Here is a 52,208-nt window from a genome sequence, read left to right as displayed (position 1 = left end):
CGGCTCACGGGTCGCGTTGCTCCCCGTTCGCGTTACCGCGGTTCTCGCTCGCTGACGCTCGCTCCGAACCGCGTTACGCCAGCGCGATGTCGAGGTAGAGCATCACGATGACGCCGGCGATGGTGCCGAGCGTCGCGATGCGCTCGTAGCCTTTCGCGTGGGTCTCGGGGACGATTTCGTCGCTGATGACGAAGAGCATCGCCCCGGCGGCGAACCCCATCGCGTACGGGAGGAGCGCGGACACCGACTGGACGGCGTACGCGCCGAGAACGGCGAGCGGAATCTCGACGACGCCCGCGCGGATGCCCGTGAAGACCGCGTAGGACCGCCGGTCGAGGCCGGCGTTTATCGCGGCGACGGAGACGGCGAGGCCTTCGGGGATGTTCTGGATGCCGATGGCGAGCATCAGCGGAATCGCCTGTTCGAGGTTCCCGCTGCCGAAGCCGACGCCGACGGCGAGGCCCTCCGGCATGTTGTGGATGGTGATGGCGAAGATGAACAGGAGGACGCCCGCGAGTTTCTCCTCCGAGACGGGGAGGTCCACGCTCGGGTTCGCGGCGTCCGAGCGTTTCCGCCCCGACAGGAGGTAGTGGGCGTGCGGGATGAAGCGGTCGGACTGGTCGAGGAAGAGCGCGCCGAGCGCGACCCCGACGAGCACCGGCATGGGGTTCCCGTTCGAGTACGTCTCGATGCCGGGGATGATGAGGCTGGTGAAGCTCGCGGCGAGCATCACGCCGGCGGCGAACCCGAGCGCGCCGTCGAGCGCCCGCTCCGAGGGGTTCCGCCAGACGAACACGAGAGACGCGCCGAAGAGGTTCATCAAGGCGATGATCAGCCCGCCGACCAACCCGTGTACGATCGGGTCCGTGCCGAAGAATTGGGTGAACCACTCCGCTACCACGACGCGACCACCACTGGAGTTCTCGTCACGTCACGGGCCTACACTGCCCGTGCTCTTGGAGTTACTGTCCGCGCCGTCTCGACGTGGCGCATGTCGCCGTCGAGCGAAGCTTTACCTCGCGGCCGCCGGGAGAGTGAGTCGATGTCCGACAGCCTGTTCGAGACGACGTTCCGGGTCGGCGAAATACTGCACGCGGAGCCGTTCCCCGAAACCCGCAAACCCGAGATGGCGAAACTGGAGGTCGACCTCGGCGACGAGACGGTGCAGTCCGCGGCGCAGACCGGCTATAACTACGACCCAGACGACCTCGTCGGCCGGCAGGTACTCTGTGCGACGAACCTCGGCACCGTCAACATCGCCGGCTACGAATCAGAAGCGCTCACGGTCGGGGTTCCGGACGAGGACGGCCACCCCGTCCTCGTCGCCCCCGACGACGCCGTGCCGCTCGGCGGCGAACTCTACTGACTACTCTACTGGCTGCCGTCGCTGTTCGTCTCCGTTCCGCTCGTTTTGCCGGACGTCGACCCGGACTGGTTCTTCGCGTTCTCGTCGCCGTCGTAGAGCTCGCCGCGGCCGTCGTACTGGTCGCCGTCGGCGCTCGACTCCTCGTTCGCGGCCTCCCCACGGGGGCGGTGGAGGACGGTCCCGCCTTTCCCGACGGCGACGTCGTAGGGTTTGCCGAGGCGGACGTCGTAGAGCGTCTTCTTCGTCGGCGTGTGGATTTTCCGCCAGCGCTGCCCGCCGAACTGCCGCTGGTAGAAGAGGCCGCCGCCGCCGAGGACGACCATGTCGCCGTCGTACATGTCGAAGGAGTGGAGCGCGGCGTTCCCGACCGAGATGGGCGTCCACTGGTTGTAGGAGTTGTCGTAGCGGTAGAGGCGGCCGTCGCCCGCGGAGACGTACACCTTCCCGTGGCCTCCGGCGTAGACGTCGTAGAACTTCACCTGGGCGTTGACGATGCCGATGTCCTTCCAGCCGTCGCTCTCCGTGGTCTTGTAGGCCTGCCCGGAGGTGTCGATGGCGAACCCGATTCCTTCCTCGGTGGAGGCGAGCGCGGCGATTTTCGAGGCCTTGCCGCCGACGGGCTTCTCCGCGACCCCCCAGTCGACGTCGAAGCCGTCGATGGTGAACGGCATCACTTCGCCGCTCCCGTTCGCCGCGAGACCCTTCTCCCTCCCGGCGGGTCCGGAGACCGTGATACCCTCCCAGGTGGAGGTCATCTCCTTGGGGTACGAGTAGTCGTACTTCCGGCGGGTTTCGACGTCGTAGCAGCCGATTGCGCCGGAGCTGCCGAGGAACCAGAGGCGCTTCCCGTCGTCCGTGACGTCCATCGCGCGGAGCTGGTTGTCGCGCGCGTTCGGCCCGTCGTCGAGGACGATCTTCCACCCCTCCTTGTTGCGGTTACCGGCGAGGACGCCGCCGTCGCCGATGGCGTACGCGCCGACCGTCGTCTGACAGATCTCCATCAGGTCATTGTCGAAGGGGACGTCGAGCAGCTTCCACTCTGGCTCGTCCGCGTGGGGGCCGAGTTGCCACATTGTACCCGACTCTACGGGCTTTCCACACTTAAATTACGGCACTCAACAAGAAGAAATCTAATTCGGACGGAGACGGTATCGCTTTCCCCCGGCGCGCCCTACTCGAACTATGACCGGCGTCGACGGAGCGTGGCGACTCGTCCCGGAAGAAACCTGGAGCGGCCCGATGAACATGGCGCTCGACGAAATCGCCGCGCGCACCGCCGGCGACGGCGGCCCGCGCACCGTCCGCGTCTACCGCTGGGGGCCGAGCACGCTCTCGCTCGGCTACAGCCAGCCAGCCGACTCGGTCGACTGGGCGTGGTGCGAACGTGAAGGCGTCACCGTCACCCGCCGCCCCACCGGCGGCGGCGGCATCTTCCACGACTACCACGGCGACATCTCCTACTCCGTCACCGCCCCGACCGACGAGTTCCCGACCGACCTCATGGACGCCTACGAGGAACTCTGCGAGCCGCTCCTCGACGCCTTCTCGCGGATGGGCGTGGACGCCGACTTCGCCGACGAACCCGCTCCCGAACTCCACCGCCCCGCCTGCTACCTCCGCGCGCTCAACCCCGCCCACGACGTCGTCGCCGGCGGGAAGAAGATCAGCGGGAACGCCCAGTACCGCCAGCGCGACGCCGTCGTCCAACACGGCAGCCTCTCCTACGCGCGCACGCCCGTCCGCCACCTCGACTGCTTCGCCGACCCCGGCGTCACCGGCACCGAGTTCAGAGAGCGCGTGACGAGCATCCGAGCAGAAGCAGACGTCACCCGCGAAGACGCCGTCGACGCCCTCGAAACCGCGCTCGCCGACTGGAGCGGCGCGACCGTCGGCGAGTGGACGGACGACGAACTCGCCGCCGCCCGCGACCTCGCCCGCGAGAAGTACCACAGCGAAGCCTGGAACCGCCGCGCCGACGACCCGACCGCGTAATCGCCGCGGGCACCCACGACCTCTCACCGCATAGCCGCCGTTTCCGTCTTCCGGGTTCGTTCGGACTCGCCTCCCGAGCGGCGTTCAGGCGAACCCGAAGGCGTCGTCGGTACCGCCGGTGGCGTCTTCGACGGCGTGGCGGATCTCTTCGAGCGGCGGTTGGTCGCGCGTCGGGTCCACGAGGCTCTCGCCGACCCAGCGATAGCGGACCGTTCGGTCCCCGTCGACGAGGAAGACGGAGCGCTTCGAGCGCGTGAAGAGCTTGAAGGCCTTGTAGCGGACGCCGAACGCCTCCGTGATTTCGAGGTCCTCGTCGGCGAACAGCGGGAAGTCGAGGCCGAGGTAGTCGATGAAACGCTTGTGCGTGCCGACGCGGGACGCGCTGACGCCGACGATGTTCACGCGGTCCGCGGCGGAGAACCACGTGTAGTCGCGGAAGGAACACCACTCGGTCACGCAGTCCGGGCTGAAGTCGTTCGTGTAGAAGACGAAGAGCGTGGGCCGTTCTTCGACGCACGACGCCACCGTGCGCTCCTCGACCGTGTCGTCCGGGTAGACGAGCGGCGCGCTGGCGTCGCCCGCCACCTGGTCCCCGACTGCGAGCGGCGTCGACCGGCTCATACCTCCCGCATCGCCCGCCACGGGCAAAACCTTCTCGCTCCCCGCGCGCGTATCCGAAGTCCCTTTCTCCCCGCGGGGTGAGAGGCAGGTATGTTCAGAGTCGGAGCCCACGTCTCCATTTCCGGTTCGAAGACGTCGAGCGACCCCGAATCCCCGCCGGGGAGCGGCGTCGAGAACGCCGTCTGGCGGCAGCTAGAGGTCGGCGGGAACTGCGGACAGATATTCACGCACTCTCCGCAGGTCTGGCAGGACCCGAACATCGAGGACGCCGAAGCCGAGGCGTTCCGCGCGCGCTCGGACGACGCCGGCGTCGAACCCTGGGTCATCCACACGTCCTACCTCGTGAATCTCTGCACGCCGAAGGAGGGGCTGCGGGAGAAGTCGACGGACGCGATGCAGAAAGAGGTCGACGCCGCCGACAAGCTGGGAATTCCCTACGTGAACGTCCACCTCGGCGCGCACACGGGCGCGGGCGTCGACGGCGGGTTAGAGAACGCCGCGGGCGTCCTCGACAGCCTCGACGTCCCGGACGACGTCACCATCCTCATCGAGTCGGACGCGGGGAGCGGCACGAAGCTCGGCGGCGACTTCGAACACCTCGCCACCGTCCTCGAACTCACGGACGAACCGCTCGACGTCTGCCTCGACACCGCCCACGCGTTCGCCGCCGGCTACGACCTCTCCACGCCGCAGGGCGTCGACGACACCCTCCAGGAGCTCGACGACGTCGTCGGCCTCGAACACCTCAAGTACGTCCACCTGAACGACTCGAAGCACGAGTGCGGGACGAACAAGGACGAGCACGCCCACATCGGCGACGGCCACATCGGCGACGACGGATTCGAGGCCTTCCTGAACCACGACGCCATCGAGGACGTCCCGCTCGCCCTCGAAACCCCGACGGAGGACGGCCGCAGCTACGCGTGGAACATCGACCACGTCCGCGACCTCCGGAACGACGCCTGAGGCCGCAGCTTCGAGTCGAACTCGAACTGCTTTTGCCCGCAGTGCGCGAACCACCGGCCAGTGAGACGGTTCAGCGCGAAGTACCTCGAGGACACGCGGCGGGGGATGTGGGACGACCGGCGAGCGCTCGCGCCGCTCTCGCTCCGCGACCGCGAGCACGTCGTCGACGTGGGCTGTGGCTCCGGCGAGCTCACGCGCGTGCTCGCGGCGGAGACGCCGGGCGCGGTGACGGCCGTGGACGCCGACGCCGACCTCATCACGCACGTCGACGCCGCCGACGACCGCGTGCTCGGGGACGCGACCCGCCTCCCCCTCGTTTCGAACGCTGCGGACCTCGTGGCGTGCCAGGCGCTCCTCATCAACCTCCCCGACCCCGTCGACGCCGTCCGGGAGTTCGCCCGCGTCTCCTCGGACCTCGTCGCCGCCATCGAACCCGATAACAGCGGCGTCGACGTGGAGAGCACGGTCCCCGCGGAGGCCGCGCTGACGCGGCGCGCGCGGGACGCCTACATCGCGGGCGTGGAGACGGACGTGACGCTCGGGTCGCACACGGACGAGGTCTTCGCGGACGCCGGTCTCGTCGACGTCGAGACCCGGCGGCACGAGCACGTCCGGGAGACGAGCGCGCCGTACTCAGAATCCGACATCGAGACGGCGCAGCGGAAGGCGACCGGCGCGCGGCTCCGCGAGCAACGCCGCACGCTCGCCCGGGGCGGACTGAGCGAGGACGACATCGACGCGCTCCGCGGCGAGTGGCGGGAGATGGGCCGCGAAGTCGTCGAGCAGATGCAGACCGGCGAGTACGAACGCCGCACCACCATCCCCTTCTCCGTCACCGTCGGACACGTCGAATAGGTGACCTCTCGGGGCGCTACGGCGGAGTTTTATTAGCTGGCTGGGTGTAGGCGTGAGCATGGCATACACGGTCCTCGTTCCCGTCGACACGGACACGACACGCGCCCGCGGCCAGGTCGACTACGTCGAAACGCTCGTTGACAACGGCACCGACGTCGACGTCGTCGTCCTCCACGTCTTCCCGGAAGTCCAGCCGGCCGAGAGCGCGAAAATCGACCTCCGCGGCTACGCCGAAACCCCGGACAGCGTGGCGTACGCCGTCGACGCGCTCGAATCCATCGGCGTCGACGTCGAAGAACGCGCCGAGTCCGGCGAACCCGAAGACGGCATCCTCGCCGTCGCCGACGACGTCGACGCCGACGACATCGCGGTCGGCGGCCGGCAGCGCTCGCCCGCCGGGAAACTCCTCTTCGGGAGCGTCGCGCAGTCCGTCATCCTGAAGAGCACGCGCCCGGTCACCTCCACGAAACCCAAATCGGACGCAGAATCGGAATCGGAGTAACACCGCCCTCCATCCGCTCCGGCGAACGCGCTCGCTCCCCGCCCACCGATTCTTCTTTCACCGATGCAGAATCGAAAAGATAGTCCCTCCTACCCCCGTACGCGTGAACCGTGACGCTGGAGCGCTTCCTCGACCGGGTCGACACCGACGCCACCGACCGGTCGCTCGTCGTCGTCAACCGGCGAGCGCCCGCGCCCGTCCAGCGGATGCTCGACTCCCTGTTCGACAACCAATCCATCACCGTCAAGGAAGCCACGCTCCCCGACACCGCGGACGACACGGTCTTTCTCGTCGAAGACGACGCCGTCGTCGCCGCCTCCCCGCTCTCGGAACTCCAAGACGCCATCCTCTTCATCAACTCCGACCTCTTCACTACCGGCGCGCTCGCCCTCGAAGACGCCGACCTCCCCGCCGTCCTCGCCGGCCTCGCCGACACGCGGTTCACCGTCCGCGGCTACCCGGACTCGCACAAGGAGAAGCTCCTCCTCATCCTCGTCTCCCGCCACATCGAACGCCACGCCTGGAACGCCGACGGCGGGACGCTCCGCTCGTCCTTCCAGCGGCTCTCCCGCATCGACGACGAAATCGGGACGCGCGACGTCTACCGCCGCCTCGACGACACCGCCGTCGACGTCAACGCCTACGGCGCGCCCGGGTGGACGCCGCCCTCGACCTCCGACATCACCATCCACGCCGGCCACGAACGCGACTTCCTCGACTCCTGGTTCGTCGTCTACGACCCCGACGGCGACGCGGACGCCGACGCCCTCGCGCTCCTCGCCGTCCAGCAAACCGCGAACGAGTGGCAGGGGTTCTGGACGCGCCGACCCTCACTAGTAACCGACCTCAACGAATACATCGCGCACCGTCTCTGAGCGCACGGCCGACGCCGGCCGGCTCAGATGGACGACCTAGAACCGCTCATCCGCCGTATCGTCGCGCTGAACACCGACGGCGAGCGCGCTCCGTCGGTCGACGCGGACGGCATCGCGCGCGCCCTCGCCGGGAGCGGCGTTCCAGACGCCGACCTCGAACGCGCCCTGAACCGACTCGTCGCCGACGGAACGCTCGTCCGGCGAAACGACGGGTACGCGCTCTCGCCGACCGAAGGGTGACGGCGTCGCAGCGCGCGCCGCGTCCGTGTGCTTTTCACGCCGCCCGCGCGAACACCACCTCGTGAGCGACGACACCGACTTCGACGACGTGCTGACGCAGGCGACTGACGCGCTCGACGCCGACGACCTCGAATCCGTCTACCTCGGCCTCATCCACGAGGGCCCGGGCTACGAGTTCTACTTCGGGAACGAGACGGACGACCTCCGGACCGCCGCGGTCACACAGCTCGGCATGCTCTGTCGCGTCCTCGCCGACCAGTCCGACCTGACGGTCGAAGAACTCGCCGAACTCGCCGTCGACCGCGCGAACGAACTCGGCGTCCGCTAACCGGTCTCCTCCACCTTCGCCTCGACGGCGTCCCGCGCGGGCATCGCCGCCTGCGCGCCGACGGCCTCCGTCGCGACGGCCGACGCCGCCGCCGCGAACTCGACCGCCGTCCGGTCGTCTACGCCCTCGCCGAGCCGCGTCGCGAGCGCGCCCGCGAACGTATCGCCCGCGCCCGTCGTGTCCTCGACGGCCGCCGGCGGCGGTGTGACGCGGAACGCCTCCGCGCCACCCCGTCGGACCACGACGTCGTCCGCGCCACGCGTCACAACTACCGTCGCATCCGCGACGGCGTCCGCCTCCAGCGCGTCCGCCTCGACCTCGTTCGGCGTGACGTAATCGACGCGCGGATGCCCCGCGACCGCCGCCGCCCCCTCGACCGGCGCGGGGTCGAAGACCACCACCGGCCCCTTCGGCTCCAGCCCGTCGAGGAGCGCCGTCATCGCCGCAGTCGGAATCTCGTTCTGCAAGCAGAGCGCGTCCGCCTTCCGAATCACGTCGAGCGCGTCGTCGACGAGCGCCGCGTCCACCGCCGCGTTCGCCCCCCGAACGCGCGCAACGTGACTCTCCCCGTCCGGCGCGACGAACACGTACGCCGCCCCCGTCGCCCGCCCCGACTCGACGCGCACGCCCGACGTCTCCACTCCGCGCTCTTCCAGCGTCTCCAGCACACCGTACTCGCCGGCGTCCCCACCCACCGCCCCGACCAGTCGCGCGTCCGCTCCCACGCCCGCCGCCGCCACCGCGTCGTTCGCCCCCTTCCCGCCCAGCGTCACCGACGGCGAACCCGACGGCAGCTCCGACTCCGGCACCGACGCCACCGTCTTCGTCTCCCCCGGCTCCGGAAACCACGCGCGCCCGCGCAACTCACTCAACACCTCCTCGTCCACCGCCCACGTCCGGTCGACGTTGACGCTCCCGAAACTCACGACGCGAACCATACCCCCGAACGCGTCCCCCGCACGCAAAAAATCACTCGCCGACACGTAGCTACGTCCCGCAACGGCCAATCGCCGTCGCGTCCCTATGCCCCGTGCCGGCCAATCGCCGTCGCGTCCCTATGCCGGCGCTGCGTCGTCTCGCTTCCCCCCGTCCCGGCGCGCCGCCCGCCACACGATGACCGTCGCCGCCGCCATCGTCAGGAGGACGAACCAGGAGATGACGTTGTGGAGCACGACGAGGTCGAACGGCGGGTCCGCGACGCCCGTCTGCACGCCGAGATACGCCTCCGCGGGGAGCACGGCCGTCGCCGCCGTCACCAGCCACCGCGACACCGTGTAGTCGTCGAGCTTCCACCACGCCAGTCCCGTCGCCGCGAGCATCGTCAGTCCCGTGATGAACGCGCTCGCCCGGTGGAACCACTCCCAGAATATCTGGGCCGCCGTGTAGTTCCCCGACAGCGTCTCCACCGGGTGGAATATCGGCGCGTAGACGCCCGCGCACTTCGGGAACTGGTCGCCGCAGGACATCCACCCGCCGAGCGCGACCGAGTAGTTCGCCGCCCCCATCAGGATGAGCGTCCCCACGAGCGAGATGGTCACCAACCACCGGAACGCCCGTGTCGACTCGAACAGGTTCGACTCCGGCATACTCGCGCGTTCGTCCTCTCGCGGTATTCGTATTCCGGTTTTCCCGAACGACGACGAGTGCCCTTAACACGCTCCGGCGCGAACGCTGCGTATGGGACTGTTCAGGGATATCGGCCGGAACTACGAGGAATTCAAACAGGAGGTCCGAGAGACCGCCGACGAATCCGCCGAGTTCCGCTGCACGGCCTGCGACGCCGCCGTCCATACCGACACCGACACGTGCCCCGAATGCGGCGCTGACGCCGTCGACGAACGCTAACCGAACTCCGAGACGGTTCGACACGCCCCGAAGCGACCGCTCTCTCCGTCCCCGAACCTCGTAGCAACCGTCCCCCGGCACGGGAGATTTCGTATCGCGATATGGGATATACTCCTTCTCGAAACGGTTTACCGGCCAGCCGCACAACCCACGGGTAATGGAGTGTACGAAGTGTGACGCGGACGCGGTGATGCACGCGGCGTACTCGGGGAACCACCTCTGTCGGTCCCACTTCCTCGAGTCCGTCGACCGCCGCGTTCGCAAGCGCGTCCGCGAGGACTCCCTCCTCCCGGACTCGGCGACGCCGGAGAACCCGGAGACCTGGCTCGTCGGCCTCTCCGGCGGGAAAGACTCCGTCGTACTCACGGACATCCTCCACCGGACGTTCGAGCAGGACCCGCGCGTCGAACTCGTCGCGCTCACCGTCCACGAAGGCATCCAGGGCTATCGGGACGCGAGCCTCGCCGCCTGCGAGGAGCTCACCGAAGAGCTCGGAATCGAACACGAAGTCGTCTCCTACGCCGACGAGTTCGACCTGGAGATGGACGACGTCGTCGAAGACGACCCGAAGAACATGGCGGCCTGTGCGTACTGTGGCGTCTTCCGCCGTGACCTCCTCGCGAAGTACGCGAGCGAGTACGACGCCGACAAACTCCTCACCGGCCACAACCTCGACGACGAAGCCGAAACCGCGCTGATGAACATTCTGGAGGGGAACGTCGAGCAGGTCGCGCGTCACTTCGACGCCAGCCTCGGGAGCTTCGACGAGCGCGGCGAGAAAGACGGCATGATTCCGCGCGCGAAACCCCTTCGGGACGTCCCCGAGAAGGAGGTCGCGCTCTACGCGCGCCTCGCGGACCTCCCCGTCCACATGGCCGAATGCCCGCACTCCTCGGAGGCCTTCCGCGGCGAAGTGCAAGACCTCCTCCTCTCCCTCGAGGAGAATCACCCCGGCACCCGTCACTCGATTATGGCCGGCTACGAGGAGCTCGCGTCCATCGCCGCCGACCGCTACCGCGACGACGGCGAGGAACCCGTCGGCGAATGCGACGAGTGCGGGTCGCCGACGACGGGCGACGTCTGTCGGAAGTGCCGACTCGTCGACGCCGTCAACGCGGTCTAGGAGACGGCTGTCGCTCGGAACGTGAGAAAGACGGTGAATGAGTGGTGGCCGCGGTCGAATCAGTCCGGGGCGGGCGGTTCGTCTATCGGATGACGTCGAGGCCGTTGTTCTTCTCGACTTCGTCCTGGCCGCCGTCGGAGTGGACGTTGCCCTTGACTTCGCCCGTGGAGCGGGGGCCGGCCGCGGACTCCTCCGCGCGCGAGCCGGAGTCGCCGACCTCTTGGAGCTCCTGACGGGAGGCGTCAGCCTGCTTCTGCGTGCTCGGGCCGAGGACCTGCGCGGACTGGACGCCGGTCATGATCGCCATGACGCGGACCTTGCCCTTGTAGTTGTCCTGGATGCGCGCGCCCCAGATGACGTTCGCGGAGGCGTCGAGACGCTCCGTGATGTGGTCCGCGATGCCCTCGGCCTCTTTCAGCGTGAGGTCCGGGCCACCGGTGATGTGGACGAGTCCGCCGCTCGCGCCGCGGTAGTCGACGTCGAGGAGCGGGTGGTTCATCGCGTCCTTCACCACTTCGTCGGTCTTGTTCGTGTCCTGCGTCTCACCCACGAGCATCACGGCCACGCCGCCCTGGTTCATGATGGCGGTCATGTCCGCGTAGTCGAGGTTGATCAGCGAGGGTTGAGTGATCGTCTCCGAAATCCCCTTCACGGTCTCCGCGATGATCTGGTCCATCACGGAGAACGCTTTGCCGATCGGGAGGTTCGGGACGTAGTCGAGCAGCCGGTTGTTGTCGAGGACGATGATGGAGTCCGCTTCCTCGCGGAGTTTCTCCAGGCCTTCCTCGGCTTTCACCGTGCGGGCGCGCTCGACGTTGAACGGCGTGGAGACCATCCCGACGACGATTGCGCCCTGCTCCTTCGCGATGCTCGAAACCACGGGGGCCGCGCCCGTGCCCGTCCCGCCGCCCATCCCGGCGGTGACGAACACGAGGTCGGCGTCCCCGAGGACCTCCTTGATGGTGCCCTGCGCCATCTCCGTGGCGCGCTCACCCATCGAGGGGTCGCCACCGGCACCGAGCCCGTTCGTCAGGGACTTCCCGACGAGGATCTTGGTGTCGGCTTCGATCATCTTCAGGTGCTGTTTGTCGGTGTTGATCGCGACCGTGTCAGCGCCTTCGACGCCGATGTTGTAGAGGCGGTTGATGGTGTTGTTCCCGGCACCACCGCAGCCGACGATGACGATTCGGGGGTCCCCGAACTGGTCACCGCCGCTGTCGGACGCCGCGTCCATGTCCCGCTCCTCTGCCTCGGCCATCTCGAGTGCGTCTTGAACGATATCTTGCATTTGATTACACCTTGGCCCAGGCGTTCGGCTTCGAGGCCTCGCCTTGGTCGTCGATCATTTCACGGACGGCCGACCGGATCGCTTCCGAGCGGTTCGGGAACTTCCCGGAGTCGACCATCTGCTCGACTTCTTCTATCTGCTGTTTCGGTATTCGGAGTGTCACACGCTCCATGGTTTGTATTCCCCGTTTGCTGCAAGACGTCCGCGGCCGCCCCGCGTCTGTCTTACACGACCTGGATTCCGGCGGGAGAGGCCCGCCAGACGCCGGCCACGTGTAAGACGACCGTCTTACGTATCTACTACCAACAGGGTATTCACGTATATAGTTAATGGCTGGGTAAACTCTCGAGCCGCCCGTCTTACCGTTCGAGCACGTCCGCCGACGGCGTCCGACGCCCGCAGTGCGGGCAGAACGACCAGTCCGACCCCAGCTCCACGCCACACTCGCACAGCGCCGGCCGACCCGCCTGCTCCCCGCAGTTCGGACAGAACTCGTGCGCCGCATCGAGCGACTCCCCGCACTGCCGGCACGTCACTGACTCCGACTCGCCCGAACCACCGTCGGACACACTCGCGTCCTCGGCCCGCTCCGCGCTCTCCTCGACGTCGGCGTCGACGACCTCCCCCGACCCCGACGACTCCACCCGCAGGTTCACGTTCACGTCCTGCGCGGACCGCTCGCGCCGCAGGTAGTCGCCGAGGACCTCCTCGATACGGGCGTCCACGAGCTCGTCGATGGACTCCGACTCAATCGCGACGTCCTCCTCCAGATACTCCCGGAGCGCCTCCCGCATCACCTCGCTCTTCGACGCGTCCAACGACTCCACCGCCGCGACGAGGTCGTCGTCCGCCCGGAACGTAATCTTGGACATCGCAGTACTGACAGCAGATAACGCGTCGTCGTACTTGAAGGTGTGGGGGCGTTCGACCGCGAATAATAACCCTTAAACTCGCCCCCACACTACGTCGAAGTACGCCCGCCCTTAGCTCAGACTGGTAGAGCAGTCGACTGTAGATCGACTTGCCCCCCGTTCAAATCGGGGAGGGCGGACTTTCTCACACTTGAACTGGCGAGCGACGCGAGTCGCGCGGCGACGCGGGTTCGTCGCGCCTGAGAGCGGCTCGCGTCACTCACTGGTGGGGCTCTCAATAGCCGGGGTTGTTCGTGTTTTCGCGTGTTTACGTCTCTGGAGACGTCCGTGTGCGTCGGTATCGCTCGCGTAAACGCGGGGTTAGCGGTCGGTGGTGCAGTCGACGACGAAGCGTGCGCCGTCGGTGTAGTCGTCGTCGAGGGTGAGCGTCCAGCCGTGGGCGTCGGCGATGTCGCGGGCGATGTCGAGGCCGAAGCCGGAGCCGGTGGTGCTGGTGGTGTGGCCGGCGTCGAAGACGGCGTCGCGTTCGCCGTCGGGGACGCCGGGGCCGTCGTCGGTGACGGCGAAGCCGGTGCCGTCCTCGGTGGGGGCGACGGTGACGTGGACGCTCGCCCCATCGTGCTCGGCGGCGTCCTCGCGAGCGTGCGAGGGAGGGTCAGTGGCACCATGCTCCACGGCGTTTCGGAGGAGGTTGGAGAGGAGCTGGCGGACGCGGTCGGGGTCGGCGTCGACGACGGCGTCGGTGACGTCGAGGGTGGCGTTCTCGGTGTCGAGGTCGCGCCAGCAGTCGGTCGCCGCGGCGGCGACGTTGACCGGTTCGGTGTCTTCGACGAGGGATGCGCCGCGCGCCCACGCGAGGAGGTCGCTGGCGAGGCGGTCAATGCGGTCGAGGGCGTCGTCGGCGGTGTCGAGGCGGTCGAGGTCGCCGGTCTCTCGCGCGAGCTCGATTGCGCCGACGGCGACCTGAAGGGGTGTTCGGAGGTCGTGGGAGACGACGCTCGCGAACTTCTCCAGGCGGTCGGTCTGCCGTTCGAGTTCGCGTTCGCGGTCGAGGCGGTCGAGGGCGGCGACGGCGTGGCTGGCGAGGATTTCGGTGAACTCGCGGTCGGCGTCGTCGAAGGCGTCCGGTTCGTCGGCGGCGGCCTGGAGGACGCCGTAGTCGGCGAGCGGGACGGTGATGATGGAGCGGTAGGCGGCGTTGGCGGGGTCGATGGAGGTCTCGTGGAGGTCGTCGACGACGACGGTCTCGCGGGTTCGCGCGACTTTCGCGGCGAGGTTGTCCTCGGCGTCGACGGAGACGTAGTTGTAGTAGTGTTCGTCCGGGGTGTCGTCGGAGGCGGCGACGACGACGAGGCGGTCGCCGTCGCGTTCGTCGACGATGCAGATCTGGTAGTCGAGGACGCCTTCCGCGGCGTCGACGAGGGATTGATAGACGGCGTCGGGGCTTCCCGCAGTCTCGATGTCGACGGCGACGCTGTGGAGGGTGGCGATGATGCGGGCCTGCCGGCGGTGTTCGCGCTCGCGGCGTTTGCGGTCGGTGACGTCGCGGGCGTTGACGAGGTAGCCGTCGATGAGCGGGTTGTCTCGCTGGTCGGTGACGACGGCTTCGATCCACCGCCAGTCGCCGTCGGCGTGCCGTCCGCGGAACTCGATGGTGACGGGGTGGTCGCCGACGCTGTCGAGCTGCTGGCGGACGCGCTCGCGGTCGGCTTCGTGGATGCGTTCGAGCGCGCGTTCGCCGACGAGGTCGCTGGGCCGGTAGCCGAAGACGTGTTCGACGGCGGCGCTGACGTAGGTGTAGGTGGTGTCGTAGTCGGCGATGGCGACGATGTCGCGGGAGCTGTTGAGGAAGGCCTGTGCGCGCTCGCGCTCGCGGAGGCGCTCCGTGACGTCGGTGTAGACGGCGAATCCGGCTGGCGGCGTGGCGTCGAGCGGGATGTTCCGGAGCCAGAAGACGCGGTCGCCGTCGGGCGTCGCGCGGACGACTTCGCGGTCGAGGGTGTGGCCGCGCGCGACCTTGTCGTTGAGGACGGCGGCTTCGACCTGTTTCCCGTCGCCGACGACGAGGTCGTCGACCCTGCGGCCGGCGGGGTCGTCGTGACCGAACGCCTCGGTGAACGCGGCGTTCGCGTCGGTGACGACGGGGTCGCCGTCGTCGAACTCGTAGGCGATAGTGGGTTCGGGGAACTGCCCGAACAGGGCTTCGAGTCGCTCGTGCTCGCTGGTAGCGCGGCGTTCGGCGGCGCGGCGGTCGAGGACGTGTTCGACGCGCGCGACGAGCAGGGTTTCGAAGCCGGACTCGTTCGCGCGGACGACGTCGTGGACGCCGGCGTCGAGAAGATCGGTGGGGTCGTCGTCGGCGGCGAGCGCGAGAACGGGTGTGTCGCCGGCAGCGTCGGCGGCGGCCCGAGCGTTCGCGTCGGTCGCGACGATGCAGTCTGCGGTGTGAGAACGGGTGGGAGCGGCTGTGTCGGCCGTTTCGACGTCGAAGCCGGCGTCGGCGAGCGCGCGTGCGCTCCGCTCTGCGGCCGGTCCGTGTCCGACGACCGCCACCCGACTCCCCCGAGCCATAACTGCATCGTGACGCTGCACCACGATAAGTGCAACCACGGCGGTTGCAATATTTGCTCACTCCGTCGCGTCGAGCGCGGCCGCGAGCCGGGTGTCGTCGGGGACCGCGCGGCGGAACGCGTCGGTGCCGACGCGCGCGCCGGCGTTGACGGAGAGGAAGTTCACGCCGCCGGCCGCGGCGTCGTCGAGGCCGGTGAGGAACGCGACCTTCCGGGTGACGGGGACGCCGTCGACGCTCGCGTCCGGGTCGACCGACGCGTAGAGGCTCGCGTGCTCGCGGACGTGGCGAACGCACTTCTCCGTGGGCGCGAAGAACAGGAGGACGAACGCGCCGGGGCCGTCCCGGGAGAGACGCGGTTCGAGGGTGTGGGCGTCGTCCCGGTAGAAGTAGCGTTCCATCCGGCGGTACTGGCGGAGGATCTCGTTCGCGCCGGTCGCGTGCCGGACCGCGGGGTCGCCTTTTAGCTCGACGAGGTAGTCGACCGCGGTCGGCGGGGGGACGCGCACGTAGACGTCGGCGACGCCCCGCGACCCGTAGTGGTCGTAGGGCTCTTCGAGGTGGACGGCGGCGTCGGGGTGGGCGGCGTCGAAGTGGTCGACAAGCCGGGTCGCGAGGTCGTCCTCTCGCACACTTCTCCCTCGGGGCGCGAACGAGAAAGGCCGTTTCGGTCCCGGGGTTCGCGGTCAGTCGGACGCGGGCGCGGCGTCGGCGCTCGCCGTCGGTTTCGCGTCGGGGGCGAGGTGGCGTGCGAGGAGGACGACGAGGCCGCCGGCGACGACGAGGACGGCGGCGACGCCGAACGCGAGGTCGAACGCGCGGCTGGCGATCCAGCCGCCGAGGAGGCCGCCGAGCGCGCCGGCGACCGCGGACAGCGCGGCGTAGAGGCCGAGGACGCCGCCGCGCGTCTCCTTCGGGGTGAGGCGGGAGACGATGCCGGTGCCGGTGACGGCGATGAACGCCCAGGTCGCGCCGACGACGGTGAGGAGGGCGGCGACGGCGAGGAGCGGGCCGAGGCCGCCGGTCGAGAGGAAGCCGACGCCGAGCACGCCGAGCACGCCGACGGCGACGAAGGCGGCGGCGCGCGCGCCGAGCGCGCCGGTCTGGACGAGGCGGATGTCGTGCCGGGTCGCGAGGACGCCCGCGCCGTCGTAGAGCACCGTCGAGGCGACGTTGTTCACGAGGTAGAGCGCGAACACCGCGCCGGAGCCGAACGCGGCGCGGTCGGTGAGGTAGACGGGGAGCGGTGCCCAGAACACGGCGAAGCCGGTGAAGAAGAGGAAGGCGGCGGCGAAGTACACCCAGAGCGCGGCCGGGAGCTGGCTGCGGAGGCCGCCGAGGCGGCGGCGGGAGAGCGAGCGGACCCCCCAGAAGACGCGGGTCGTCCCGAAGCTGAAGGTGTCGTCGCGGACGTTCCGACTCGTCCGGGAGAGCAGGGTGGCGATTCGGCTGGCCCGCCGCGGCCCGACGGTGAGGTCGGCGTGCCGCGGGAGCGATCGGAAAGCGACCGCGGCGGCGGCGACGCCGAAGACGGCGGCGAGCACGAACAGCGTCTCCTGCGTGACGCCGGTGGCGAGCACCGCGCCGACGCCGACGGTCCACACCGTCCCGAGGACGAGACCGGCCGTGCTCCCGTACCCCTGGAGTTTGTTCAGGCGCGCGATGCGGGTGTTCCACTCGGCTTCGGGGCTGTCCCCGACGACGAGCATCGTGACGACGGGACCGATGGCCGCGAGCGAGAACGCGAGCACCGCGTTCACGACGATGACCGCCGCGATAGTCTTCAGGAAGGGCAGAGCGACGAGCGCGAGCGCCGCGGCGACGAGCGCGGTGAGGACGACACCGCGGCGATTCCCGGTTCGATCCGCGTACCGGCCGGCGAACACCGCGGCGGGCGCGCCGACGAGCGACGAGAGCGCGGCGTTCACGCCGAGCTGCGCCGTCCCGCCGCCGATCTGCACGAGATAGAGCGGGACGAGCAGGCCCGAAACGCTCGACGCGACCGCGGAGAGCGCGAGCGCGTAGAGCCAGCGGTCGTTCTCCATACCGCCGACGTGTCGTCCCGCCGGCTAAGGCGTATCGGCATCGGTACGGATCGGATCGGCAGACGACGCAGTACCGCCCCGTCTGTCGAACCGCGTCGTATCCGCTACTTAGCCGGGACACGCGCGAAGAGAACGAAACCGAACTGAGAACTGCCGAACGACGGCTACGCCGTCGCCGTCGTCGTGGTCGCAGTCGTCGTGGTCGCCGTCTCGTTACCGGACTGCGCGGTCGTTTCGTCGCCGCTCTGCGTGGTCGTCGTGGTCTCGTTCGACGTGTCGCTTTCGTTCGGCGTGTCGTCGTCGGGTTTCGCGTTCTTCTTCGAAACCTTCGTGACGGGTTCGTTCGGGCCGGATTCGGCGACGTTCGGCTTCAGGACGTACTTCCCGCTCCCGGTCTCGTGGACCATGACGTCGTAGACGAAGTGCGTGGTGTTGCCGTCACCGACGGTGAACTCCTGGTGGAGTTTGAGCTTGCTCGACGGGAGTTTCACGGGGACGTGTTCGCCGTTCGTGAGCGTCCCGTTCGTCCAGGCGACGTGAACGAAGACGGTGTCGTACGTGCCGTTCTCGAGGGTGAAGTTCGCGAGGCTCACCGCGCGGTCGCCTTGGAGTTCGGTCACGTCGACGGTGACGCTGTCGACGTCCTGTTCGACCCACGCGCTCTCGTTGTCGGAGTCGTTCTGTCGGTGGACGCCGACCGCCGAGACGGTGACGTTCAGGTGGTCGAAGTCACCGATAGCTCCGGGTCGGTCGCTGAGGTAGACCGCCATCTCGCTCTGCGTGGTCGTCCCCGCGGACGTGCCGGACTGCGCCGTGGTCGTCGTCTCACCGGACGCGCCGGCCTGTCCGGACTGCTTCGCGCCCGGCGTCGGCTTCACGGGCACGTTCTTCCCGGAGTCGCCAGCGTTCGGTCGGAGAACGTACTTTCCGTTCCCGGTCTCGTGCACCATGACGTCGAAGACGAAGTGGGATTCTTCGGCCGCGCCGACGGTGAAGTTCTCCGCGACGTGGAGTTTACTCGACGGGAGTTTCACGTCCACCTGCTCGCCGTCGGTCGTCGCCCCCTCGACGGCGGAGACGTGGATGAAGGCGTTGTTGTACGTCCCGTTCGGGAGCGAGGCGTTCGCGAGGTTCGCGGCGTTCTCGCCCTGAAGCTCGGTCAGGTCGACGGTGACGTTGTCGAAGTCCGTCTCGATCCAGGTTCCGTTCTCCGCGCTGGAGGCGTTCACCTTGTGGACGCCGACTTTCGTCACCGTGACGTTCAGGTGTTCGAAGTCGTCGATGGCACCGGGTTGATCGCTGACGTAGAACGCCATCGACCCGCTCTGTTCGCCGCCACCGGGCATTCCGCCGGAGCAGCCCGCGAGTACGAGCATCGCAGCGACCGCTCCGACGGAGAGGAGGGGCTTACCCATGGCTCGACAGTGCCGGCTCCGCGGATAAACTCTTGTGGCTACGTGTATCGTTTATTACCGCTTTCGGGGTTATCTCTCCAGAATCATGCCGTTCGCGCCGACGGCGATACGTGGGTCGCCGACCGCGACAGCGTGCAGGTCCGCGTGCGAGTCGACGGGCTGTGTCCGCCAGCGGTCCGCGCCGTGCATCCGGTGCAGTATCGTTCCGTCCGCGCCGGCGGCGTGGACGCACCCGCAGTCCGCGACGGTGACGGCGTCCAGCGGGACCGACGCGGGGTCGTCGACGCGCCAGCCGGCGTCCGTGACGGCGCAGACGGCGTCGCCCACGGTGACGACGGAGCGCGGGTCCGTCCCGTCGACCGCGTGGAGCGCGCTCGCCGCTTCGATGCCGGCCCGCCGCCAGCCCTCGCCGATGTTCGCGTACACGCCGGCGGCGGCGTCCACGGCGACCGCGCCCGCCTCGCCGACGCCGACGCCCGTAATCGCCGTTCCGTCGCCGGGTGTCGCCGTCGCCCACGCGCCCTCGCCGCTCCGGCCGTGGACGTGCCCGGAGTCGTCACCGACGACCACTCGCTCCGCGCCGGCCGGCCCGTGGACGGCGACCGCCGCGAAGTTGTGCGTCACGCCCGCCGGCCCGACGCTCGCGTCGAAGCCCGAGTCGGCGTCGTACGCGGCGAGCGCGCCGCTCGCGCCCGCGAGCCACGCCCGCGCTCCTCGTTCTGTGGCTGCGGCCGCGCGGAGGTTCCGGCCGTTCCCCGCCACGCCGTCCGCGGTGACGACGCGCCAGTCCGGGTCGCGGGCGAGCACGCGTCCGCCGCCGCCGACGGCGAGCGAGAAGTCGTCGACGCGGACGACGTCGCGGAGCGTTCGGTCCGTCGGTGTCTCGACCGGCCGCCACGTCCCGCAGTCACCCATGCGCCCGGACGCCGTGCCGACGACGCCGATGGCGGCCGCGCCCGCGCCGACCGCGCCGAGGAAGCCGCGGCGCGTGCGCTCAGTCATACGCGGCGGTCGGAGTCCCGCCGGGAAGTGTCTGGTGGGCGGGTGTCGCGAGAAGAGAAAGACCCAACCCGACGGCGCGACCAGAGAGCGGCATGGAGTACCAGGAACCGCTCTTCTTCCGGGTGATGCAGTGGGCGGAGCGCGCGGACCGCGACGTGGTCGACATGGTCTCGGGGAACCCCGACTGGGGGTCGCCGCCCGCCATCAGCGAGGGCCTCCACGAGTACGCCGACCTCGGCGGCGACGCCTTCCAGTACGCCCCCAGCCCCGGCCTCGACGACCTCCGCGAGGAGATCGCCGCGCGCCGCGGCGTCGACGCCGACCGCGTCGTCGTCACCAACGGCGGCGGCATGGCGAACACCCTCGGCATGGCGCGCGCCCTCGAACGCGACGCGGGCGACGAGGTCATCATGACCGACCCCGTCTACCCCTACTACCCCGGGAAGACGACGATGCTCGGCGGCGAACAGGTCTTCGTCCCGACCGAACGCGACGGGTCGCTCGACCCCGCCGACGTCCGGGACGCCGCGGGCGAGAACACCGCCTGCATCATCGTCAACACCCCGAACAACCCCACCGGGAAGGTCTACAGCGAGGAGACGCTGCGGGAACTCGTCGCCATCGCCGAGGCCGTCGACGCCCTCCTCGTCGTCGACGAAGTCTACGACCACTTCGACTTCACTGGGGAGTTCACGTCCGCGCTCACCTTCGACTCGCCGAACGTCGTCGTCACCAACTCCTTCTCGAAGACGTTCGCCATCACGGGCTTCCGCGTCGGCTACGCCGTCTTCCCCGAGGCGCACGTCGACGCCGCCATCTCCCGCAACATGCTGACGAACGTCTCGACGACGCGCCCCGGCCAGTACGCCGTCCTCCACGCGCTCCGCGAGACCGACCCGGACTACTACGCCGAGAGCCGCGCGCTCCTCGAAAACCGCGTCGACGCCTTCACGGCCGCTCTCGACGAGGCGGGTGCCGAATACTCGACGCCCGACGGCGCGTTCTACGTCCTCGCGAAGTTCCCGGGCTTCCCCGGCACGCTGGAGAACGTCCGCGCGCTCATCGAGGACGCCGGGGTCGCCGGCATGCCCGGCACCGGCTTCGGCGAATCGAAAGCGGAGTGGATTCGCTTCGCCCTCGTCACCCCGCGCGTCGACGACGCCGCCGCCCGCCTCACCGATTACTTCGCCTGACGCTCACTGCTTGCTCGCGGCGACGACGAGCGCGTCCGCGACGTCCTCCGCGGCGTTCGGCACGACGTCGAGCCGGCCGACGAGCGTCATGACGAGGAGGGCGTCAGCGGTGGGGAGCGTCTCGAACGCCGCCGAGAGCACCGAATACTTCTCGTCGTCACAGTCGCTCTCCAGCCGGCGGACCGTCGCCACGTCCTCCTCGAACGCGGGCGCGCCGGCGTCGAGCGATCCGACGAACCGCCCGACGGCGCGCGTCGTCGCCGTCACCGCCGCCGCCGCGAGGTCCACCATCCGGTCGAACGCGTCCCAGACCTCCGCGGGGAGCGACGGCGCGACCGCGGCGAGTTCACGCGCGAACCGCTCCGCGGCGTTCGCGATGTCGTCGACGAGCGTGACCAGCCGCAGGAGGTCCGGCCGGTAGAGATAGACACCGGTGAGCGACGGCTCCACGTCGCCGTTCACGGCGGACTGGAGCGCTCGCGCCTCGTCGTCCGCCGCCGATTCGAGGCGGTCCAACACCGCCACCCACTCCGCGACGCCGTCCCCGTCGCGGCACGCCGACACGACGTCCGGCAGCGTGCCGACGGCGCGTTTCACGGCCCGCAGGAACTCCTCGAACGACGCCTCGATATCGGTTCCGTCAGCTCCAGTGACCGACGCCATACAGCCTCCGCTCACCACCGCACGCGGGAAAACCCTCCTAGGAGACCTCCGGAGAGCTACGGAGCCATCCCGTCCCGTCCGCCTCGCCCATCTGGCCCTCCCCACTCGTCTCGTTCTCGCGGAACCGACGCCTTCTCCCCGTCCGAACCCGCAGGCTCCCCCATGGACGAAATCGAAGTCGAAGCCGTCGACGCGGTCGGCGACGACGTCGGCGTCACCCCGGGAACCGCGGAGTACGTCCTCTACGGCGGGAAGGGCGGCGTCGGGAAGACGACAATGGCGGCCGCGACCGCGCTCGCGTCCGCGAACGACGGCACCGAGACGCTCGTCGTCTCCACGGACCCCGCACACTCCCTCTCCGACACCTTCGAGACGGACGTGCCGTCGCGGCCCGCGCGCATCCGGGAGGACGTCCCGCTCTGGGGCGTCGAAATCGACCCGGAGGACGCCGTCGAGCAGGCCGACCTCTTCGGCGGCGACGGCGCGGGCACCATGGGCGGCGTGGGCGAGATGGGCGAACTCCTCGGGATGGGCGGCGACGAGGCCGGCCCGCAGGGGATGATGCCGGGCGCGGACGAGGCCGCGGCGATGCAGCTCCTCCTCCAGTACATGGACGACGAGCGCTTCGACCGCGTCGTCGTCGACACCGCCCCGACCGGCCACACCCTCCGCCTCCTCGACCTCCCGGAGCTCCTCGACTCCATGATGGGCCGAATGATGCAGTTCCGCGAGCGCATCGGCGGCATGATGGACTCCATGAAGGGGATGTTCGGCGGCGAGGACGGCGAGCAGGGGACGGGCGACCTCGACGAACTCAAAGCGCAGGTGCGGCGGCTCCGCAGCGTCCTCCGCGACCCCGACCGAACCGACTTCCGCATCGTCATGGTGCCGGAGACGATGAGCGTCCACGAATCCACGCGCCTCCGCGGCCAGCTCGACGCGAAGGGCATCCCCGTCTCCACGCTCGTCGTGAACCGCATCATGGAGCCGCTGACCGACGTCGCCGACGCCCCCGCCGACGCCTTCGTCACCCCGAACCTCGACTCCTGCGAGTTCTGCCAGCGCCGCTGGGACGTCCAGAAGGACGCGCTCGCCGAAGCCCAGGAGCTCTTCCGCGGCGTCGACGTCAAACGCGTCCCCCTCTTCGCCGACGAAGTCCGGGGAGAAGCGATGCTCCGCGTCGTCGCCGCCTGCCTCGACTAATCCGTCACTCCTCGCCCGCGCCGACGAGGTGGACGCGGAGGTCGTTCACGTTCGTCCCCGTCTGCCCACAGCGGAGGAGCGCGCCGGCGTCGTCGAGAACGGGAGACACGTCGTGCTCTCGTAGCGCGCGCCGGGCCGCCCGGCCGTCCTCGACCGTCTCTGCGGTGACGAGCGCGCCGGCGGCGTCGGCCGCGCCGTCGATGCCGTCCGTATCGACCGTCGCGAGCACGCCGAGCGCGTCGTCTCCCGCGAGCTCGCGAGCGGCGGCGAGCGCGAACTCGAGGTTCGGGCCGCCGACGCCCGGTGAATCGCCGACAGTCACCGTGACCTCGCCGCCGGCGACGACGGCGGCGGGCGGTTCGACGGGGCGGCCGGTCGCCGCGGCCTCCTCGGCGACGGCGACGTGTGAGAGCGCGGCCTCCCGCGCTTCCCCGCGGACGCGCGTGGAGAGGACGAGCGGCGTGTAGCCGGCGTCGGCGGCGGCCGCCGCGGCGGCTGAGACCGCCGTGTCCGCGTTCGCGAGGACGTGCGCCGAGACGCGGTCGAAGGCGGAACTCTCCGCACCCGGCGTCTCGTCGCGCTCGCCGCGCGCGCCCGCTTCGAGGCGTTCGACCACCGCTTCGGGCGCGTCGACGCCGTAGTCGTCGAGGACGGCGAGCGCGTCCGCGTAGGTCGATGAGTCGGGGACGGTCGGGCCGCTCCCGACGACGTCGAGGTCGTCGCCGACGACGTCGCTGAAGACGAGGGTCGCCACGCGCGCCGGCGCGAGTTCGCGGGCGAGCCGGCCGCCCTTCACGGCGGAGAGGTGTTTCCGGACGCTGTTGAGCTCGTGAATCGTCGCGCCGGACCGGAGGAGAGCATCTGTTGTCGCCCGGAGGTCCGTGAGGTCGATGCCGTCGACGGGCGCGGCGAGGAGCGCGGACGCGCCGCCCGTTACCACGGCGAGGACGAGCGTGCGCTCGCCCGCGTCCGCCGCTCGGTCGAGGACGCGACGCGTGGACGCGACGCCGTCCGCGCTCGGAATCGGGTGGTCACCGGGGAGAACGTCCACGAACGCCGTGTCGACGGGGTCGTCGGTGACGACCGCGCCGGAGAGCCGGTCGCCGAGGACGCGTTCGAGGGCGCGCGCGACCGTGCCGGCGGCCTTCCCACCGCCGAGTACGACGATATCGTCGTAGGCGTCGAGGTCGAAGCGCGCGTCCGCCACGCGCAGGACGTCGCCTTCGAGGTCGACGGCGTCCGCGACCACGGTGTCCGGGTGTGCGGCGTCGATCCCCGCTTCGAGGCAGTCGAGCGCGACGCGCTCTCGCGACCCGCGCTCCCAGCGGTCGGCCTGCTCGAACTCCGGCGCGCCCATCAGACGAAGCGGAGCGCCGCCGTCACGAGTTTGTCGCGCAGGCGGTCCGGAACGAGGCGCGCGTACCGCGCCAGCCCAGCCAGCGTCCCCACCGGATACCGCGCGTCCGGGTTCGTGCTCGACGCCGCCTCCAGGATCGCCGCCGCGACGTCCTCCGGCTCGGAGCCCATTCCGCCGAACGTCGCCTCGTAATCCTGGTAGAGCTCGTAGACGTGGCCGTACGCCGTGTCGTCGGCGACGTCAGACGCTTCGCGCTGGGCGCGCTCGCCGAAGCTCGTCTCCACCGGCCCCGGCTCCACGAGCGAGACATCGACGCCGAACTCCGCGACCTCGGTCCGCAGCGCGTCCGAGAACGACTCCAGCGCCGCCTTCGACCCCGAGTACGCCCCCATGCCCGGCGCGGTGAAGAACGCCGCCGCGCTGGAGACGTTCACGACGGTGCCGGACTCCTGCTCGCGCATCCCCGGGAGCGCCGCGCGCACCAGCCGGTGCGGGCCGTAGAGGTTCACGTCGAACTGGCGGTGGAGCCGGCGCGTCGGCAGGTCCTCGGCCGCGCCGAACTGCGCGAACCCCGCGTTGTTCACGAGGCAGTCGAGGCCGTACGCCTCGGTGACGTCCTCGACGACGTTCACGCACTGCGCGGGCTTCGTCACGTCGAGCTCCCGCGTCTCACATCCCGCCTCTTCGAGCCCCTCGATGTCGTCAGTGTTCCGCGCGGTCGCCACCACGCGCCATCCCTCGTCGAGAAACGCCTCGGCCGTCGCTCGTCCGATACCGGACGAACACCCCGTGATGAGAACCGTCTCCTCGGTCATACCCGAGCTATCGACAGGTGGGGAGTTAATACTTTCAAGACATCCCGCGCGTCATCCAGCGATTCCGTCCCCGAGCGAGCCCCCAAACACCGCCCGGTTCCCGGTTTACCGGCTCTTCAGGTCGTCGGCGGCGGCGTCGGCGAGTCGCGTGGGTTCGGGGAGCTTGTAGCCGGCGCAGAGCGCGTCCACGACGCCGACGGTCGTCTCGGCGGAGACGCGGTGGCCGGGGCTCACGACGAGCGGGTTCACGTGGCGTCTCTCCGGGTTCGGGTACTGCCGGGACTGGAGGGCGTGGCCGACGACCGTTCCATCGGGCGTCGTCATCGAGTCGTCGGCCTCGATGGGGATTTTCGTTCCCTCTGGGAACGGCCCTTCGTCGAGGGGCGTTCGGGGCGTGCCGCAGAGGAGGTTCTTCGCGACGCCGACGCTCGGCGTGTCGACGGCGACGCCGATGTGCGTCGCGATACCGGCCTCGCGGAAGTGGATGCGGCCGCTCCCGTCGAGCACGAGTAAGTCGGGGTCGACGTCCAGTCGCCGGAGGGCGTCGAGGATGCAGCCGCCCTCGCGGAACGCGAGCAACCCGGGAATGTAGGGGATGTCGAGCGGCGCGCGCCCCTCGACGGTCTCGACGACGCTCCCGTCCCGTATCGCGACGGCGGCGCTCACCGCCTCGTCGTCGGTGAACGCCTGGTCGATGCCGACGACGACGGGCGCGTCCGCGTCGCCGCCGAGCGTCGCGTTCTCCGTCGGCGGCTCGTCGAGCGCAATCTCCGCGGGGTCGACGTCGAGGTCGTCGGAGAAGACGGCGTCGGCGGCGAGGTCGCGCTGGAGCGCCTCCATCTCCTCGCGGGAGAGCGCGGGGTCCGGAACGTACTCGGGGTGGACGACCTCCATCAGTAGCGCCGGCGACCCCCGCCGCCACCGAATCGGAGTTCGTCTCGCACGCGCGTCCCCTGGTCCTTGAGGTACTTCCCGTAGAGCAGGCCGACGACGAGGCCGGCGAGGTGCGCGGCGTTCGCCACGCCCGCCGTCAACACGCCGCCGAGCCCGGCGATGCCGAGCACGGAGATGACCGCGTAGCCCGCCGTGAGCAGCCAGATGGGTACCGGGATGAAGAAGTAGAGGAGCACCCGCATGTCCGGATTCAGAACGGTAATGATGCCCATGATGCCCATGATCGCGCCGCTCGCGCCGAGCGCCACCGTCGTCTCGCCGAGCGCGAGCGCCACCGCGAGCTGGCCGACGCCCGCGAGGACGCCGGCGACCATGAAGAACGCGAAGAACGCCTTCGAGCCGACGCGGCGCTCCACGTACGGCCCGAAGAAGTACAACGCGATGCTGTTGAAGAGGATGTGCGAGAACCCGCCGTGCGCGAAGATGGACGTCACCCACGTCCACACGTAGAACGGATTGAACGTGTTCACCGTGAACGTGTTAATCCACGGCCCCGACAGTGGCTGAATCCCGAGCGCGACCGGGAACACCGCGTACTGCACGATGAACGTCACCCACATCAACCCGAGCATCACGTAGGCGACGTTCCCGCGGACGTAGCTCAACGGCCCGCCCGGCCCCGTCACGCGGGAGACGACGCCCGACGACTGCCCCGGCGCGGACTCGTCCATCCCGGTGTCCCCGCCGAAGACGCCGGAGGGGTCGTTCCACTCCTCCAGCCCCGGACAGCCGTGGTTCTCCGGGAGGCGGTGCTCGCTACAGTACGTCCCCCCGCAGAGGCGACACCGATACGGCATCCCCTCCTCTTTCCCGCAGACGTCACACTGCGCCATTGCCCGAGGTTCGACGCCACCCCGGTTAGGGGTTTCCCTCTCCGAATCCCGCCCCGAACCCGACGCGAGGCTTTTACCCGCTCACGCCGTCGCTCCCCGCAATGCGACTCGTCCACGACCCCGCCGACGGCGACGCCCGCGTCCTCGCCGCCGACGTCGAGGTCGCCGACTCCTTCTTCGCCCGCGCCCGCGGCCTCACCTTCCGCCGCGCCATTCCCGACGACTACGCCCTCGCCTTCCCCTTCGGCCGCGTGAAACGCGACGCCCTCCACATGCTCTTCGTCCCCTTCGCCGTCGACGCCGTCTGGACCGTCGACGACGAGGTTCGAGGCAAAAAGCGACTCCCCGCCTGGACCGGTCACACCGCCTTCCGCGCCGACGCCGTCTACGAACTCCCCGCCGGCGCAGCCGATGACGTCGACGTCGGTGACACTGTTCGCCTCGAAGAGGACTGACGACGGGTGAGCAGGACGCGACACGACACGCGTCGCTCGGCGTTTCGTTCGTCGTAGTAGAAGACGCCGAGGAGGGGATTTGAACCCCTGAGTCCGGAAGGACAGTAGATTTCGAATCTACCGCCTTGGCCAGGCTAGGCTACCTCGGCTCACTCTCTCTTTGCTTCGTTTCTCGTTTAGCCGTTTCGATTCGGTGGGACCGAAACGGCCTTCCCGCCTGCTTTTCTGCGTATTGACATGGATGTCTCGGGCGCGAGGGAGCGGTGTGGTGCTGTACTGGACGCCGTCGAGACGGCGGTCGTCGCGGAGCGTGAGTTCCTCGAGGTCGTCGTCGAGGGGCTGTTGGCGCGCGGGCACGTGCTCTTGGAGGACGTGCCGGGGACGGGGAAGACGCTGACGGCGCGCTCGGTGACGACGGCGCTGGGGTTGGAGTTCTCCCGCGTCCAGTTCACGCCGGACTTACTGCCGAGCGACGTGACGGGGTCGCACGTCTTCGACGAGTCCTCGGGCGAGTTCGAGTTCCGTCGGGGGCCGATCTTCGGGAACGTCGTGCTCGCGGACGAGATTAATCGCGCGCCGCCGAAGACGCAGGCCGCCTTGCTGGAGGCGATGGAGGAAGAGCAAGTGACGGTGAACGGCGACACCTACGAGCTGCCGGACCCGTTCTTCGTGGTGGCGACGCAGAACCCGGTGGAACAGGAAGGGACGTTCAGTCTGCCGGAGGCCCAGTTGGACCGGTTCGCGGTGAAGTCCGCCATCGGGTATCCGGACGCGGACGGCGAACTCGAACTCCTCCAGCGGCGCGCGGGCCGGCGCACGCGGAGTCCGAGCGTCGAACCGGTGACGGACGTCGAGGAAGTCCGCGCGCTCCGCGAAGTCCCGGAGGACGTGCGCGTGGACGACGACGTCCTCCGGTATATTCGGGACGTGGCGCGGGCGACGCGCGAGGACCACCGCGTCGAGGTCGGCGTGAGTCCGCGCGGGACGCAGCGCCTCCTCGAAGTCGCGAGAGCGCGCGCCGTCGTCCACGGCCGCGAGTTCGTCGCGCCCGAGGACGTGAAACGCCTCGCTCGCCCGACGCTCGCCCACCGCCTCGTCCTCACCCCCGACGCGGCCGTGCGCGACGTCGAGAAGACCGCTGTCGTCGAGGCGGTCGTCGACGACATCCCCGTGCCCGCACTCGACTCGTGAACCGTCGAGCGTTCCTGGGGCTCTCGTCACTCACGATTGCCTCAATTGCTGGCTGTGTCTCCCAATCCCCGCCGGAGGGAACGCTCATCGTCTCCAATCAGTCCAACTCGATACGCGCTGTCGATGTCCGCGTCTCGTCTCGGGACGGAGCCGAAAAGCTGGATACGACGATAGAGTTGAATCCGACGACTGACTCACGATTCACCGTCGAGGGCGAGCAACTCGTCGTTCAGCTCGAGACGAACGGGCGTGAGTTCTCGGAGGACTGGAACCCCGTCGAGATGATTCAGATGCGGGTTCAGATTTTCGAGGACCACTTCCGGGTGCAGGGCACGGTCGAATAAGCGACGTCGCGGCGAGGAGGTCCGGCGCGGTGTCGTGGTCAACTGCTTCTCAGCGGAGTGCGCGGACGAGGATGAGGACGCCGGCGAGGAGGGCGACGAGGGCGGTGACGGGGCGGCCGTCGGCGGCGGTCTGGTAGACGGCGAGCGCGGCGAGTGCGCCGCCGCCGAAGACGAGGGCGGAGAGGGTGGCGTGGGTGAGTTCGGCGTTCCGGGTGCGGGCGTCGCGGCCGACGTGTCGACCGAGAACGATGGCGTATTCGCCGAGGTCCCAGGCGACGGCGAGGGCGGCGGCGGCGAAGACGACGGGGAGGACTGCGCCGGTGGGGTCGGCGACGGCGGCGGCGACGAAGACGCCGAGGAGGCCGAGCGCGGTGCCGGCGGTGACGGCGGCGACGCGCCCGCGGAACGCCCCGGTGGCGAGGAGGAGCGCGCCGGCGAGCGCGACGCCGGCCGCGGGGAGGGCGACGACGGCGAGGACGGGCGCGGCGGTGAGCGCGACGCCGACGGCGAGGCGGGCGCTGAGGCGGGCGGGCCGGTCGTCGAAGTCGCTCACGAGCGCCACCCCCGCTTCGCGCGTGCGACGGCGACGGGGAGCGGGACGCCGCCGGGCCAGTCGACGACGCGAACGCCGGCGCTTCGGAGGTCGCCGAGGCGGAGGCGGCGTTCGGCGGCGGCGATTCCGGCGGCCGCTCGCGTCCGCGAGTCGGCGTCGCCGTCGGGGGCTGGTTCGGGGGAGACGACGGTGACGGGGTGGCCGGCGGCGGCGAGTCGGCGGACGAACTCGGCGGCGCTGTCGTCGGCGAGCGGCGAGCAGAAGACGACCTGTGTCCCCGATTTGACGCGTTTGCGGAGCTGTGCGGCGATGCGGTAGACGACCGTCCGCTCGTCGCCGGGTTCCGGGGCGAAGCCGTCGTCGGTGGCGAGCGCCTCGCGAAGGCGGGCGCGGTGGTCGCGGCCGGTGTTGGGCGCGTGGTAAGTGAATCGGGGGCCGAGGCTGGCGAGGCCGACGCGGTCGCCGGCGTCGAGGCGAACTGCAAGAACGCCGCCGGCGGCTTCGACGCAGCGCTCCACGGCGGTCGCGGCGTCGGGGTCGGCGACGTAGGCGTCGTCGCGGGTGTCGACGACGACGAGGACGTCGGCGGCGCGCTCCTCGCGGAATTCGACGGTGGCGAGGTCGCCGGAGCGGGCGAGTCGCCGCCAGTCGACGCGGTTCATCGGGTCGCCGGCGCGGTAGTCGCGGACGGCGTAGAACTCGGTGCCGCTCCCGCCGGTATCGGTGGCGAGCCGGCCGACGCGCCCGGCGGCGGTGTCGTGGAGGGGGAAGGCGTCGAGGCCGGTGAGCGGCGGCACGCACTCGATGCGCGTCTCGGCGTTCGCTTCGGTGCGGGTTTCCGTGGAGCCGGCGGCGTCGCGCGCGAGGCCGTCGAGCGGTGCCCACTCGTGGCGGCCGCGGGTCGCCTCCACAGTGTAGGTGAAGGTGGCGGTCGCGCCGGCGCGGAGCGCGGTGGCGTGCCGCGGCGACCCGTCGGTGACGCGGAGGGCGTCGGGGACGCCGTCGACGACGCGGAGATCGGGGAGGAACCCGCCCTCGTTCTCGACGGTGACGCGCACGGTGACGTCGTCGCCGGGGTCCGGGTTCTCTGGAGAAACGTCACGAGAGACGGCGAGGGCGGGGGACGGGGCGGTGGTGGCGTTCGCGTAGCCGGCGGCGAGGACGCCGACGGCGGCGGCGACGAGCGCGCCCGGGGAGCGCGTGACGGCGGCGACGGCGACGCCGGCGAAGATGACGACGCCGACGCCCGCCCAGCGGTTCGTCGGGCGCTTCACGCCGACACCTCCGTGAGCCGGTCGAGTTCGGCGGCGACGTGCGCGACCTGCGTCTCGAACGTCGCGCCGCGGAGGGAGAGCCGGAGCGAGGTAGCGAGCGGCACAGAGGTATTCGCGTCGAAGAACGCGGCGGCGAGCGTGTCGTCCGTCCACGCGCCCGAGTCGACGGCCGCTCGCGCGTCCTCACGACTGTTGCCGCGGGCGACGAGCGCGGCGACGGCGTCCTCGCGGAGTCGCGTTCGGAGTTGGTCGCGCTGTGCGCGCCGCCGCGGGTGCGAGACGGTTTCGAGGTCCTCGACGACGTCCTCGCCGAGCGCTCGCGGCGGCCGCGCGGCCTCGGGAGCGGGGCCGTCGCCGGGGAGGTCGGCGTAGTCGACCTCGATTTTTCGGCGGCGGGAGCCGGCGCGGAGCGCGGCGAGTGCGGCGAAAACGCCGACGGCGACAATGAAGGACGCAGAGAGCGGGACGCCGGCGACGACGGCGGGGGCGAGCGTCCCGGCGACGCCGACGGCGACGACCAGCACGCCGACGGCGAGCGTGACCCGTCGCGCCATCAGGAATCGACCTCGTTCTCCGCGTCTCGCGGACTGTCTGCGTCTCGTGATGCTTCGGCGTATTCGGCTTCGATGGCGCGGAGGGCGTCGACGGCGCGCGCCTCGCGGTCGTCGGCTTCGGGGTTCGCGCCGCCGTAGCGGACCTCGCGGAAGACGTCGGTGAGCGCGGTCACGTCCTCGCTTCGCATGCCGGCGTCGCGGGCGGCGTCGGCGAACTCGGCGGCCGTCGTGGTCGCCGGGTCGTCGACGTCGAGGCGGTCGGTGAGTTCGCGCCACGCGCGGTAGACTTCGTTGTCGACGTTGGTGCCGGATTCGATGCGGTCGGCGGCGTCGCCGGCGGCGCGCCCAACGGCATGAAGGTCGTTTTCGGATTCGGGCGCGTCGGCGAGGGCTTCGGGTTCTGTGTCGTCGCCGGTCGCGTTGCGGAGGACGAAGACGACCGCGCCGACGACGACGAGCGCGAGCGCGACGAGGACGGGCGTCGAGAGCGTCGCCTGCACGGCGGCGTCCGCGCCGCCCCCGCCTCCGCCGCCGCCACCGGTGAGATTGATGCCGGGCGGCGGGGCTTGCGCGGGTTCCTGCTTGCTGCTCGGCTCGAAGGTACAGGCGGTGAGGAAGGAGTAGAGGAGCACGCTCGGCACGGAGAAGACGAGGAGGAGGACGCCGGCGACGAGCGCGTCGGTCCGCCGGGCGACGACGAAGAGGACGAGGGCGACGACGGCGAGCGCGCCGAGGAGGAATCCGGGCGTCGTCAGCACGGGGTAACAGACGGCGAGCGACTGCATCGACCCGGAGAACGACCCGACGACGGGGGGTCCGCCGGCGTCACCCGCGCCGGTGGCGCTCCCGTTCCCGATGCCGCCGCCGGACCCGCCGCCGACGCCCGCGCCGCTCCCCGCGAGCGTGTCGGGGTTCGGGAGGGTCGCGGCGGCGAGGCCGATGGCGACGACGCAGACGACCGCGACGGCGACGGCCCGCGCGTTCGGTTTCACGGCCGATGGTTCGCCCGGACGAGGAAAACAGTTGTGGGATTCCCGACACCCCGCGGTCGCCGGCCGCCTGGGGTCAGCCGTGGAGCGTCCGGTCGTAGAGCGGCCGGCAGTCGCCGGCTTCCGCGTCCGCGTCGGTGTCGAGGAAGCGCGGGATGGCGTCGTGGGCGAAGCGGTCGTCGGGGTTCGGGAGGTCGTCGCGCTCGGCGACCACGTCGCTGACGACGCCTTTCAGCGCGCGGAGGGCATCGCGGGCGGCGTCCGGGTCCGCGTAGGCCGCGACGGGGTGGTCGGAGACGTGGCGGCCGTCGTCTTCGTAGACGGTGGCGAGGACGAGCTGGTAGGGGTAGCCGTCGGCGCGCGATGATTTCGAGACGGTGAGCGTCACGCTGAACGCGTCGGTCACGTCGAGGCGGTAGCGGCGCTCGCTCTCCCGCGCTCGCTCGGCGGTCACGTCCTCCCAGCCGCGTTCCGCGTCGGTCATCACCCGGAGTTCGTACTCCCGATGCTTGAACGTCGGGGCGTAGCGAGCGACACCCGAAAGTCGGGGACGGAGTCGTGGGTTTATCCGTCTCGACTCGTTCTCACTCTCTATGGAGCGACTCGCCGCCGAGGCCGATGGCGACGCCGCGTTCAGCACGCGGCCGGGCGACGGTGCCGTGTCCCGCGCGGACCTCCAGCGCGACACGGTCACCGGCCGCTGGGGGCAGGTGACGCCCGCCGCCACCCAGATCGGTCGCGCGTCCTCGCCGACCGCGGACGTCTCGGAGAACGTCCGCCGCCTTCACGCCGAACGCCATCCCGCGACGCAGGGACACAGCGCCCGCACCCACCGACTGGAGAAGATTCGCATCACGCACGCGCTCGCGAACCACCTCGACCTCACGCCGTGGCAGCGCGACCGCGCCATCGGCGTCATGGCCGACCTCGACCTGACGCCCTTCGGCAGCCAGCGCGCCGTGGAGAAGGTCGCGCTCGTCACGATCCGTCACGTCGTCGACGACGAGCGCGAACGCTACCTCGGCCTCCACGACCGGGAGTGGCTCGCCACCCTCGACCCCGAGCGCATGACGGCGCTCTACGAGACCTTCACCTCCATCACCGACGACCCGGCGTTCGAGGAACTCGCCGAGGACGTCGACCTCGACATCACCCATCTCAACCGCCTCCGCCGCATCCTCCGCGACGCAATCGAGGAGCAGGGACTGGAGGACGCCGTCTTCGGCCGCAACCCCTACCGCGACCCGAACCTCCCCGCCAGCGACTGGAACGAGAACGACGACGATGAGGAGTGGGTGGACGCCGACGACGCCGTCGAATTCGACGGCGAGAACGAGGAGCACGACGGAGACGACGGGAACGAGACGGACGACGAGAGCGACGAAGGCGAGGAGTAAGACGACGCCGTCGCTCTTCGACGTGACCTGTCGAGCGCAGAAGCACGCGCCCGACGCCGCTTCGTATCTACTCCTTATCGCGGGAACCACTTAAAGAGGGGTTGGGGGTTCGTCTGCGAGCGTAGCGTTCTTACTCGGCGGTAGCCACTCTAGAGAGTATGAACGAACACGTGGAGGGCGCTCGGTGACGAGCATCGTCGAGGAGTTCCTCGCGTTGAAGGAGTCGTCGGACGCGGACGTGCTGGCGATGCAGGTGGGGGATTTCTACGAGTTCTTCGCGGAGGACGCGCGGCTGGTGGCGTCGGAGTTGGACTTGCAGGTGTCGGAGAAGTCGAGTCACGGGTCGAGCTATCCGATGGCGGGCGTGCCGCTCGCGGAGCTCACGCCCTACCTGAAGATGCTGGTCGAGCGCGGCTATTCGGTGGCGGTGGCGGACCAGCGGAGTAGCGACGACACGACGCGCGAAATCGTGCGGACGGTGACGCCCGGCACGTTACTGGAGACGACGGACGCGAACGCGCGGTATCTCGCGGCGGTCGTGCGGGACGGGTCGTCGTTCGGGCTGGCGTTCGCGGACGTGACGACGGGGCAGTTCCACGTGACGACCGTCGAGGGCCGCGAGCGCGCGCTCGCTGAGCTCGGGCGATTCGACCCGGCCGAGGTCCTGCCGGGGCCGAGCGTGCGGGAGGACGAGTCGTTCGCGCGCGCGCTCCGCGAGGACGTCACTGAGACGGTTTCGCTCCCGGAGCGCGAGTCGTTCGCGGCGGGGCGGACGCGCCATCGCGTCCGCGAGCAGTTCGGCGAGGGCGCGCTCGAAGCGGTGGGCGTCGACCAGTCCGGGCCGGGCGTGCAGGCGGCGGGCGCGGTCCTCGCGTACGTCGCCGACACGGGCGTCGGCGTGCTCGCGTCCTTCTCGCGCATCCAGCCGTATCGCCCCGACGACCACGTGGCGCTGGACGCGACGACGCGCCGGAACCTCGAGCTGACGGAGACGATGCACGGCGACGCCGACGGCACGCTCCTCGAAACGCTCGACCACACGGTGACGAGCATGGGCGCGCGGACGCTCGAAGCGTGGCTGACGCGGCCGAGCCGGGACGCCCGGGAGCTCGAACGCCGCCACGAGTCGGTGGGCGCGCTCGTCGACGACGCGCTCTCGCGGGACGCGCTCCGCGAGGGGCTCGACGGCGCGGCGGACCTCGAACGCCTCGCGTCTCGGACGGTGAGCGGGAGCGCGGACCCGAGCAGCCTCGTCCGCGGGCGGGAGACGCTCGCGCGCCTCCCCGACCTCCGCGAGCGCGTCGAGTCGACGCCCGCGCTCGCAGAGTCCCCGCTCTCGCGCGTCTTCGACCGCGTGGACGCGGACGCGGCCGCCGCTCTCCGCGACCTGCTCACCGACGCGCTCCGCGACGACCCCAGCGCGCTCGGCGAGACCGGCATCATCCGCGACGGCTACGACGAGGAACTCGACCGACTGGCCGCCGAGCACGACGAGCTGCAGGCGTGGTTCGACTCGCTCGCCGACCGCGTGAAGGCGGAGACGGAGCTCACGCGGCTCACGGTCGACCGGAACCGGACCGACGGCTACTACATCCAGGTCGGGAACTCGCAGGTCGACCGCGTCCCCGACGAGTACACGGAGATCAAGTCGCTGACGAACTCGACGCGATTCGTCACCGAGGAACTCGAGGAGAAAGAGCGCGCGCTCTTCGACGTGGAGACGGAGCGCGCGGAGCGCGAGCGAGCGGCCTTCGAGGAACTGCGCGAGCGCGTCGCCGAGCGAGCGGCGGTCTTACAGGACGCGGGGCGAGCGGTAGCGGAACTCGACACGCTCGCGAGTCTCGCGGAGCACGCGACGGCGAACCGGTGGACGCGCCCCGACCTCGTGAGTGAGGGGTTCGAGGTGGAGGCGGGCCGCCACCCCGTCGTCGAGCAGACCGTCGAGTTCGTGCCGAACGACGCCGCACTGTGCGAGGACCGGCGGTTCCTCGTCGTCACGGGGCCGAACATGAGCGGGAAGTCGACTTATATGCGGCAGAACGCGCTCATCGCGCTGCTCGCGCAGGCGGGGAGTTTCGTCCCGGCCGCGTCGGCGTCGCTCGCGCCCGTCGACGGTATCTACACGCGCGTCGGCGCGCTCGACGAGCTCGCGGGCGGCCGCTCGACGTTCATGGTGGAGATGCAGGAGCTCTCCCGCATCCTCCACGCCGCGACGGAGGATTCGCTCGTCGTCCTCGACGAGGTCGGGCGCGGCACCGCGACCTACGACGGCATCAGCATCGCGTGGGCCGCCACGGAGTACCTCCACAACGAGGTGCGCGCGAAGACGCTCTTCGCCACGCACTACCACGAACTCACCGCGCTCGCCGACCACCTCTCCGGCGTCGAAAACGTCCACGTGCAGGCGGACGACTCCGGCGACGACGTCACCTTCCTGCACGCGGTCGCCGACGGCGCGGCCGACCGCTCCTACGGCGTCCACGTCGCCGACCTCGCCGGCGTCCCGTCTCCGGTCGTCGACCGCGCCGAACGCGTCCTCGACGACCTCCGCGCCGAACACGCCGTCGAAGCGAAGAGCGACCGCACGGAGAGCGAACCCGTGCAGGCGGTCTTCGACCTCGAGAGCGGCGACATCGAGCGGGAATCCGGCGAGGAATCCGAACCCGAACCCGAACTCGACGAGACCACCCGAGAGGTTCTCGACGACCTCCGCAGCGTCGACGTGAACGACACCACGCCGCTCGACCTCCTCCGGAAGGTCGCGGAGTGGCAGGACGAACTCGACGACTAACGCTCGCTCGCGAGGTGGTTGACGCTCCCGTTCGCGCCGACGTCGGCCGCGTCGCGGAGCGTGGCGTGCGTGAAGTCGGTCGCGCGTTCGACCGCCGCGGGGAGCGCGTCGCCGTGCGCGAGACGGGCCGCGATGGCGCTGGAGAGCGTACAGCCCGAGCCGTGCGTCGGCACGGCGTCGAGGTGGTCGTGAGCGAAGGCGTGCGTTCCGTCGTCCGTGACGAGATAGTCGCGAACGGTCCCGTCGCCGCGGTCGACGTGTCCGCCCTTGAGGAGGACGGCGTCCGCGCCGGCGTCGAGGAACCAGCCCGCGGCGGCGTCCCGGCCGGACGGGTCGGTCGGCCGGTGGCCGGTGAGCGTCTCGGCCTCGTCGGCGTTCGGCGTGACGACCGTCGACCGGTCGAAGAGCCGGTCGTAGGCGTCGATGGCGTCGGGGTCGAGGAGGACGTCGCCGGCGGTGGAGACGAGCACGGGGTCGAGGACGACCGGGCAGTCGAACGCGGCGAGGCAGTCCGCGACCGCGTCGACGGCCGGTTCGGCCGCGAGCATCCCGACTTTGACGGCGCGGACGTCGAAGTCGTCGGCGACGGCGTCGAACTGCGCGCGTATCGCGTCCGTCGGGAGGACGTGCGTCTCCGTGACGCTGCGCGTGTTCTGTGCGGTCGCGGCGACGACGACGGACCCGCCGTACGCGCCGAGCCGCGTCATCGTCTTCAGGTCAGCCTGTATCCCCGCGCCGCCGCCGGAGTCGCTCGTCGCGACCGTGAGGGCGTACGGGGGTGTCGCCGCGGTCATCGGAACTGCATCCCCCCGTTGACGTTCAGGAGTTCGCCGTGGACGTAGTCACCGTCGACGAGGTAGGTGACGGCGTCGGCGACCGCAGCGGGCTCGCAGGCGTACGTCGGAAGGTGCGTGTCGACGTTCTCGTGCCCGTGGAACTCCCGCTCGCCGAGGTAGTCGACGATGTCGTCGTTCATCGGGGAGTCGACGGGACCGGGGACGACGGCGTTCACGCGGACGCCGTCCGGGCCGGCTTCGCGCGCGAGCGACCGGACGAGACCGTGAAGACCGGCCTTGCTCGCCGCGTAGGCCGGATCGACCGTTCCCGCCGTTCCACCGATGCTCGAGAGGAAGACGAGCGACCCGCCCGACGCCCGGAGCGCGGGGAGGGTCGCGCGGGCGACGCGGAACGCGCCCGTGAGGTTCGTGTCGAGGACGCGTTCCCACCGCTCGTCGTCGAGGGCGTCCGGCGGCGCGGGGTCGACCGTTCCGACGGTGTGAACGACCGCGTCGACGCTCCCGAGGTCGTCGGCCGCCGCGTCGACGAACGCTTCGACGCTCTCCGTGTCCGTCACGTCGAGCGGATGCGCGGTCGTCGGCGCGCTCTCTCCCGTCGTCTTCGCGGCGAGTTCGGCCGCCGCGTCTTCCCGCGTCTGATAGGAGAACACCGCCGGTTCGTCCGCGACGGATTCGACGACGGCGCGACCGATGGCTCCCGTGCCGCCGGTGACGACGACGTTCATTCGCCGTCACCTCCGGCGATGCGTTCCACTCGGTCGGCCGGCGCGTCGAGAGAGCGGTCGTCCAGGCCGGCGACGGCGTCCATGAAGCACGTCCGGTAGCTCGCCGGGCCGTCGAAACCGCCGAACGCGCCGTTCGCGGCGGCTTCCCCGGCGAGACCGAACGCGAGCGTTCCGGCGAGTGCGGCCCGCTCGGGGGCGTCGAGCGCGCCCGCGAACGTCGCGAGCGTCATGCCGAGCATACAGCCCGTCCCGACCACGCGGGCCATCATCGGGTCGCCGGCGCGCACCTCGACGGCTCCGTCAGCGGTGGCGACGACGTCGACCTCGCCGGACGCGACGACGACGCTCTCCGTCCGCCGCGCGCACGCCACCGCGGTCTCCGCGATATCGGCGTATTCGCCGACCGACTCCACCCCCCGGACGTCCGCGTCCGCACCGACGAGCGCCGACACCTCGCCGTAGTTCCCCTTGACGATCGCGACGTCGAGTTCGGTGACGAGGCGTTCGGCGACTCGATTTCTGGTCGCGGTCGCGCCGACGCCTACGGGGTCGACGACGACCGGGACGCCGTGTTCGGCCGCGGCTTCGCCCGCGGCCAGCATCGCGGCCTCGCCGCGTTCGCTCACCGTCCCCATGTTGAGGAGGCAGGCGTCCGCGCTCGCGACCATCTCGGCGACCTCGCGCTCGTCGTCGGACATCACGGGGAGGCCGCCCCAGTGGAGCGCGACGTTCGCCACGTCGTTCACCGTGACGTCGTTGGTGAGCGCGTTCACCAGCGGCGACGCCTCGCCGACGGCACCCACGGCGGTGTCGAGGTCGAACGCCGCGTCGGGCGCGCTCATCGGCCCCCACCTCTCTCGACGGCGGCCGCGAGTTCACGCGTCGCGGCTGCCGGGTCGTCCGCGGCGGTTATCGCGGAGACGACCGCGACGCCGTCCGCGCCCGCAGCCACCACGTCCTCGGCGTTCTCCGGCGTGATACCGCCGATCGCGACGACGGGAACGTCGACGGCGTTCGCGACCGATTCCACGGTCTCCAGGCCGATTTCGGTCTCCTCCTCGGCGGTCTCCTTCGAGGACGTCTCGAAGACCGCGCCGACGCCGAGGTAGTCCGCGCCCGCGTCTACTGCGGCGCGCGCGCCCTCGACGGTCGAGACGGAGCGCCCCACGAGGGCGTCGGGGCCGAGGATGTCGCGCGCGACGCCGACGGGGAGGTCGTCGTCGCCGAGGTGGACGCCGTCGGCACCCACCGCGACCGCGGTGTCGACGCGGTCGTTCACGACGAATGTCACGTCCGCGTCCCACGTTCGCTTGCGGATGTCCCGGGCGAGCGCGTACCGCTCGCGGGCCGTCGCGTGCTTCTCGCGGAGTTGCACGACGTCCACGCCGCCGTCGATGGCTGCGTCCACGATTTCTCGCGTCGACCGGCCGCGAGAGCGGTTCGACTGCGTCACCAGATACGCCCCCATCGGTTTATTCATGGGTCATACCACTAGGTATTTGGACGACGGATAACTGTTTCTGTCCGCGGCGAACTCGAAGCCGAAGGCCGGGGAACAGGAACGACTCCGCGCGGAGAACACCCGCGCAACACCGCTCCGTGTCACTGTCCGTCGTCAGAACCCGAGGACTTCTGACCGATAGCGAGACGCCCCGACTCTCGGGGCGTCGCGGGAGTGATTGAAACGACGGGCGGAAGTCCGGGTTTCTTGGGCGTCGGCGTCGTGGCGTTGGCTATGACTGCGGACGAGCGAGACGACGGAGCCGGGGGCGGTGACGCGAGCGAGGACGCGGGCGTGGTTCGCGCGCTCGACGCGGCGACGGTGGACCGCATCGCGGCGGGCGAGGTCGTCGAGCGACCCGCCTCGGTCGTGAAAGAGCTCGTGGAGAACAGCCTCGACGCGGACGCCGACGAGGTCCGGGTGAGCGTCGCGGGCGACGGCACGGACGAAATCGTGGTTCGCGACGACGGCGTGGGGATGCGTGCGCGCGACCTCGAAGTCGCCGTGGAGCAGCACACGACGTCGAAGCTCCGGGACGCCGAGGATTTGGAGTCGGGCATCGGGACGCTCGGGTTCCGCGGGGAGGCGCTGCACACCATCGGCGCGGTCTCGAAGACGACCATCACGACGACGCCGCGAGCGGGCGAGCGACGGGGCGCGGAACTCACCATCGAGGGCGGCGCGGTCGGCGAAGTCGAGCCCGCTGGACGCCCGCCCGGGACGACGGTGGCGGTCCGCGACCTCTTCTACAACACGCCCGCGCGCCGCGAGTTCCTCAAGACGCCCGCGACGGAGTTCGCGCGCGTCAACCGCATCGTCTCCCGGTACGCGCTCGCGAACCCCGGCGTCGCCGTCCGCCTGACGCACGACGACCGCGAGACGTTCTCGACGCCCGGCCGCGGCGACGTTCTGGAGGCCATACTCGCGGTCTACGGCCGCGACGTCGCCGAAGCGATGGTGCGCGTCGACGCCACGCCAGAAACCGACGCCGTCGACCGAATCACGGGCTACGTCAGCCATCCGGAGACGACGCGCTCGACGCGCGAATACCTCGCCACCTTCGTCAACGGCCGGTACGTGAGCGATAGAGCCCTCCGCGAGCCCGTCATCGAGGCCTACGGCGGCCAGCTCGCCAGCGACCGTTTTCCGTTTGTCGTCCTCGACGTCACCCTCGATCCGAGTCGCGTGGACGCGAACGTCCACCCCCGGAAGACGGAGGTCCGCTTCGACGACGAATCCGCCGTCAGGGACGCCATCGAAACCGCCGTCAGGGACGCCCTCCTCGACGAAGGCATCGTCCGCTCGCGCGCCCCGCGCGGGAAGTCCCAGCCCGAGGACGCCACGCTCGCCACCGACTTCGACGACGCAGACACCGCCGCCACCACCGATACCGCCGACAGCGCGGACGCTGACGCCGGCGCGAACCCCCCGACTGTTTCGGGGAAGTCGGCGGGGAGCACGTCGCCGTCTCGTTCCCCGTCGTCGCCGACGCCCGCGTACTCCGCGGGGGATTCGCCCTCGAACGCCTCGTCCGCTGAGCGCTCGGGCTCGTCGGATCGGTCGGGGCCTTCCGGCTCGTCGGCGACGTCGCGGTCTGCGGCGTCGTCGGGTTCGTCGAGGGAGTCGCGGCCGTCGTCGGCGAACGTCGAGCCCGGGACGTCCGCGCGGGTTCGTCCGGCGGGACGGAACGCGAAACTCGCCGACGACGGAGCGCGTGAGAATGAGGGGGTCCCGGAGCGCGAGTCGCTACCGAACCTTCGAGTCTTGGGACAGCTGCACGGGACGTACGTCGTCGCGGAGACCGAGCGCGGGCTCGTTCTGATTGACCAGCACGCGGCGGACGAGCGCGTGCGCTACGAGGAACTCCGCGCGCGACTCGCGGCGCGCCCGGACTCCCAGCGCCTCGTCGCGCCCGTCGACGTCTCGCTCACCGCCGCGGAAGCCGCCGTCTTCGAAGACGCCCTCTCGGACCTCGACGCCCTCGGGTTCGACGCGCACCTCGACGGCCGCACCGCCGTCGTCGAGGCCGTCCCCGCGGTCTTCGGGAGCGTCCTCGACCCCGACCTCGTCGCCGACGTCCTCGCGGGCGCGACCGAAGAAGCCGCCGGCGACGACGTCCTCGACGCCGCCGACGCCCTCCTCGCCGACATGGCCTGCAAACCCGCGATAAAGGGGAACACGAGCCTCCCCGAAGGCGACGTCACCGCGCTCCTCGAACGACTCGACGGCTGCGAGAACCCCTGGAGCTGCCCGCACGGCCGCCCGGTCGTCGTCGAACTCGGCGGGGACGAACTCGACGCGCGCTTCGAGCGCGACTACCCGGGGCACGCCGACCGCGCGCCGGAATAACGCCCCGCTGTCGGTCAGCCGTCGATGTCTCGCGCGGCGTCGAGGACGACGTCGTGGGCTTCACCGTTGGAGGCGACGATGCCCCTCGAATCGGGCCGCCAGGGCTCTCCCGTTAGGTCGGTGACGGTGCCGCCGGCGACGTCGACCATGTGCGCGCCGGCGACGGAGTCCCAGGGGTTCGCGCGGACGTTCGTGATGGCGGCGTCGAGCTGGCCGGCGGCGACCATCGCGAGGACGGCCTGCGCGCTCCCGAACCGCCGGAGGTCGCCGAAGCGCTCGACGACGCTCTCGCACGCGCGGGCGTACTCGTCGCGGCGGTCGAAATCCCACCAGATTGTCGGGCAGACCGCGAACGTCTCCGGGTCGGTGCGGTCGCTCACGGAAGCGGGCCGGCCGTTCAGCGTCACCGACTCGTCGTCGGCGAGGTAGACGTCGCCGAGCGCCGGGAGGACGACCGCGGCCGCGAGCGCCTCCATGTCCTCGACGGCGGCGACGGCGGTCGCCCAGAGCGGGATATCGCGTACGAAGTTGTTCGTGCCGTCGATGGGGTCGACGACCCACGCCGGCCCGAACTCGGGAATCGCTTTCAGCTCGTCGGCTTCCTCGCCGACGACCGGATCGCTCGGATAGTGCGCGCGGATGGCGTCGAGGACGACGTCCTGGGCGTCCCGGTCCGCCTGCGTGACGACGTCCGTCTTTCCGTCCTTCCGCTCGACAGCGAGGCCTCGGCGGAACCCGGCCTGCGCCACGTCCGCCCCGTCGCGCGCGGCGCGCTCGGCGACCGTCGCGCGGTCAGTCATCGCACCCCTCTCGATGTCGTCTCGGTCGTCGGTCGTACACACCGGACGACTGTGGCCTCGGGGCAAAAATCCCCCGTACGGCTCGCCTCCGCAGGTTCCCGCATCGACTCCCGCGTCGATTCCCGCCGAGAGTTTAAATCACATCGCGCGTGACTCTGTGCTATCATGTCATCCTCGCTGCCGGCGAGCGCGCCGCCGCCGACGCCGCCGGACGACCCCGAGGCGTGGTACGCGCCCGCCGTCGTCGACCAGCACGCCGTCCACCCGGGCGTCGTCGCCACCATCGCGGAGACCCCCGACGGGTTCACCTACGACGTCCGCGAACCCGCGCTCACCGCGCCGGACCGCGCGGCGCTCGACCGCGTCGACGCCTACTTCGAGGGCGTCGCGCCCGAACGCCCCCGAACCCGCGAGGGGACGGTCGAGCGCGCGGCCGCGGGGCTCGACGAGAAACACCGCCGCGTCCTCGACCGCCTCCACGACGGCTCGGCGAACGCCCGCCGCCGCCTCGCCTACGCCGTTCTCTGCGCCCGGCGGTGCCTCGGTGAACTCACCTCGTACGCGCTCGACGACGCCGTCGAAGTCGCCGCCACCACCGGCGGCGACGTCGAAGTCCACACCCGCTCGTTCGCCCCCGCCGACACCGCGCTCGACGACCCCGAACACCTCGACCGCTTCCTCTCCGAACGCCTCGCCTCGTACACCGTGCCGTTCCGCGACTTCGACGTCCCGGTCGTCGTCTACCGCCGCCACCTCCTCGACGGCGACGCCTTCGACGTCCGATACGCCGTCCAGGAACCCGCGAAACTCCCCGGCGACGACGCCCTCCTCGACGCCGCGAAAGCCCGCGTCCGTGACGCGAACGTCGACGGCGTCGTCGAGGACCGAACCGAATTCGTTCGAGCGGTCGCCGAGCGCTTCCTCGACCGCCGCCTCACCGCCGGCGACACCCGCGCGTGGGTGGACGCCGCGCGGAACCGCGCCCGCCGCGCCCTCGCCGCCTACGACCTCGCGCTCCCGCCCGCGGGCGACCGCTACGCGCCCGGCCGCCTCGACGACCTCGTCTACTACGTCCTCCGCGACCTCGTCGGCGAAGGCGCGCTCACCATCCCCGTCCGCGACCCCCACCTCGAAGACGTCGAAGCCAACCGAGTCGGCGAGCGCGTGAAAGTCGTCCCGCGCCGCGGCCTCGGCGCGTCCGGCCGCATCCCGACGAACCTCGCGTTCGACACCGAAACCGGGTTCGTCTCCCTCGTCCGCGGGCTCGCCGCGAGCGACGGCGTCGAACTCACCGCCGCCTCGCCCTCCGCGAAAGTCAACCTCGCTCCCCGCGAGGTGCCGGACGCCGTCACCATCCGCTGTGCGGTCGCGCTCCCCGTCATCTCCGAGGACGGCCCGCACGTCTCCATCCGCAAGCAGGCCCCGGACGCCCTCACGCCCGTCGACCTCGTCGACGCCGGGTCGCTCCCCACGGAGCTCGTGACGCTGCTCTGGCTCGCCTACGAACACCACGGCGTCGTGCTCTTCTCCGGCCCCACGGGCGTCGGGAAGACCACGCTCCTGAACGCGCACATGCCGTTCGTCGCGCCGCGCGACCGCCCCATCAGCATCGACGAAGGCTCTCGCGAGGTCGCCCTCCCCCACGAGACCGGCGTCTCCCTCACGACGCGCGACCACGAGGACCCGCACAAGCGCGTCACCATGGCCGACCTCATGACCGAATCGAACTACCTCAACCCCGACGTCGAAATCATCGCGGAGATCAACACGCCCGCGAGCTTCGAGACGTTCGGCGAAGTCCTCAACACCGGCCACGGCGTCCTCGGCACGCTCCACGCCCGTGACATCGAATCGCTCGTGAACCGCGTCGTCGAACAGGGCCTTCCCTCCTACCTCCTCCGCGAGGTCGACCTCGTCGTCTTCCCGCGGTTCGTCGACGGCGAGCGCTACGTCGGCGACGTCGTCGAACTCCTCGGCGACGACCACGCCGACCGCGCGGACGGCTTCGTCGAGAAGGACGGCGACCGCGTCCCCTACCACACCGTCGTCTCCCGCACCGCCGACGGCGGGTTCGCGGTCGCCGACGACCCCGTTCTCTTCGAGACGCTCGCCGCGCGCACCGACCGCCCCGCCGAGGCCGTCGAACGCGAGTTCGACCGGAAGCACGACTACGTCCGCTACCTCGTCGACGCGGACGTGAGCGACACCGACGCGCTCTTCGCGTTCCTCGGCGACATCCGCGCCGACGAAGCCGCGACCGTCGCCGGCCTGGGGGACGCGTGAGCACGAACCCGCTCGACCGCGGGCTGTACGCGCTCTTCAGCCGTCACGCCGACCGCGACCGCCACGCCGTCGACCGCCGCCGCTACCGCGTCGCCGGCCCCACTATCGGCTTCGACCTCTTCGTCGCCCGGCTCTACGGGGTCGCGTGGCTCGCCGCCCTCCTCGCCGCCGCCGGCGCGACCCTCCTCGTGCTCTCCCTCCCGCCCGCGACCGAGCACGCCCTCGCCGCCCTCGCGGCGCGCGTCGCCCCCGACGCCGCCCCCGAAATTCGGGTTCCACGTCTCCTCGGCGCGTTCGCGCTCGCGCTCCTCGTCGGCGTCACCGCCCGCGCGGGCACGGTCGCCGCCGTCCGCGCCTACCTCCGGTGGGCGGCGCGCGCCCGCCGCGTCGACGTCGAACGCACCCTCCCCGGTGCCGTCCGCTACCTCCGCGTCCTCGCGTCCGGCGAACCCGACCGCCGCGAACTCCTCGCCGCCGTCGCCGACCGCCCGAGCGCCTACGGCGGCACCGCCGCCGCCTTCCGCGACGTCCTCAACCGCGCCGCGGTGACCGGGAGCCTCGCCGGCGCGCTCCGCGACGCCGCGCGCGTCACGCCCTCCCGCGACCTCCTCGCGCCCTTCCTCCTCCAGTACCGCGAGCACGCCGCGCAGGGCTCCGACGCCGTCGAGGGCTACCTCCGGCTCGAAGCCCGAATGCTCGCGAACCGACAGGACCGCGCGCGCCGGCAGGCCGAGGGCTTCCTCGAACTCCTCTCCGAACTCTTCGTCGTTCTCCTCGTCCTCCCCGCGCTCCTCGTCGTCGTCGTGACCGCTCTCGGCGTGCTCGCGCCCGGGCTCGGCCGAGAGGTGCTGACGCCGCTCGGGGGCGTGACGCTCCGCGCGCTCGTCGTCTACGGGAGCGCCGGGTTCGTCCTCGTCGTCGGCCTCGCCGCCGCGGCGCTCGTCGACACCTTCCGCCTCGCCGGCTACGGCGGCGTCCGCCACGCCCGCTCGCCCGGCGTCGACACCCTCCGGAACGCGCTCTCTAACCCCGTCGACGCCATCCCCGTCTTCGGGCTGTTCGGCCTCGCGGTCGCCGTCGGCCTCGCCCTCGGCGGCGACGACCTCGTCACCGCCGGCGTCCTCGGCTACGACGCCGCCGCCATCCCTATCGGTCTCGTCGCCGTCCGCCGCGCCCGCCTCGACGACGCGAAAGACCGCGAACTCACCGACTTCGTGCACGCCGTCGCCGGCCACGTCGGCCTCGGCCGCCCCTTCCCGCGCGCCGTCGAACGCGTCGCCGCCGAGGAGTCGCTCGGCCCGCTCGCCCCCGACGTCGCCGACCTCGCCTTCCGCCTCGGCCTCAGCACGGACGAGGGCGACCAGCGCGCCGACGCCCTCGACGCCTTCGTCGAATCGGTGGGGACGCCGCTCGCGACACAGACTGTCGGCCTCCTCTCCGGCGCGCTCGACGCCGGGAGCGACGCCGAAACCGCCTTCGAGACCCTCCAGTCCGAAGTCGGCCACCTCCACCACGAGAAACAGACGCTCCGCGCCGCCCTCCTCGCCTACGTCGCGGTCGGCTGGACGACCGCACTCCTCGTCGTCGGCATCGTCGTCGCCGTCGACACCACAGTCCTCGACAGTTTCGCCCAGCTCTCGGCCGTCGGCGGGTCGATGAGCGCGGTCGGATTCGACGCGGCGGCGGTCGACCCGGCGCGCGCCGGCTACCGCTTCTACGTCGTGACGCTCGCGACCATGCTGGCCTGCGGGTGGTTCGCCGGCACCGCCAGTCGCGGCCCCTTCGAGGCGCTCCTCCACTCCGGCCTCCTCTCGCTCGCCGCGCTCGCCGTCTTCGCCGGGGTGGGCGTCGTATGACGTCGAGCGCACGCGGGCAGTCGCACGTCGTCGGCGTCACGCTCCTGCTCGCCATCGCGCTCCTCGGCATCGGCGGACTCACCGCGACCGTCGGCACGGTCGTCGACGGGCATGCCGCGACCGCGGACGCCGACCGCGTCGCCGACGCCTTCACCGGCACGCTCGACCCCGCGCGGACTCGCGGCGTCCGCACGGGCCGCGTCGCCTTCTCCGAGGGCGCGATAACGACCGAGAACCGCACCGTCCGCGTCGTCCGGAACGGGAGCGTCGTCGCGGCGCTCCCCGCGAACGCGCTCGTCTACCGGACCGGCTCCCACCGCGTCGCCTCCCTCGCCGGCGGCGTCACCACCGGCCCCCCGGGTGCGGCTTCGTTCGCGCGTCCGCCCGGACTCGCCGTCGGCCCGCGCGCCGTCGAACTCGGCGTCCCCGTCCTCACCACGCGCCCGTCCGTCGGCGCGTCCGGCGGCGTCACCCTGCGCCTGCGCGCGAACGTGACGCACGACCGACGAGCGCTCGGCTCCGGGCGGTTCGCACTCGCTGTCGAGACCGCGACGCCGGGCCCCTGGGAGCGATACGCCCGCGGGCTGAACGCCACCGTCGAACGGCGCGACTTCGACGGCGACGGCACGCCGAGCGTCGTCGCGACCTTCCCCGGGACGCGCCGCGGCTTCCTCGTCGTCCACCGAACGCGGGTGACGCTCGCGTGACTGATACTCGTGCCGCGACGCCCGCCGTCAGCAAGGCGCTGGAGGCGTCGCTCGTCGTGCTCTTCGTCGGCTTCCTCGTCACCGCGCTCTACGGCGGGTTCGTTCCGACGCATCGCGCCGCCGCCGCGGACGCCGTCGCCGACCGCGCCGCCAGCACCGCCGCCGCAGCCATCGAGGACGCCGTGCCGGTCGCCGCGAGCCGCGTCTCCGTCACCCGCCGCGTCTCTCTCCCCGAGCGCATCCACGGCGACCCCTACACGCTCAGCGTGACCGACCGCCGGCTCGTCCTCGACGCGACCGGCGCGCGCGTCACTATCCCCCTCGTCCTCCCTGAGCGCGTCGCGTCGATTCGCGGCACGTGGCACAGCACGCGCCGCTTACGCGTCCGCGTCACCGGCTCGGATGCCGGAATCTCCGTCCGGCTCGCGGAGGTGGCGGCGTGAGAGCGCAAGCGAACCTCGTCGCGCTCGCCGTCGCCCTCCTCGTGCTCTCCGCGACCGTTACCGCCGGCGTCGCCATCGCCGACGGCGCGTACGCGAACGCCGAACGCGACCCCGTCGACCGCGGGCGCGCCGTCGCGCTCGCCGACGCCCTCGTCGCCGCCGACTCCCCGCTCGCCCTCCGCGACCACGTCCTCTCCGCCGCTCGCGTCGCGAACGCCTCCGTGTCGTCGCTCCACGCCGCCGTCCCCGCGTCCCGCGACTGGGGCGTCCGCCTCGTCCTCGACGGCGACCCGCTCCTCACCGCCGGGACGCCCGCGGGCGGCGTCACCGCGCGCCGGACCGTCCTCCTCGGCGCGCGGCAGCCCGCGACGGTCGAGCCTCGCCTCGGCGACGGCCGCCGCGTCACGCTCCCGCGACGCACCCGAAATCTCACCGTCACCGTCGACGCGCCCGCCGGACGCACGATGACGGCACTCCGCGTCGACAACCGCACCGTCCTCCGCGACCCCGCCGGCCTCGACGGCACCTACCACGTTCGCGTCTCTCAGTACGAGACTGCGACCGTCGAAGCGGTCGGGAGCGGTCCGCTCCCGGCCGGGAGCGTCGTACTCACCGCCTACCCGTTCACCGCGCGGAAAGCCACGCTGGAGGTGACCGTCGATGCCGCGTAGAGGGCAGCTCTCCCTCCCGCTCGTCGAAGCCGGCGTCGGCGTCCTCCTCGTCTTCGCCGTCGTCTCCGGCTTCCTCCTCGCGCTCCCCGACCAGGGCGTCGAACACGTCCAACTCGACGCGGACGCCCGCGACACGCTCGCCGTCCTCGCCGCCGACGCACCCCGTCACGGCGACGCCACCCGGCTCGCCGAAGTCACGCGCTCGCCGGCCGCGTTCGAGCGCGAAGCCCCCGCGCTCGAACGCCGCGTCACCCGCATCCTCCCCGGGAACGTCCTCTTCGAACTCCGCACGCCCTACGGCGACGTCGGCTACCCGCCGCCGTCGAACGTCGCGTTCGGCGCGTCCTCCCGCCCGACGCCCTACGGCCGCGTCACCCTCCGAGTGTGGTACGCGTGACGCGCCCCTCGCGCGGCCAGCTCGTCCTCGCGGCCGCCGCGGTCGCCGCGCTCGCCTTCGTCCCCGTCCTCGCCGCCTACCTCCAGTTCGGCTACGCCGGCGACGTCCACGCCGCCACCGGACACGCCGACCCCGGCCGCGACGCCCGCCACGTCCTCGACCGCGCCGTCGACCGCGCGACCCCGGGTCTCCCCGCGGAGTACGCGTGGGCGGAGCGCTCGGCCGCCGCCACCGCCTTCCGCGCAGGCGTCGCCGACCGCTCTCGCGGCCTCGACACGCCGCCCGACGCCGGCGGCGGCCCCGTCTTCACCGTCACCTGGAACGCCTCTGCGGCGCGCGACTGGGCGGCCGCGAACTGTCCGGGCGGGCGCGGCCGCGCCTTCGGCGACTGTTCAACTGATCGTGGCGTCGTCCTCCAGAACCGCGGCGGCCGCACGCACGTCGTCGCCGCCGCGTTCGACGTCTCCGCCGCCGCGACGGAGGGCTCGAGCTCGTTCACTCTCGTCCTTCGGCGTCGCTGACCTCGAACCCCCACTCGTCCGCGCGCTCCACGGCCTCCTCGCGGGCGCGCTCCCTGAGGGCGTCGACGCGCTCCTCGTCGGCGAGAAACGCCTCCAACGCGTCGACGCTCTCGGCCGGCTCCGCTCCCGCGGCCGTTTCGCCCACGTTCACCGCGTCGGGGTCGGGGCTCGACTCGTCGGCATCCGGTCCGGTCTCCGGGTCGGATTCGGGCGAGGCGGGGTACTGGTCGACGAGGCGGTCGCGGTCGAGCGCCCGCGCGACCGCAGGGGGGTCGACGGTGGCGTCGCTCCGGAACGAGCGCGTCGCGTCCGCGCGGAGTTCGACGCGGCAGGGCGCGGCCTCGGCGAGGCGGGAGAGCACGGGCGGGCCGGCCGCGTCGGCGTCGCGGGCGGCGGCGCGGGTGGGGACGCCGTCCTCGAACGCGAGGTCGTAGGTGTCGCTCGCGTCGCCGACGAGCGCCGCGCGCGCCTCGAAGGCCGCGACGCCGGTGAAGGCGTCGGCGAGCGCGCGGTCGAGGCAGACGCCGGGGTCGTCGAGGACGCGGGAGAAGACGAGCGTCATCGTGGGTCGTCGGGGAGGACGGCGCGGCGGAAGCGGTCGGCGACGCGGTCGGGGTCGCGCGGCCGGACGTCGAGCGCGCTCGCGGCGTCGCGAAACGCGCGCGCGGCCGGGCTGTCCGGGGCGTGCGCGAGGAGCGGCGTGCCGGCGCGTCGCGCGTCGCGCGCGGCGTCGTCGTCGGGGACCGTGCCGAGGAGCGGGCCGTCGAAGTATCGCGTCGTCTGCTCGGAGACGCGCTCGACGCCGTCCGCGTCGTGCGCCTTGTTGAAGAGGACGCCGGCGACGCCCGTACCGTAGGCGGTCGCGTACTCCTGGACCTTGAGCGCGTCAGAGACCGCGGGAACGGTCGGCTGGGCGACGAGGAGGACGCGGTCGGCGAGGACGACGGGGAGGACGGCGGCGCGGGAGGCGAGCGTCGCCGGGGAGTCGAGCAGGATGACGTCGGTGTCGGCGGCGAGGTCGGCGACGACCTCCCTGAGCCGCGTCGGGTCGGCGGCGCGGAACGCCGACAGGTCGGTGCCGCAGGGGACGACGTTCACGCCGTGGCGTTCGTAGGTGGCGTCCGCGAGCGTCGCGTCGGCGTCCGAGAGCAGGAGGTCGTGGAGGGTGACGTCGGCGTCGCCGAGGCCGGCGTGGAAGAGGAGGTTCGCCATCCCGGTGTCGGCGTCGACGACGGTGACGTCGTAGTCGTCGCTGAGCGCGAGCCCGAGCGAGAGCGCGCTCGTCGTCTTCCCGGTGCCGCCCTTCCCCGACGCGACGGCGAACGCTTCGACCATCTACTCTATCTCCCCGCGCTCTCAGTGATAAACACTCGCCCGAACTCGCGCGCGGAACCGACCCGGCCGTCCGCAGTCTTTAGGGTCCGAGGCGTGCCACGCTCTCACGATGACGGACTACGAGGACGCGGTGCGACGGTACTACGAGTACGTGGACGCCGAGGCCTACGAGGACCTCTACGCGCTCTTCGCCGACGACGTGACCTACGAGCGACCCGGCCGGGACGCCATTCAGGGACAGGACGCGTTCCGCGCGTTCTACGAGGACGGCCGCCCGCTGGAGGACGGCGAACACACCGTTCACGCCGTGGTCGTCGACGGCGACACCGCCGCCGTCCGCGGCACCTTCTCGGGCGTTCAGGGCGGCGACCGCGTCGAGTTCGGGTTCGCGGACTTCCACGAGTTCGACGACGACGGCAAAATCACGAACCGCTACACGTACACCGACCGCGACACGGTCTAAATCCCGTTGTCCGCGCGTTGACGGGTGTCTGACTCGCGGCGGACGACCGCCCACACCTTCAAATCGCCTCCGGGTTTACGCGGGGACATGCGAGAGTACGCGTCCGACCCACCGATAGAGGAGCGCGTCGGCGACCGCCTCCGCGAGCGCGGCGAGACGCTCGCGACCACGGAGTCCTGCACGGGCGGCCTCGTCGGGTCGCTCCTCACCGACGTCCCCGGGTCCTCCGACTACTTCGACCGCACGCTCGTCACCTACACGTACGACGCGAAACTCGACACCGGCGTCACCCGCGAAGCCCTCGACGAGCACGGCGCGGTCTCGGAGCCGGTCGCGCGACAGATGGCGCAGGCCGTCCGCGATACGGCCGACACGACGTGGGGCGTCTCGACGACGGGTATCGCCGGGCCGACCGGCGGCACGGCCGAGAAGCCAGTCGGCACCGTCTACATCGGCCTCGCGCATCGCGGCGACTGGGGCGACGACGACACGTGGACGACCGTCTCCCGGCACGAGTTCGACGGCAACAGAGTCGAAGTGAAAGAACAGATCGCGCGGCAGGCACTCTCGACGCTTCACGAGGCGCTATGAACAAGAAAGACCACATCCTGAACGGCGTTCTCCTCGCAGTCGGCCTCGGCATCGTCCTCCACCCCGCCGGCGACCTGAAAGCCCTCACGACCATCGTCGAAGTCTTCGTCCCGGTCGTCCTCGGGACGATGCTCCCCGACATCGACACGGAGTTCGGGAGACACCGCAAGACCCTGCACAACGTCTTCGTCATCGCCGCGCTCTACGGGTACGTCGTCTACTTCGGGAACCTGGAGTGGGTGTGGGTCGGCGCGCTCAGCCACTTCCTCCTCGACATGGTCGGGAGCAAGCGCGGGCTC

58 protein-coding genes and 2 tRNA genes (1 of these 60 cut by a window edge) are annotated in these 52,208 nt (G+C 70.9%); 29 read left to right on the top strand and 31 right to left on the bottom strand.

Going from position 1 to position 52,208, the window contains the following annotated elements; all coding sequences use genetic code 11:
• Positions 1-73: 73 nt before the first annotated feature.
• Positions 74-901 (bottom strand): ZIP family metal transporter, encoded by an 828-nt coding sequence (locus tag IEY26_RS11110; protein WP_229774034.1) that lies wholly within the window; start codon positions 899-901, stop codon positions 74-76.
• A gap of 141 nt (positions 902-1,042) precedes the next feature.
• Between IEY26_RS11110 and IEY26_RS11105 the strand changes: the two genes are divergently transcribed.
• Positions 1,043-1,366, top strand: a complete 324-nt coding sequence (locus IEY26_RS11105) for a tRNA-binding protein (protein ID WP_188978884.1) — start codon at positions 1,043-1,045, stop codon at positions 1,364-1,366.
• Between the two features lie 5 nt (positions 1,367-1,371).
• On the opposite strand, the gene IEY26_RS11100 is transcribed toward IEY26_RS11105, so the two are convergent.
• Complete coding sequence (locus IEY26_RS11100) at positions 1,372-2,439, bottom strand: WD40/YVTN/BNR-like repeat-containing protein (protein ID WP_188978883.1); 1,068 nt, start codon at positions 2,437-2,439, stop codon at positions 1,372-1,374.
• A 109-nt stretch (positions 2,440-2,548) separates the two neighbouring features.
• Here IEY26_RS11100 and IEY26_RS11095 point away from each other — a divergent pair, with 109 nt between their 5' ends.
• Positions 2,549-3,358, top strand: coding sequence for a lipoate--protein ligase family protein (locus tag IEY26_RS11095; protein WP_188978881.1), 810 nt, complete (start codon positions 2,549-2,551; stop codon positions 3,356-3,358).
• 84 nt (positions 3,359-3,442) lie between these two features.
• Here IEY26_RS11095 and IEY26_RS11090 read toward each other — a convergent pair whose 3' ends face one another.
• Positions 3,443-3,979 (bottom strand): redoxin domain-containing protein, encoded by a 537-nt coding sequence (locus IEY26_RS11090; RefSeq protein ID WP_188978879.1) that lies wholly within the window; start codon positions 3,977-3,979, stop codon positions 3,443-3,445.
• A 90-nt stretch (positions 3,980-4,069) separates the two neighbouring features.
• Here IEY26_RS11090 and IEY26_RS11085 point away from each other — a divergent pair, with 90 nt between their 5' ends.
• From IEY26_RS11085 to IEY26_RS11060, 6 genes are all read left to right on the top strand, one after another.
• Positions 4,070-4,945, top strand: a complete 876-nt coding sequence (locus IEY26_RS11085; protein ID WP_188978877.1) for a deoxyribonuclease IV — start codon at positions 4,070-4,072, stop codon at positions 4,943-4,945.
• Positions 4,946-5,005: 60 nt separating this feature from the next.
• Positions 5,006-5,800, top strand: coding sequence for a class I SAM-dependent methyltransferase (locus IEY26_RS11080; RefSeq protein ID WP_188978875.1), 795 nt, complete (start codon positions 5,006-5,008; stop codon positions 5,798-5,800).
• 58 nt (positions 5,801-5,858) lie between these two features.
• Positions 5,859-6,302, top strand: a complete 444-nt coding sequence (locus IEY26_RS11075; protein ID WP_188978873.1) for a universal stress protein — start codon at positions 5,859-5,861, stop codon at positions 6,300-6,302.
• Between the two features lie 110 nt (positions 6,303-6,412).
• Positions 6,413-7,177, top strand: a complete 765-nt coding sequence (locus IEY26_RS11070; RefSeq protein ID WP_188978871.1) for a DICT sensory domain-containing protein — start codon at positions 6,413-6,415, stop codon at positions 7,175-7,177.
• Positions 7,178-7,204: 27 nt separating this feature from the next.
• Positions 7,205-7,417 (top strand): hypothetical protein, encoded by a 213-nt coding sequence (locus IEY26_RS11065; protein ID WP_188978868.1) that lies wholly within the window; start codon positions 7,205-7,207, stop codon positions 7,415-7,417.
• Between the two features lie 61 nt (positions 7,418-7,478).
• A complete protein-coding gene (locus IEY26_RS11060) occupies positions 7,479-7,745 on the top strand; it encodes a hypothetical protein (RefSeq protein ID WP_229774032.1) in 267 nt (88 codons plus the stop codon).
• Here the strand turns inward: IEY26_RS11060 and IEY26_RS11055 are convergent.
• A complete protein-coding gene (locus tag IEY26_RS11055) occupies positions 7,742-8,683 on the bottom strand; it encodes a PfkB family carbohydrate kinase (protein ID WP_188978867.1) in 942 nt (313 codons plus the stop codon). The genes IEY26_RS11060 and IEY26_RS11055 overlap by 4 nt on opposite strands.
• Positions 8,684-8,800: 117 nt before the next feature.
• On the bottom strand, positions 8,801-9,331 hold the full coding sequence (locus tag IEY26_RS11050; RefSeq protein WP_188978865.1) for a COX15/CtaA family protein: 531 nt from the start codon (positions 9,329-9,331) through the stop codon (positions 8,801-8,803).
• Between the two features lie 91 nt (positions 9,332-9,422).
• Here IEY26_RS11050 and IEY26_RS11045 point away from each other — a divergent pair, with 91 nt between their 5' ends.
• Both IEY26_RS11045 and ncsA read left to right on the top strand, forming a co-directional pair.
• Positions 9,423-9,590, top strand: a complete 168-nt coding sequence (locus tag IEY26_RS11045; RefSeq protein WP_188978863.1) for a hypothetical protein — start codon at positions 9,423-9,425, stop codon at positions 9,588-9,590.
• 157 nt (positions 9,591-9,747) lie between these two features.
• Positions 9,748-10,713, top strand: coding sequence for a tRNA 2-thiolation protein NcsA (ncsA, locus tag IEY26_RS11040; RefSeq protein ID WP_188978861.1), 966 nt, complete (start codon positions 9,748-9,750; stop codon positions 10,711-10,713).
• Between the two features lie 82 nt (positions 10,714-10,795).
• Here the strand turns inward: ncsA and ftsZ are convergent, their stop codons facing one another.
• The 3 genes from ftsZ to IEY26_RS11025 form a co-directional block, all read right to left on the bottom strand.
• On the bottom strand, positions 10,796-12,001 hold the full coding sequence (gene ftsZ, locus IEY26_RS11035) for a cell division protein FtsZ (protein WP_188978860.1): 1,206 nt from the start codon (positions 11,999-12,001) through the stop codon (positions 10,796-10,798).
• A 4-nt stretch (positions 12,002-12,005) separates the two neighbouring features.
• Positions 12,006-12,173: a ribbon-helix-helix domain-containing protein gene (locus IEY26_RS11030; RefSeq protein WP_188978859.1), complete on the bottom strand. Its 168-nt coding sequence runs from the start codon at positions 12,171-12,173 to the stop codon at positions 12,006-12,008.
• 187 nt (positions 12,174-12,360) lie between these two features.
• On the bottom strand, positions 12,361-12,873 hold the full coding sequence (locus IEY26_RS11025) for a double zinc ribbon domain-containing protein (protein WP_188978858.1): 513 nt from the start codon (positions 12,871-12,873) through the stop codon (positions 12,361-12,363).
• Positions 12,874-12,978: 105 nt separating this feature from the next.
• Between IEY26_RS11025 and IEY26_RS11020 the strand changes: the two genes are divergently transcribed.
• Positions 12,979-13,052: transfer RNA gene (locus tag IEY26_RS11020), tRNA-Tyr, on the top strand.
• Between the two features lie 181 nt (positions 13,053-13,233).
• Here IEY26_RS11020 and IEY26_RS11015 read toward each other — a convergent pair.
• From IEY26_RS11015 to IEY26_RS10995, 5 genes are all read right to left on the bottom strand, one after another.
• Positions 13,234-15,444 carry a PAS domain-containing sensor histidine kinase gene (locus IEY26_RS11015; protein WP_188978857.1) on the bottom strand — a complete coding sequence of 737 codons (2,211 nt, stop codon included), beginning with the start codon at positions 15,442-15,444 and terminating at the stop codon, positions 13,234-13,236.
• A 57-nt stretch (positions 15,445-15,501) separates the two neighbouring features.
• Complete coding sequence (locus IEY26_RS11010) at positions 15,502-16,074, bottom strand: hypothetical protein (RefSeq protein WP_188978856.1); 573 nt, start codon at positions 16,072-16,074, stop codon at positions 15,502-15,504.
• Between the two features lie 54 nt (positions 16,075-16,128).
• Positions 16,129-17,487 (bottom strand): MFS transporter, encoded by a 1,359-nt coding sequence (locus IEY26_RS11005; RefSeq protein WP_188978855.1) that lies wholly within the window; start codon positions 17,485-17,487, stop codon positions 16,129-16,131.
• A 164-nt stretch (positions 17,488-17,651) separates the two neighbouring features.
• Positions 17,652-18,902 carry a DUF4382 domain-containing protein gene (locus IEY26_RS11000; RefSeq protein ID WP_188978853.1) on the bottom strand — a complete coding sequence of 417 codons (1,251 nt, stop codon included), beginning with the start codon at positions 18,900-18,902 and terminating at the stop codon, positions 17,652-17,654.
• A gap of 69 nt (positions 18,903-18,971) precedes the next feature.
• Positions 18,972-19,904, bottom strand: coding sequence for a hypothetical protein (locus tag IEY26_RS10995; protein ID WP_188978851.1), 933 nt, complete (start codon positions 19,902-19,904; stop codon positions 18,972-18,974).
• Positions 19,905-19,996: 92 nt separating this feature from the next.
• Between IEY26_RS10995 and IEY26_RS10990 the strand changes: the two genes are divergently transcribed.
• Positions 19,997-21,097 (top strand): pyridoxal phosphate-dependent aminotransferase, encoded by a 1,101-nt coding sequence (locus tag IEY26_RS10990; RefSeq protein WP_188978850.1) that lies wholly within the window; start codon positions 19,997-19,999, stop codon positions 21,095-21,097.
• A 3-nt stretch (positions 21,098-21,100) separates the two neighbouring features.
• Here the strand turns inward: IEY26_RS10990 and IEY26_RS10985 are convergent, their stop codons facing one another.
• Entirely contained in the window at positions 21,101-21,760 is a 660-nt protein-coding gene (locus IEY26_RS10985; RefSeq protein ID WP_188978848.1) for a DUF47 family protein, read from the bottom strand.
• Positions 21,761-21,922: 162 nt separating this feature from the next.
• Here IEY26_RS10985 and IEY26_RS10980 point away from each other — a divergent pair, with 162 nt between their 5' ends.
• Positions 21,923-22,963: an ArsA family ATPase gene (locus IEY26_RS10980; RefSeq protein ID WP_188978846.1), complete on the top strand. Its 1,041-nt coding sequence runs from the start codon at positions 21,923-21,925 to the stop codon at positions 22,961-22,963.
• A gap of 4 nt (positions 22,964-22,967) precedes the next feature.
• Here the strand turns inward: IEY26_RS10980 and IEY26_RS10975 are convergent, their stop codons facing one another.
• From IEY26_RS10975 to IEY26_RS10960, 4 genes are all read right to left on the bottom strand, one after another.
• A complete protein-coding gene (locus tag IEY26_RS10975) occupies positions 22,968-24,320 on the bottom strand; it encodes a glycerate kinase type-2 family protein (protein ID WP_188978844.1) in 1,353 nt (450 codons plus the stop codon).
• Entirely contained in the window at positions 24,320-25,135 is an 816-nt protein-coding gene (locus IEY26_RS10970) for an SDR family oxidoreductase (RefSeq protein ID WP_188978842.1), read from the bottom strand. The genes IEY26_RS10975 and IEY26_RS10970 overlap by 1 nt, the downstream gene beginning before the upstream one ends.
• A 105-nt stretch (positions 25,136-25,240) precedes the next feature.
• Positions 25,241-26,029 carry an endonuclease V gene (locus IEY26_RS10965; RefSeq protein ID WP_188978840.1) on the bottom strand — a complete coding sequence of 263 codons (789 nt, stop codon included), beginning with the start codon at positions 26,027-26,029 and terminating at the stop codon, positions 25,241-25,243.
• On the bottom strand, positions 26,029-26,922 hold the full coding sequence (locus IEY26_RS10960) for a rhomboid family intramembrane serine protease (protein WP_188978838.1): 894 nt from the start codon (positions 26,920-26,922) through the stop codon (positions 26,029-26,031). The genes IEY26_RS10965 and IEY26_RS10960 overlap by 1 nt, the downstream gene beginning before the upstream one ends.
• Positions 26,923-27,023: 101 nt before the next feature.
• Here IEY26_RS10960 and IEY26_RS10955 point away from each other — a divergent pair, with 101 nt between their 5' ends.
• Complete coding sequence (locus IEY26_RS10955; RefSeq protein ID WP_188978830.1) at positions 27,024-27,377, top strand: DUF192 domain-containing protein; 354 nt, start codon at positions 27,024-27,026, stop codon at positions 27,375-27,377.
• 64 nt (positions 27,378-27,441) lie between these two features.
• Here the strand turns inward: IEY26_RS10955 and IEY26_RS10950 are convergent.
• A tRNA-Ser gene (locus IEY26_RS10950) sits at positions 27,442-27,526 on the bottom strand.
• Positions 27,527-27,614: 88 nt separating this feature from the next.
• Here IEY26_RS10950 and IEY26_RS10945 point away from each other — a divergent pair.
• Both IEY26_RS10945 and IEY26_RS10940 read left to right on the top strand, forming a co-directional pair.
• Entirely contained in the window at positions 27,615-28,568 is a 954-nt protein-coding gene (locus IEY26_RS10945; RefSeq protein ID WP_188978828.1) for an AAA family ATPase, read from the top strand.
• A 176-nt stretch (positions 28,569-28,744) separates the two neighbouring features.
• Positions 28,745-28,912, top strand: a complete 168-nt coding sequence (locus tag IEY26_RS10940; RefSeq protein WP_188978826.1) for a hypothetical protein — start codon at positions 28,745-28,747, stop codon at positions 28,910-28,912.
• 49 nt (positions 28,913-28,961) lie between these two features.
• Here the strand turns inward: IEY26_RS10940 and IEY26_RS10935 are convergent, their stop codons facing one another.
• The 5 genes from IEY26_RS10935 to IEY26_RS10915 all read right to left on the bottom strand — a co-directional run bounded on the left by IEY26_RS10935 (position 28,962) and on the right by IEY26_RS10915 (position 32,766).
• Positions 28,962-29,465, bottom strand: a complete 504-nt coding sequence (locus tag IEY26_RS10935; RefSeq protein WP_188978824.1) for a DUF7519 family protein — start codon at positions 29,463-29,465, stop codon at positions 28,962-28,964.
• Positions 29,462-30,739 carry a DUF58 domain-containing protein gene (locus tag IEY26_RS10930; protein WP_188978822.1) on the bottom strand — a complete coding sequence of 426 codons (1,278 nt, stop codon included), beginning with the start codon at positions 30,737-30,739 and terminating at the stop codon, positions 29,462-29,464. Before IEY26_RS10930 ends, IEY26_RS10935 begins: the two co-directional genes overlap by 4 nt.
• Positions 30,736-31,293: a DUF7269 family protein gene (locus tag IEY26_RS10925; protein ID WP_188978820.1), complete on the bottom strand. Its 558-nt coding sequence runs from the start codon at positions 31,291-31,293 to the stop codon at positions 30,736-30,738. The genes IEY26_RS10930 and IEY26_RS10925 overlap by 4 nt, the downstream gene beginning before the upstream one ends.
• On the bottom strand, positions 31,293-32,285 hold the full coding sequence (locus tag IEY26_RS10920; protein ID WP_188978818.1) for a DUF4129 domain-containing protein: 993 nt from the start codon (positions 32,283-32,285) through the stop codon (positions 31,293-31,295). Before IEY26_RS10920 ends, IEY26_RS10925 begins: the two co-directional genes overlap by 1 nt.
• 73 nt (positions 32,286-32,358) lie before the next feature.
• Positions 32,359-32,766 carry a hypothetical protein gene (locus IEY26_RS10915; protein WP_188978816.1) on the bottom strand — a complete coding sequence of 136 codons (408 nt, stop codon included), beginning with the start codon at positions 32,764-32,766 and terminating at the stop codon, positions 32,359-32,361.
• Between the two features lie 109 nt (positions 32,767-32,875).
• Between IEY26_RS10915 and IEY26_RS10910 the strand changes: the two genes are divergently transcribed.
• Positions 32,876-33,679, top strand: coding sequence for a DNA-directed RNA polymerase subunit epsilon (locus IEY26_RS10910; protein WP_188978814.1), 804 nt, complete (start codon positions 32,876-32,878; stop codon positions 33,677-33,679).
• 184 nt (positions 33,680-33,863) lie between these two features.
• Complete coding sequence (mutS, locus tag IEY26_RS10905; RefSeq protein ID WP_188978812.1) at positions 33,864-36,470, top strand: DNA mismatch repair protein MutS; 2,607 nt, start codon at positions 33,864-33,866, stop codon at positions 36,468-36,470.
• Here the strand turns inward: mutS and thiD are convergent.
• The 4 genes from thiD to thiE are packed head-to-tail and all read right to left on the bottom strand — an operon-like array spanning position 36,467 to position 39,460.
• Positions 36,467-37,264: a bifunctional hydroxymethylpyrimidine kinase/phosphomethylpyrimidine kinase gene (gene thiD, locus IEY26_RS10900; protein WP_188978810.1), complete on the bottom strand. Its 798-nt coding sequence runs from the start codon at positions 37,262-37,264 to the stop codon at positions 36,467-36,469. The genes mutS and thiD overlap by 4 nt on opposite strands.
• Positions 37,261-37,992 (bottom strand): SDR family NAD(P)-dependent oxidoreductase, encoded by a 732-nt coding sequence (locus tag IEY26_RS10895; protein ID WP_188978808.1) that lies wholly within the window; start codon positions 37,990-37,992, stop codon positions 37,261-37,263. The genes thiD and IEY26_RS10895 overlap by 4 nt, the downstream gene beginning before the upstream one ends.
• The gene (gene thiM, locus IEY26_RS10890; protein WP_188978806.1) at positions 37,989-38,834 is read right to left on the bottom strand and encodes a hydroxyethylthiazole kinase; all 846 of its coding nucleotides are present in this window, start codon (positions 38,832-38,834) and stop codon (positions 37,989-37,991) included. Before thiM ends, IEY26_RS10895 begins: the two co-directional genes overlap by 4 nt.
• On the bottom strand, positions 38,831-39,460 hold the full coding sequence (gene thiE / locus IEY26_RS10885) for a thiamine phosphate synthase (protein ID WP_188978948.1): 630 nt from the start codon (positions 39,458-39,460) through the stop codon (positions 38,831-38,833). The genes thiM and thiE overlap by 4 nt, the downstream gene beginning before the upstream one ends.
• A gap of 267 nt (positions 39,461-39,727) precedes the next feature.
• Between thiE and mutL the strand changes: the two genes are divergently transcribed.
• Positions 39,728-41,842: a DNA mismatch repair endonuclease MutL gene (mutL, locus tag IEY26_RS10880; RefSeq protein ID WP_188978804.1), complete on the top strand. Its 2,115-nt coding sequence runs from the start codon at positions 39,728-39,730 to the stop codon at positions 41,840-41,842.
• A gap of 14 nt (positions 41,843-41,856) precedes the next feature.
• Here the strand turns inward: mutL and IEY26_RS10875 are convergent, their stop codons facing one another.
• Positions 41,857-42,642, bottom strand: coding sequence for an inositol monophosphatase family protein (locus IEY26_RS10875; RefSeq protein WP_188978796.1), 786 nt, complete (start codon positions 42,640-42,642; stop codon positions 41,857-41,859).
• A gap of 165 nt (positions 42,643-42,807) precedes the next feature.
• Between IEY26_RS10875 and IEY26_RS10870 the strand changes: the two genes are divergently transcribed.
• The 7 genes from IEY26_RS10870 to IEY26_RS10840 are packed head-to-tail and all read left to right on the top strand — an operon-like array spanning position 42,808 to position 49,520.
• Positions 42,808-44,925 (top strand): type II/IV secretion system ATPase subunit, encoded by a 2,118-nt coding sequence (locus IEY26_RS10870; protein ID WP_188978794.1) that lies wholly within the window; start codon positions 42,808-42,810, stop codon positions 44,923-44,925.
• On the top strand, positions 44,922-46,781 hold the full coding sequence (locus IEY26_RS10865) for a type II secretion system F family protein (protein ID WP_188978792.1): 1,860 nt from the start codon (positions 44,922-44,924) through the stop codon (positions 46,779-46,781). The genes IEY26_RS10870 and IEY26_RS10865 overlap by 4 nt, the downstream gene beginning before the upstream one ends.
• Positions 46,778-47,488 carry a DUF7289 family protein gene (locus tag IEY26_RS10860; protein ID WP_188978790.1) on the top strand — a complete coding sequence of 237 codons (711 nt, stop codon included), beginning with the start codon at positions 46,778-46,780 and terminating at the stop codon, positions 47,486-47,488. Before IEY26_RS10865 ends, IEY26_RS10860 begins: the two co-directional genes overlap by 4 nt.
• Entirely contained in the window at positions 47,485-47,931 is a 447-nt protein-coding gene (locus tag IEY26_RS10855) for a DUF7266 family protein (RefSeq protein WP_188978788.1), read from the top strand. The genes IEY26_RS10860 and IEY26_RS10855 overlap by 4 nt, the downstream gene beginning before the upstream one ends.
• Complete coding sequence (locus IEY26_RS10850) at positions 47,928-48,602, top strand: DUF7263 family protein (protein ID WP_188978786.1); 675 nt, start codon at positions 47,928-47,930, stop codon at positions 48,600-48,602. Before IEY26_RS10855 ends, IEY26_RS10850 begins: the two co-directional genes overlap by 4 nt.
• Positions 48,592-48,999, top strand: a complete 408-nt coding sequence (locus IEY26_RS10845) for a DUF7262 family protein (protein WP_188978784.1) — start codon at positions 48,592-48,594, stop codon at positions 48,997-48,999. The genes IEY26_RS10850 and IEY26_RS10845 overlap by 11 nt, the downstream gene beginning before the upstream one ends.
• Positions 48,996-49,520 carry a DUF7261 family protein gene (locus IEY26_RS10840; protein ID WP_188978782.1) on the top strand — a complete coding sequence of 175 codons (525 nt, stop codon included), beginning with the start codon at positions 48,996-48,998 and terminating at the stop codon, positions 49,518-49,520. The genes IEY26_RS10845 and IEY26_RS10840 overlap by 4 nt, the downstream gene beginning before the upstream one ends.
• On the opposite strand, the gene IEY26_RS10835 is transcribed toward IEY26_RS10840, so the two are convergent.
• Both IEY26_RS10835 and IEY26_RS10830 read right to left on the bottom strand, forming a co-directional pair.
• The gene (locus IEY26_RS10835; RefSeq protein ID WP_188978779.1) at positions 49,495-50,082 is read right to left on the bottom strand and encodes a hypothetical protein; all 588 of its coding nucleotides are present in this window, start codon (positions 50,080-50,082) and stop codon (positions 49,495-49,497) included. The two genes, IEY26_RS10840 and IEY26_RS10835, sit on opposite strands and share 26 nt — an antisense overlap.
• A complete protein-coding gene (locus IEY26_RS10830) occupies positions 50,079-50,855 on the bottom strand; it encodes a nucleotide-binding protein (RefSeq protein WP_188978777.1) in 777 nt (258 codons plus the stop codon). Before IEY26_RS10830 ends, IEY26_RS10835 begins: the two co-directional genes overlap by 4 nt.
• 109 nt (positions 50,856-50,964) lie before the next feature.
• On the opposite strand from IEY26_RS10830, the gene IEY26_RS10825 reads away from it, so the two are divergent.
• The 3 genes from IEY26_RS10825 to IEY26_RS10815 form a co-directional block, all read left to right on the top strand.
• Positions 50,965-51,318: a nuclear transport factor 2 family protein gene (locus IEY26_RS10825; RefSeq protein WP_188978776.1), complete on the top strand. Its 354-nt coding sequence runs from the start codon at positions 50,965-50,967 to the stop codon at positions 51,316-51,318.
• Positions 51,319-51,405: 87 nt separating this feature from the next.
• The gene (locus IEY26_RS10820) at positions 51,406-51,909 is read left to right on the top strand and encodes a CinA family protein (RefSeq protein ID WP_188978774.1); all 504 of its coding nucleotides are present in this window, start codon (positions 51,406-51,408) and stop codon (positions 51,907-51,909) included.
• Positions 51,906-52,208, top strand: the 5' portion of a protein-coding gene (locus tag IEY26_RS10815) for a metal-dependent hydrolase (RefSeq protein ID WP_188978772.1). It continues 201 nt past the right edge of the window; the window shows 303 of its 504 coding nt (coding positions 1-303); its start codon is at positions 51,906-51,908; its stop codon lies beyond the right edge, outside the window. The genes IEY26_RS10820 and IEY26_RS10815 overlap by 4 nt, the downstream gene beginning before the upstream one ends.

This window comes from Halocalculus aciditolerans, assembly GCF_014647475.1.
Classification (GTDB): Archaea; Halobacteriota; Halobacteria; order Halobacteriales; family Halobacteriaceae; genus Halocalculus; species Halocalculus aciditolerans.
The sequence above is the reverse complement of the archived record's forward strand: the minus strand, read 5'-3'. Positions and strand labels throughout refer to the sequence as shown.

Coding starts and splice junctions, on each gene's coding strand:
- IEY26_RS11105 (WP_188978884.1), top strand. CDS start 1,043: ATGTCCGACAGCCTGTTCGAGACGACGTTCCGGGTCGGCGAAATACTG.
- IEY26_RS11100 (WP_188978883.1), bottom strand. CDS start 2,439: ATGTGGCAACTCGGCCCCCACGCGGACGAGCCAGAGTGGAAGCTGCTC.
- IEY26_RS11095 (WP_188978881.1), top strand. CDS start 2,549: ATGACCGGCGTCGACGGAGCGTGGCGACTCGTCCCGGAAGAAACCTGG.
- IEY26_RS11090 (WP_188978879.1), bottom strand. CDS start 3,979: ATGAGCCGGTCGACGCCGCTCGCAGTCGGGGACCAGGTGGCGGGCGAC.
- IEY26_RS11085 (WP_188978877.1), top strand. CDS start 4,070: ATGTTCAGAGTCGGAGCCCACGTCTCCATTTCCGGTTCGAAGACGTCG.
- IEY26_RS11075 (WP_188978873.1), top strand. CDS start 5,859: ATGGCATACACGGTCCTCGTTCCCGTCGACACGGACACGACACGCGCC.
- IEY26_RS11065 (WP_188978868.1), top strand. CDS start 7,205: ATGGACGACCTAGAACCGCTCATCCGCCGTATCGTCGCGCTGAACACC.
- IEY26_RS11055 (WP_188978867.1), bottom strand. CDS start 8,683: ATGGTTCGCGTCGTGAGTTTCGGGAGCGTCAACGTCGACCGGACGTGG.
- IEY26_RS11050 (WP_188978865.1), bottom strand. CDS start 9,331: ATGCCGGAGTCGAACCTGTTCGAGTCGACACGGGCGTTCCGGTGGTTG.
- IEY26_RS11045 (WP_188978863.1), top strand. CDS start 9,423: ATGGGACTGTTCAGGGATATCGGCCGGAACTACGAGGAATTCAAACAG.
- ncsA (WP_188978861.1), top strand. CDS start 9,748: ATGGAGTGTACGAAGTGTGACGCGGACGCGGTGATGCACGCGGCGTAC.
- ftsZ (WP_188978860.1), bottom strand. CDS start 12,001: ATGCAAGATATCGTTCAAGACGCACTCGAGATGGCCGAGGCAGAGGAG.
- IEY26_RS11030 (WP_188978859.1), bottom strand. CDS start 12,173: ATGGAGCGTGTGACACTCCGAATACCGAAACAGCAGATAGAAGAAGTC.
- IEY26_RS11025 (WP_188978858.1), bottom strand. CDS start 12,873: ATGTCCAAGATTACGTTCCGGGCGGACGACGACCTCGTCGCGGCGGTG.
- IEY26_RS11015 (WP_188978857.1), bottom strand. CDS start 15,444: ATGGCTCGGGGGAGTCGGGTGGCGGTCGTCGGACACGGACCGGCCGCA.
- IEY26_RS11005 (WP_188978855.1), bottom strand. CDS start 17,487: ATGGAGAACGACCGCTGGCTCTACGCGCTCGCGCTCTCCGCGGTCGCG.
- IEY26_RS11000 (WP_188978853.1), bottom strand. CDS start 18,902: ATGGGTAAGCCCCTCCTCTCCGTCGGAGCGGTCGCTGCGATGCTCGTA.
- IEY26_RS10995 (WP_188978851.1), bottom strand. CDS start 19,904: ATGACTGAGCGCACGCGCCGCGGCTTCCTCGGCGCGGTCGGCGCGGGC.
- IEY26_RS10990 (WP_188978850.1), top strand. CDS start 19,997: ATGGAGTACCAGGAACCGCTCTTCTTCCGGGTGATGCAGTGGGCGGAG.
- IEY26_RS10985 (WP_188978848.1), bottom strand. CDS start 21,760: ATGGCGTCGGTCACTGGAGCTGACGGAACCGATATCGAGGCGTCGTTC.
- IEY26_RS10980 (WP_188978846.1), top strand. CDS start 21,923: ATGGACGAAATCGAAGTCGAAGCCGTCGACGCGGTCGGCGACGACGTC.
- IEY26_RS10975 (WP_188978844.1), bottom strand. CDS start 24,320: ATGGGCGCGCCGGAGTTCGAGCAGGCCGACCGCTGGGAGCGCGGGTCG.
- IEY26_RS10970 (WP_188978842.1), bottom strand. CDS start 25,135: ATGACCGAGGAGACGGTTCTCATCACGGGGTGTTCGTCCGGTATCGGA.
- IEY26_RS10965 (WP_188978840.1), bottom strand. CDS start 26,029: ATGGAGGTCGTCCACCCCGAGTACGTTCCGGACCCCGCGCTCTCCCGC.
- IEY26_RS10960 (WP_188978838.1), bottom strand. CDS start 26,922: ATGGCGCAGTGTGACGTCTGCGGGAAAGAGGAGGGGATGCCGTATCGG.
- IEY26_RS10955 (WP_188978830.1), top strand. CDS start 27,024: ATGCGACTCGTCCACGACCCCGCCGACGGCGACGCCCGCGTCCTCGCC.
- IEY26_RS10945 (WP_188978828.1), top strand. CDS start 27,615: ATGGATGTCTCGGGCGCGAGGGAGCGGTGTGGTGCTGTACTGGACGCC.
- IEY26_RS10925 (WP_188978820.1), bottom strand. CDS start 31,293: ATGGCGCGACGGGTCACGCTCGCCGTCGGCGTGCTGGTCGTCGCCGTC.
- IEY26_RS10915 (WP_188978816.1), bottom strand. CDS start 32,766: ATGACCGACGCGGAACGCGGCTGGGAGGACGTGACCGCCGAGCGAGCG.
- IEY26_RS10910 (WP_188978814.1), top strand. CDS start 32,876: ATGGAGCGACTCGCCGCCGAGGCCGATGGCGACGCCGCGTTCAGCACG.
- thiD (WP_188978810.1), bottom strand. CDS start 37,264: ATGACCGCGGCGACACCCCCGTACGCCCTCACGGTCGCGACGAGCGAC.
- IEY26_RS10895 (WP_188978808.1), bottom strand. CDS start 37,992: ATGAACGTCGTCGTCACCGGCGGCACGGGAGCCATCGGTCGCGCCGTC.
- thiM (WP_188978806.1), bottom strand. CDS start 38,834: ATGAGCGCGCCCGACGCGGCGTTCGACCTCGACACCGCCGTGGGTGCC.
- thiE (WP_188978948.1), bottom strand. CDS start 39,460: ATGGGGGCGTATCTGGTGACGCAGTCGAACCGCTCTCGCGGCCGGTCG.
- mutL (WP_188978804.1), top strand. CDS start 39,728: ATGACTGCGGACGAGCGAGACGACGGAGCCGGGGGCGGTGACGCGAGC.
- IEY26_RS10875 (WP_188978796.1), bottom strand. CDS start 42,642: ATGACTGACCGCGCGACGGTCGCCGAGCGCGCCGCGCGCGACGGGGCG.
- IEY26_RS10870 (WP_188978794.1), top strand. CDS start 42,808: ATGTCATCCTCGCTGCCGGCGAGCGCGCCGCCGCCGACGCCGCCGGAC.
- IEY26_RS10860 (WP_188978790.1), top strand. CDS start 46,778: ATGACGTCGAGCGCACGCGGGCAGTCGCACGTCGTCGGCGTCACGCTC.
- IEY26_RS10845 (WP_188978784.1), top strand. CDS start 48,592: ATGCCGCGTAGAGGGCAGCTCTCCCTCCCGCTCGTCGAAGCCGGCGTC.
- IEY26_RS10835 (WP_188978779.1), bottom strand. CDS start 50,082: ATGACGCTCGTCTTCTCCCGCGTCCTCGACGACCCCGGCGTCTGCCTC.
- IEY26_RS10830 (WP_188978777.1), bottom strand. CDS start 50,855: ATGGTCGAAGCGTTCGCCGTCGCGTCGGGGAAGGGCGGCACCGGGAAG.
- IEY26_RS10825 (WP_188978776.1), top strand. CDS start 50,965: ATGACGGACTACGAGGACGCGGTGCGACGGTACTACGAGTACGTGGAC.
- IEY26_RS10820 (WP_188978774.1), top strand. CDS start 51,406: ATGCGAGAGTACGCGTCCGACCCACCGATAGAGGAGCGCGTCGGCGAC.